Origin of the sequence: Tsukamurella tyrosinosolvens (assembly GCF_900104775.1) — a bacterium.
Taxonomy (GTDB): Bacteria; Actinomycetota; Actinomycetes; order Mycobacteriales; family Mycobacteriaceae; genus Tsukamurella; species Tsukamurella tyrosinosolvens.
In genome coordinates this window covers 1,237,945-1,293,737 of the sequence record NZ_FNSA01000003.1, presented here as the reverse complement: position 1 = coordinate 1,293,737, position 55,793 = coordinate 1,237,945, and the positions used below count along the sequence as shown (strand labels likewise).

The following is a 55,793-nucleotide window of genomic DNA, read 5'->3' as shown; positions in this document are numbered from 1 at the left end:
CCTCGTTCCCGGCCGAGGAGGAGCGCACCGTGCTCCGCGGCGCCGCGAACGCGGTGGTCAAGAACATGAACGCCAGCCGCGAGGTGCCGACCGCGACGTCGGTGCGCTCGATGCCGGTGAAGGTGATGTTCGACAACCGCGTGGTCATCAACAACCACCTCGCGCGCACCCGCGGCGGCAAGATCAGCTTCACGCACATCCTGGGCTACGCCCTGGTGCAGGGCGTCAAGGCCTTCCCCAACATGAACCGGCACTTCGCCGAGGTCGACGGCAAGCCGAACGCGGTGACCCCGCCGCACGTGAACCTCGGCATCGCCATCGACCTGGTCGGCAAGAACGGCAGCCGCAGCCTCGTGGTCGCGGGCGTCAAGGAAGCCGAGACGATGGACTTCGGCCAGTTCGTGGCCGCGTACGAGGACATCGTTCGTCGCGCCCGCACCGGCAAGCTCGGCGCCGAGGACTTCGCCGGCGTCACGATCTCGTTGACCAACCCCGGCGGCATCGGCACCGTGCACTCCGTGCCCCGCCTGATGGTCGGCCAGGGCGCGATCATCGGCGTCGGTGCCATGGAGTACCCCGCCGAGTTCCAGGGCGCGAGCGACGAGAAGATCGCCGAGCTCGCCGTCGGCAAGCTCACCACGCTGACCTCGACCTACGACCACCGCATCATCCAGGGCGCCGAGTCCGGCGACTTCCTGCGGTACGTCCACGAGCTCACGCTGAGCGACGACTTCTGGGACGACATCTTCCGCACGATGCACGTGCCGTACGAGCCGATCCGCTGGCGGCAGGACATCCCCGCCCACGGCATCGACAAGGACGCCCGCGTCCTCGAGCTCATCGCGGCCTACCGGGCGCGCGGCCACCTCATGGCCGACGTCGACCCGCTGCGCTACAACAACGAGAGCCTCGAGTCGCACCCCGACCTGAACGTCCTCACCTACGAGCTCACCCTCTGGGATCTGGACCGCACGTTCAACGTCGGCGGCTTCCACGGCGCCGAGCGGCTCAAGCTGCGCAAGGTGCTCTCGGTCCTGCGCGACGCGTACTGCCGGCACGTCGGCATCGAGTACGCGCACATCCTCGAGCCCGAGCAGCAGAAGTGGCTGCAGGAGCGCGTGGAGACGAAGGACATCAAGCCCACCGTCGCCGAGCAGAAGTACATCCTCAGCAAGCTCAACGCGGCCGAGGCCTTCGAGACCTTCCTGCAGACCAAGTACGTCGGCCAGAAGCGCTTCTCGCTCGAGGGCGCCGAGTCGGTCATCCCGATGATGGACGCGGTGCTCGACCAGGCGGCCGAGCACGAGCTCGACGAGGTCGTCATCGGCATGCCGCACCGCGGCCGCCTCAACGTGCTGGCCAACATCGTCGGCAAGCCGTACAGCAAGATCTTCACCGAGTTCGAGGGCAACCTGAACCCGTCGCAGGCGCACGGCTCCGGCGACGTGAAGTACCACCTCGGCGCCGAGGGCAAGTACTACCAGATGTTCGGCGAGAACGAGATCACGGTCTCGCTGGTCGCCAACCCCTCGCACCTCGAGGCGGTCGACCCGGTGCTCGAGGGCATCGTGCACGCGAAGCAGGACATGAAGAACCCGCCCGAGGGCGAGCACCCGATCATGCCGCTCATGCTGCACGGCGACGCCGCCTTCGCGGGCCAGGGCGTCGTGGCGGAGACGCTGAACATGGCGAACCTGCCGGGCTTCTCCAACGGCGGCACGATCCACATCGTGGTCAACAACCAGGTGGGCTTCACCACCTCGCCGGAGAACTCGCGCAGCTCGAAGTACTGCACCGACGTCGCGAAGATGATCGGCGCGCCGATCTTCCACGTCAACGGCGACGACCCCGAGGCATGCGTGTGGGTGGCCAAGCTGGCCGTCGACTTCCGCGAGAAGTTCGACAAGGACGTCGTCATCGACCTCGTCTGCTACCGCCGCCGCGGCCACAACGAGGGCGACGACCCGTCGATGACCCAGCCCGGCATGTACGACGTGATCGACACCAAGCGCGGTGTCCGCAAGTCCTACACCGAGGCCCTCATCGGTCGTGGCGACATCTCGACCAAGGAGGCCGAGGACGCGCTGCGCGACTACCAGGGCCAGCTGGAGCGGGTCTTCAACGAGGTCAAGGAGCTCGAGAAGTTCCAGGCCGAGCCCGCGCCGTCGATCATCGCCGATCAGCCGCTGCCGAGCTCGCTCGTGACCGCGGTGCCGCTGGAGCAGATCCAGCGCGTGGGCGACGCGTACGCCAACGTCCCCGAGGGCTTCACCGTGCACCCGCGCGTGGCCCCGGTGGTCAAGCGCCGCTTCGAGATGTCGCGCGACGGCGGCATCGACTGGGCCTTCGGCGAGCTCCTCGCGTTCGGCACCCTGCTCGAGGAGGGCCGCACGGTCCGCCTCGCCGGCCAGGACAGCCGCCGCGGCACGTTCACGCAGCGCCACGCGGTGCTCATCGACCGCCAGTCGGGCGCGGAGTACACCCCGCTCGAGCATCTCGGTCCCGACGGGAGCCCGTCGCCCGGGCGGTTCGAGGTGCTGGACTCCGCGCTCACCGAGTTCGCGGGCCTGGGCTTCGAGTACGGCTACTCCGTGGCCGACGCGTCCGCGCTGGTGTGCTGGGAGGCGCAGTTCGGCGACTTCGTCAACGGCGCGCAGTCGATCATCGACGAGTTCATCAGCTCGGGCGAGGCCAAGTGGGGCCAGACGTCGGGCGTGACGCTGCTGCTCCCGCACGGCCACGAGGGCCAGGGTCCGGACCACACGTCGGCCCGCATCGAGCGCTTCCTGCAGCTGTGCGCCGAGGGCTCGATGACGGTCGCGATGCCGTCGACGCCGGCCTCGTACTTCCACCTGCTGCGCCGGCACGCCCTCGACGGCGTGCGTCGCCCGATGGTGGTCGCGACGCCGAAGTCGATGCTGCGCAACAAGGCCGCCGTCAGCCCCGTCGAGGACTTCACGAGCGGCAAGTTCCGCTCGGTCATCGACGACCCCGCGTTCGAGGTGGAGGGCGGCGACCGCAGCAAGGTCACCAAGCTGCTGCTCGTGTCCGGCAAGCTCTACTACGAGCTGGAGGCACGCCGGAAGAAGGACGGCCGCGACGACGTCGCGATCGTCCGCATGGAGCAGCTGTACCCGCTCCCCTCGCGTCGCCTGCCGGCCACGCTCGACCTGTACCCCAACGCCACGGACGTGCGCTGGGTCCAGGAGGAGCCGGCCAACCAGGGCGCCTGGCCGTTCTTCGGCCTCGCCCTGCCGGAGCTCGACGACCGCCTGGTCGGCATCAAGCGCGTCTCGCGTCGCGCCATGTCGGCCCCGTGCTCGGGCTCGTCCAAGGTGCACGCCGTGGAGCAGGCCCAGATCATCGACGAGGCCTTCGTCCTCTGATCCGCTGAGCCATCGACAAGGGCCGGTCCTCCTTCGGGAGGACCGGCCCTTCTCGTTGTTCCGACGGTGCGCGCACGGAACGTGCGCAGGATCGGCACCAAAGGCGAGTCGGCCACCGAAGGAGGGGCGGATGGGGGCGACACCGTCGAGCGCATCGGAGCGCCCGAGCCGCTAGGCGAGGGAGTGACGTCTAAGCGAGCGGTGTCGCCCCCACCCGGCCCGGCCCACGCACACTCAGCCGAGGCCCAGGCCCAGGCCCGACGCGCACCGTCAGGCCGCGCCCGACGTGAGATCGAGCCCGACCGCCCCCGCCATCCCCACGAACATGGTGGCGAGGTGCTCGACGACCTCGTCGCGGGTCATCGCGGCGAAGCCCGCGTTCTCGTCGAGCCACTGCACGAGGGTCTCCTCGACGACGGCGATCCAGCCGTGCACGGCGAGCACGAACCGGGGCGAGCGCTCGATGCCGATGTTCTCGGCCTGGCTCACGAAATGGTCGACGATCTGCTCGCGCACGGACTTCACAGCGGTCCGGATCCGCGGCTCGGACCAGCTGACGCCCGCGAGCATCGGCAGCAGGGACTGCCGATTCTGCATGATGTGGTCCACGTAGGTGCCCAGCGTGGCGCTGAGGATCGGCATCACGTCGGTGATGTCCTCGGGGTCGCGGTCGGGGGTGGCGACCTCCCCGACGATCCGCGCCTGCTCCTCGACGAGCGCGACCTGGAAGTCGAGCTTGGAGTCGAAGTAGTGGAACAACAGGCCCGCGGAGACACCCGCCTGGCTCGCGATGTCCTCGATGGACACCTGCTCGAGCGCCTGGTGCTTCAGACTGAGCAGGCCCAGGTCGATGAACTGCTGGCGCCGGGCCTGGGGGCTGAGCCGGGTGCGCTTGCGCCCCACCGCTGCGGCGACGGACTTTCTGGTCACCTACTGAATCATACTCAATAGGTCGTTGACAGACCTCGCTTCCCGACCCTACTGTCGAGTAAGTACGCCGCTCGGCGGCGCATCGCAGCCGCCCGGCCAGGACATCGTGAGGGATGAACAGCATGAAGAGTTTCCGCGGCAAGGTCGCCGTCGTCACCGGAGCCGCCTCCGGCATGGGCCGCGAGCTGGCACTCCAGCTCGCCGATGAGGGCGCGAAGCTCTCCCTGTGCGACTACGACCCCACCGGCCTCGAGCAGACCGCCGAGCTGGCCCGCGCGCGCGGCGCCGAGGTGCACACCAAGGTGGTCAACGTCGGCGAGCGCGAGCAGCTCCTCGCCTACGCCGACGACGTGGTCGAGCACTACGGCACCGTCAACCTCCTGTTCAACAACGCCGGCATCGCGCACCACGAGCCCGTCGAGACCACGTCCTTCAAGGACTACGACCGGGTCATGGACATCGACTTCTGGGGCGTCGTGAACGGCACCAAGGCGTTCCTGCCGCACCTCATCGCCTCCGGCGACGCGCACATCGTCAACACCAGCTCGCTGTTCGGCCTGCTCTCGGTCGGCGGCCAGAGCGCCTACAACGCCGCCAAGTTCGGCGTACGCGGCTTCACGGAGGCCCTCCGCATCGAGATGCTCTCCAGCGACCACAACGTGGGCGTGACCTGCGTGCACCCCGGCGGCATCAAGACCGCGATCGCGCGCAACGCCACCGTCGCCGAGGGCAAGGACCAGTCCGCCTCCGCCGAGCTCTTCGACAAGTACCTCGCCCGCACCGAGGCCGACGACGCGGCGCGCACGATCCTCAACGGGGTCAAGAAGAACCGCGGCCGCGTGCTCGTCGGCGCCGACGCGAAGATCATCGACGTGCTCGTCCGGCTCGGCGGCTCCGCGTACGAGCGGGTCAACGCTCTCGTCGACAAGCAGCTCAACAAGCGCATCTAGCGCACTCGCGCGACGAGGGCGGGGTACCGGCGGCGGTACCCCGCCCTCGTCGCGTCGCTACTTCAGCGTGTGCTCGGCGGCCCAATCGCCGGCCGCCTGCTCGGGCGTCCGCTCCCCCGACTCGACCCGCGCGACCATCTCCGCCAGATCCGCCGTGGTGAGCTCCCCGGCGACCGCGGACAGCCGCTTCGTCTGCGCCACCGTCAGCCCGTCGCGCCGCACCAGCGGCACGACGGCCCGCGAGGGGACGGCACCGTCGGGATCGGCCACCTGGACGAGGTCCTTCGCCGCGGCCGAGAGGGTGCCGAGCTGCGCCAGTGCGGCGCGCCCGTCCCGGACGGCGCGCGCGGCGGCGGCCTCGTCGGCGACCGGCACGACCGGCCCCGTCGCGCAGCCGTAGCGGGCGCGGAGGTCCGACGGCGACCCCGCCGGCACCGCGACAGCGCCGGAGAGGCCCTCGCAGCCCCGGAGCGTCGCGGACGGCGCGTCCTTGGGCGCGAACAGCATCGGCTGATCGAGCGCGAGCGTCGGGTCGCCCAGGCCGAGCCCCTCGGGGAGGACCGCGCTGAGCGCGACGAACTGCGCGTCCCACTGCGCCCGCGGATTCTCGGACTCCTCTTCCTTCGCCTTCGTCGGCTGGGCGGCGCCCGGCCGGTAGCGATCCCACAGGGCGCCGGTCAGCGCGGGCGCGACGGTGATGTCGCCCCGCTCGACGGCGGCGACCGCCGCGTCGTCCCCCGGCCCGAGCCCGAGTCGCGTCTCGACCGGCGTGCCGGCCATCCGCAGCGCGCCGGCGTAGATCAGGGCCTCCACCTTCGAGGCGGCGCTCCCCGACGAGCCGACGGTGACGGTGCCTGGCGCGGTGCGCGGGCCCAGGTCGGCGGCGTCGCCGGGGTCGGAGCAGCCCGCGACCGCCAGCGCGACGAGGGCCGCGACGGCGAGGCGGGACGTGCGAGTTCTCACGCCTACTTTCTACCCGGCGTTGCCGCGGGCCGGCCGCCTGGCCCGGGTCTACTATCTGGGGCCATGCCCTCCATCCCGTCCATGCCCCGGCCCGGCGCGGGCCGCCGCGAGGTCCGCGAGGCGGTCGTGCCGCGCGTCCCCGTCCCGGTCGCGCGCGCCGTCGTCGACTGTGGCGTCTACGTCGACGGGGTGCGCCTGCCCGGCAGGTTCGGCTACGTCGAGGCGATCGAGGAGGTCCGGCGCCGCGGCGAGGGCTACGTCTGGGTGGGCCTGCTCGATCCCGACCAGCACCAGATGGACGAGGTGGCCCGCGTCTTCGGCCTGCACCCCCTGACCGTCGAGGACACACTGGTCACGCACACCCGGCCCAAGGTCGACCGGTTCGACGACACGCTCTTCCTCATCCTCAAGACCGTGAACTACGTGGGCCACGACCGCACCGACCCGATGGCGCGCATCGTCGAGACCGGCGAGGTGATGGTGCTCGTCGGGCCCGACCACGTGATCACCGTGCGGCACGGCGACCACGGCAGCCTGCGCCGCGTCCGCCGGAACCTCGAGGCCAATCCGGAGCTGCTGAAGCTGGGGCCGTCGGCGGTGATGCACGCCGTCGCCGATCACGTGGTGGACACCTACGTCGCGGTCTCCGACCTCCTCGAGGACGACATCGACCGGGTGGAGGAGGACGTCTTCCGCGCCGGCGCCCGCACCGAGGTCGACGAGATCTACCAGATCAAGCGCGACATCGTGGAACTGCGCCGCGGCATCCACCCGCTCTCCCACGCACTCAAGCGTCTGACCTGCGACTTCAGTGACATCATCCCGCACGAGATCCAGCGCTACTTCTCCGACGTGCTCGATCATCAGGCGATGGTCGCCGACCACGTGGAGACCTACAACGACGTGCTGAGCTCCCTCATCGACGCGGCCGTCGCGAAGATCGGGATGCAGCAGAACGAGGACATGCGCAAGATGTCGGCCATCATCGGCCTGGTCGCGGTGCCCACGATGATCGCGGGCGTCTACGGCATGAACTTCGACAACATGCCCGAGCTGCACTGGCAGTACGGCTATTTCATCGTGCTGGCGATCATGCTCGTCGCCTGTCTCGGCCTGTTCGTCGTGTTCCGCAAGATCAAGTGGCTGTAGCGCTCACGATGTCGAGTTCTGCGGCGGTGGAGGTGTCCCCACGCACGTCCGGGCCCGCAGAACGCGAATTCGTGAACTAGACCGCCCGCGCGGCGGGCCGGCCCGGGTCGGCGGGGTCGATGCCAGCCTCTTCCCAGGCCTCGCGCAGGGCGGTGGCGCCCTTGAGCCGCACCCACGCGGCCTCGTTGGCGGTGATCGGGTCCGCGCGCAGGAACCGCACCGGCTCGCCGTCCGCGCGATCCAGGTCGGGCACGGCCGATTCGCCCAGTAGGACCGCGGTGAACGGCGCCCCCGCCCACAGCGGCGCGCTCAGGTCGACGAGCGCGTCCGGCGCCAGCACCAGCCCTTCGACGGCGGGCGTGGCGGCGAGGATCGCGAGGGAGCGGTGCACGCCGTCGAGGGCGGCGCCCGGCCCGTCGTCCGCGGGCCGCAGCTCCAGGATCACCTCGGCGCGGGGCCCGTCCTCGGCGGTGACCAGCGCGTTGGGGTCGGTCATGGAGTGGCGCGAGCAGCCGACGCTGGCGAACGCGACGAGCGGCTCACCGACCCACCGCTGGATCGTCATCGGCTCGAGCCCGAGGAAGGTGACCGACGCCGAGGCGGGTGGCGCGAAGCCGCGGCCCGCGTAGTGCTCGGCGAGGTGCGCCCGGACGGCGTCGACGACGGAAGTCACGGGTTCCGATCCTACGGACCCGGCGACACCGGGCGTGGCGGGCGGGGGGCCGCCGTGCTGCCACGATCGAGGAACACCGGGACACTGAGCATCTGCAGGTCCGCCGCGGGCTCGCCGGCGACGCGGCGCAGCAGGAACTCGATCGCGCGGCGCGCCATCGCGGTGTGGTCCGGTCCGATGCTGGTGAGCCTGGGGCGGGTCAGTTCCCCGGTCTCCGTTCCCGCGAACACCGTGAGCACCGAGAGGTCCTGCGGAACGCGGGCTCCCGCGGCGACGGCGGCCGAGATCATGCCCAGACCGGCCGGCTCGTTGCATAGGAGCACGCCGGTCGCGCCCGCGGCGGCGATGCCGGCGTAGGCGTCCCATCCCCCGGCGAAGGTAGCCGCGGTCGGGACGACGCGGGATCGAACGCCGTGTCGGCGGGCCGCCGCGTCGACGGCGGCTAGCGAGCGCACGGCGAAACCCGGGGCGTGGGAGCGGTCCACCGCCGGCCCGGTGAGGACGGCCACGTCGCGGTGTCCCCGCTCCGCGAGGTGCGCGACCGCCTCCTCGGCAGCGGCGTCGAAGTCCGCGTCGCAGAACGCTGTTCCCTCGACATCGTCGGTCCGACCGACGAGGACGAACGGGACACCCGCCTCGCGGAGGTAGTCGACGCGCGCGTCCGCGGTGTACACCTCCATCACCACGAAGCCGTCGACGAGCCCCTGCCGCACGGTCTCCCGCACCGGCCCCGCATCGTCGGCGGGCCCCGGCAGCAGCATCAGGTGCGAGCCCCGTGCGCGTGCCTCGTCCGCGGCGGCGGTGAGATAGCCCGCAGTGTCGACGCCCTGGCCGAGGGCCTCGGTCGAGAGCAGCAGTCCGAGCAGGCCCGTGCGCGTTCCGGCGAGGGCGCGGGCGAGCACGTTGGGCGCGTAGTCGAGCGACTCCATCGCGGCGAGGACCCGCTCGCGGGTGTCCGCGGAGATCGGACGGGTGCCGCTGAGGACGTAGGAGACGGTGCTGCGCGAGACACCCGCCAGACGCGCGACGTCGGCCATGGTCGCCATAGGTGCACCTCCCCTCGCCCGCCGCCCGGCGAGCGGCGAAACACCGGATCCGATCCTACGGATCCGTTACGCTCGAGGGGCGTCGTCGACGCGCGTCGACGATTCTCGTCGACGGAGACACCTGTCGAAGGGAGTGTTGTGGTTCTCAAGGACCTCGGAACGGCCGATTGGTGGCGCCAGGCGGCGGTCTACCAGATCTATCCGCGCAGCTTCGCGGACTCCAACGGCGACGGGATCGGCGACCTGCCGGGTATCACCTCGCGCGTGCCGTACCTCCGCGAACTCGGCATCGACGCGGTGTGGTTGAGCCCGTTCTACCCCTCCGAGCTCGCCGACGGCGGCTACGACGTGGCGGACTACCGCGACGTGGACCCGCGCCTCGGCACCCTCGACGACTTCGACGCGATGACCACCGCGCTGCACGACGCCGGTATCAAGCTGATCGTCGACATCGTGCCCAATCACACTTCCGACCAGCACGAATGGTTCCAGGCGGCCCTCGCCGCGGGCCGCGGCTCCGACGAGCGGGCCCGCTACCACTTCTTCGAGGGCACGGGCGAGAACGGCGACCAGCCGCCCAACGACTGGCAGTCGCACTTCGGCGGTCCGGCGTGGCACCGCGTCGCCGAGCCAGACGGCTCGCCCGGCCAGTGGTACCTGCACATGTTCGCCCGCGAACAGCCGGACCTGAACTGGGAGCGGGAGGACGTCCGCGCGGACTTCGAGAACACCCTGCGATTCTGGTCGGACCGCGGGGTCGACGGCTTCCGCATCGACGTCGCGCACTACCTGCGCAAGGACCTCAGCGAGCCCTTCGCCCCGTTCGCGGTGGTGGGACTGGGCGAGTTGACACTCAATCCCGACCACCCGTTCTCGGACCGCGACGAGGTGCACGAGATCTACCGCGCGTGGCGCAAGGTCTTCGATGAGTACGAGCCGCCCCGCACCGCGGTCGCCGAGGCGTGGGTCCACAAGTCCCGGCTCGCCCCGTACGCGAGCCCGGACGGGCTCGGGCAGGCCTTCAACTTCGACCTGCTGGTCTCGGAGTTCGAGGCCTCACAGTTCCGGGAGATCATCGACGAGAACGTCCAGCGTGCCGAGGAGACCGGATCGTCGAGCACCTGGGTCCTGTCGAACCACGACGTGACCCGGCACGCCACCCGCTACGGCCTTCCGGCCGGCCTCGGGCACCACGCCGCGGCGTGGACCCTGGCGGGCGGATCGCACGACGAGGTCGATACCGTACTCGGTGAGCGGCGCGCCCGCGCCGCGACGATGCTCCTCCTGGCCCTCCCCGGTTCCACGTACCTGTACCAGGGCGAGGAACTGGGTCTGCACGAGGTGGGCGACATCCCCGCCGAGGCGCGCCAGGACCCGACCTTCTTCCGGACCGAGGGCAAGGAGGTCGGACGGGACGGCTGTCGCGTGCCCCTTCCCTGGACCGGTACCGGGCCCTCGTACGGCTTCGGGTCCGACGGTGCGCACCTTCCGCAGCCGGTGTGGTTCGCGGACTACGCGGTCTCGGTCGAGGACGACGATCCCGAGTCGACCCTGAACCTGTACCGGCGGGCGCTGGCACTGCGCGCCGACCTGCAGAGCGCGGAGTCGCTGACCTGGATCCCGCATCCGTCGGCATCGGTGCTCGCCTTCGAGCGGCCCGGCGGATGGCGGTCGTACACCAACTTCGGCGCGGAGCCGGTGGAGCTGCCCGAGGGCCGGATCCTGCTCGCCAGCACGGAGTTCGAGGGCGACCGGCTCCCCGGTGCGACGACGGTCTGGATGCGCTGACCCGGCCTGCGCGCTCCACGTGCGTCGGGGTCGGAGCCTCCGACCCCGACGGCGGACGCCCGCCTAGAAGAACTTGCCCGGTTGCCAGGGCGGGTTCTGCGCGGAGACCTCGTGGATGATCTCGGGCGTCCAGACGTGCTTGCGCACCAGCCTGTACCGCTCGCAGGCGACGAACAGGTACACCTCGGCGTCGGTGGAGGACTGCATGATCCCGGCGGCCCGCGCCATCTCGATGACGGGCGCGAACTCCTCCTCGTACCAGCGGCCGGCGACGACCGCCCGGGAGAGGTACTCCCCCGCGTCCTGGATCAGCCGGAAGCCCCAGGCCTCCACCGATTCCGCGAGCACCGAGTAGTCCCAGGCGTTCGTGAACCGGATCCGCTCCCGCGCGGCGCCCTCCAACGGCACCCGCTCCAGGAACAACCGCCGGTGATCCTTGAGCAGCAGGTCGGAACGGACCGCGATGCCGCCCGAGCCGATCCTCGTGACCACCTCGGTGACATCGGCGTCGATGGTGGCGAAGCCACGGGCGAAGGCGATCGACACCCGGTGATGGCCGTCGACCACGAAGTACAGGTCGCCGACCTTCTTCAGCTCGACGGGCGGCATCGCCTCACCGCGACGCTGCGCCGCCGCCAGCCGCTGCCAGCGGGCCCGCAGTGCGGGCGAGCGGGGCCGGAAATAGCGGTCGAAGTCGCGGGTGCGGTCGACGCTGCCCACGATCTGTGCGACGGGCACCACCTGGAGCCCCAACGGCCGCTCGGACACGAAGCCGAGCGCCGAGACGACCTCGTCGTAGGGCAGTACCTCGGTGACGTCGCCGGGCTGGCCGCGCACCCACGACGCGAGGCGGGCGATGTTGGCCCGGCGCCGGGACCGCTCGAAGTCGGTGCGGGCGTCCTCGTCGGGGAAGCCGGTGTCACGCGCCACGACGTCGCTCCTTCACGCGGTAGGTTCCGGGGCTCCCCGGAGTGATCTCGAAGTACGTGTATCCGACGGTGTTCAGCACGGGCACGCCGTCGATCTCGTGGTCCGGTCCCGGGCGGCCGAACGGGTGCACGTGCCCGTGCACGAACACCTGCGGCCGCAGCGTCTCGACCAGCCCGCCGAGCGCCGCGAGACCCCGGTGCGGGCCGTCCTCCCCGTCGCCGACGCCCCGTGCGGGCGAGTGCGCGAGCACCACGTCGACCGGCCGCCGGCCCGCCGCGAACCGTACCCGCCAGGCCCGGCGCGTGGCCTGCGCCTGCGTCCACTGGTTCGGCCCGCCGCGGTACCGGACGGAGCCGCCGAGGCCCGCCACCGTCAGGCCCTCGACGGTGACGACGCGGCCGTCGGCGTTCACCCCGCCACGCGGCCCGGGCGGCTCGCACGGCACCCCGCCGCGGACGAATCCGCCGCGGGTCCGCCGGTACCCGGAGTGGTCGGGATCGTGGTTGCCGGGCACGAAGACGCAGGGCACCTCGTAGCGGTCGACGAGCGACTCCAGGTACGCACCGGGCAGGTCGCCCGCCCCCAGGATCAGGTCGGGGCGCAGTGTCGACGAGGCCAGGGCCAGGCCCGGAACCTCCTCGTCGCTGACGGCGAGCACCCGCACGGCGGACCTAGAGAGCCAGGTTGCGCCCGGTCGCGGCGTCGAAGACCGCGATCTTCGTCGGGTCGTAGAACAGGTCCACCTCGGCGCCGCGGGCGGCGTTCGAATCGGCGGACAGACGCGCCACGATCTCATCGACCCCAGCGGGCGGCGCCTGCTGCTGGCCCGCCCGGAGGTCGCCGAGGACGTCCGTGCGGGCGTCGTCGGCCGGGACGGCGAAGTGGATGAACTTGTCCGAGCCCATCGATTCGAGGACGTCGACCCGGGCGCGGAAGGTGAGGCCGCCGACGCGCTGGTTCGGGTCGAGTAGGCGGGCGTCCTCGAAGTGTTCGGGGCGGATGCCGACCACGACGTCGCCGGTCTTGTTGCCGGCGGCGGAGGCCTTCTCGGCCAGCTGCGGCGCGTCGAGCAGCAGGATCTCACCGAGCGCGGTGTCGATGCCCACGGAGGTGAGGCGGCCGGGCACGAAGTTCATCGCCGGGGAGCCGATGAAGCCGGCGACGAACAGGTTGTTCGGGCGGTCGTAGAGCTCCTGCGGGGCGCCGATCTGCTGCACATCGCCGCTCTTGAGCACCACGACGCGGTCGCCGAGGGTCATGGCCTCGGTCTGGTCGTGCGTCACGTAGACCATGGTGGTGCCGAGGCGCTTCTGCAGCCGGGAGACCTCGGTGCGCATCTGCACGCGCAGCTTCGCGTCGAGGTTCGACAGCGGCTCGTCCATGAGGAAGGCCTTGGGGCTGCGCACGATCGCGCGGCCCATCGCCACGCGCTGCCGCTGGCCGCCCGAGAGCTGCGACGGCCGGCGGTCGAGGTGCTGCGTGAGATCCAGTGTGCGGGCGGCGTCCTCGACGGCCGCGTTGATCTGGTCCTTGGGCAGCTTCGCCAGCTTGAGCGGGAAGGCGATGTTCTCGCGCACCGTCATGTGCGGGTACAGCGCGTAGGACTGGAAGACCATCGCGATGTCGCGGTCCTTCGGGGCCCGCTCGTTGACCCGCTCGCCGCCGATCCGCAGCTCGCCCGAGGAGATGTCCTCCAGGCCGGCGATCATGTTCAGCGTGGTGGACTTGCCGCAGCCCGACGGGCCCACCAGGATCACGAACTCGCCGTCGGCGATCTGCAGGTTGATGTCGCTGACGGCGGTGGAGCCGTCGGGGTAGGTCTTCTTGACGTGGTCCAGGACGATGTCGGCCATGTGATTGCTCCTCGAATACTTTCCGGCGTCAGCCCTTGACCGCGCCGGAGGTCAGTCCGGCGACGATCCGTCGTTGGAAGATCAGGACGAAGATGATGATGGGGATCGTGATGATGACCGCTGCCGCGGCGATGGATCCGGTGGGCTCCTCGAACTGCGAGCTACCGGTGAAGTTCACGATCGCCACCGGTGCGGTGATCGACCGCTCGGTCGCGGTGAGAGACACACCGAACAGCAGGTCGTTCCACGCCGCGATGAACACCAGGATCGCAGCGGTGACCACGCCGGGGACCGCGAGCGGCGCGATCACCTGACGGAAGGCCTGGGCCGGGGTGGCGCCGTCCATCTTGGCGGCCTTCTCCAGCTCCCAGGGGATCTCGCGGAAGAACGCCGAGAGCGTGTACACGCACAACGGCAACGCGAAGGTCACGTTCGGCAGGATCAGGCCCGGCCAGGTGTCGAACAGGCCGACGGCGCGCTCGATGTTGAACAGCGGGGTGATCAGCGAGATCTGCGGGAACATGGCGATCAACAGCGCCGCCCCGATGAACAGCTTCTTACCCGGGAAGTTCAAGCGCGCCACCGCGTAGGCGGCGAACATGCCGATGATCACGGCGATCACGGTCGAGATCAATGCGACGCCGATCGAGTTGATGAGCGGGCGGATGAAGCCGCTGCCCTCGAAGATCGCCGAGTAGTTGTCCATGGTCACGCTCTTCGGGATGAAGTTCCCGTCCGTCACCGCGGCCGGGGACTTGAGGGAGAGCGAGACGATCCACAACACGGGGATCAATGCGTAACAGACGACCAGAAGGTCGATCACACTCCAGGCGACCTTGCGCCCTGCGGTACTCGTTGCCATCGCCGAGCGCCTCCTACCTCTGGTCCTGGTCGGAGCCCGGCACCGCGGTGCCGAACGCCTTGACGAAGATGAACGCGATGATCGCCACGCAGATGAAGATCAGCACCGAGATAGCCGATCCCACACCCAGGTTGAACGCTTTGAACAGGTTGTCGTACCCGAGGATCGACACCGATCCGGTCCCGTTGGCGCCCTTGGTCAGGACGTAGATGTTGTCGAAGATGCGGAAGGCGTCCAGCGTGCGGAACAGCAGCGCCACGAGGATCGCCGGCTTCATCAGCGGAATGATGATCTTCGTCAGCCGGGTCCACGGGCCCGCGCCGTCCATCGACGCGGCCTTGATCAGATCGTCCGGCACCAGCGCCAGGCCCGAGAGCAGCAGCAGCGCCATGAACGGGGTCGTCTTCCACACCTCGGCCAGGATGATGATGAACAACGACGGGATCTGCTCCGTCAGCGGAGCGGTCCCGTCCGGCAACAGGTTCGCGAGATACCCGGTCTTCGGCGTCCACGCGTAGAACCACGAGAACGAGGCGGCCACCGTCACAATGCCGTACGGGATCAGCACGACGGTCCGCACCAGGCCACGGCCGACGATGGTCCGGTGCATCACCAACGCGATCGCCAGGCCCAGCACGAACTCGATCACCACCGACACGACCGTGATGAACGAGGTCACCCCCAGCGCCTGCCACCAATACGAGTCCTGCAGCACCGTGCCGTAATTACCGAACCCGATGAACTCGTCCTGGCCGGGGGCAGCGAGCGAGGACTTGTGCAGGCTCAGCCAAAAGGCGTACACGATCGGGTACGCCGTCACCAGCAGCATCACCAGCGCCGCCGGCGCGATGAGCATCAGCCCCAGCTTGCGTTCCTCGCGCTGCCCCTGGGACAGCGCCGCCTTCTCCTCCGCGGGTGCCGGCGCGGCACCCCCGTTCGTGGTCGCAGTCGTCACGGGACCAGCCCCTTCTGATCGATCGCCTTCGTGGCGGCGGTGACCAACTCGTCGACGAGGGAGTCCGGATCCCACGATCCGACCGGGCTCAGTTTCGCCTGCAGCAGCGTGGACATGGCCTGGTACACGGGCGTGACCGGGCGCACGGAGGAGGTGTTCTCCTGCAACTGGTCCCGGATGAGCTTCGCCATCGGGTACACGGCCAGGTACTCCGGGTCGTCGTAGAGCGAGGGCAGGACGGGCGGCGTGCCGGCGTCGAGGCCGTAGGCCTTCTCCGACTCGTCATTCGTCAAGCACTCGATGGCCTTCCACGCCAGGTCCTTCTTCGTCGACGTGGGAGACACCGCGTAGTTCGCCCCGCCGATCGTGGGGCGCGCGGGGACGCCGGGCGCGATCCGCGGGTACGTGGTGAAGTCGAACTTCTTCTGGATCACCGCGTTCATCTGCTTGAGCTGATCGTTGGTCGGCTTCTTGACCACGTCGGCGAAGCGCGTCATCTCCGGCAGGAAGGGCACGGTCCCGGCGGCCGAGTTCTGCTGCATCGCCGACAGGACGAACGGCCAGTTCACCTCGAACAGGGCGTCCCCGCGCTCCATGCCGAGCCGGATCTCCGTCTCCATCGTCTGAGTGAAGCTCGGATCGTGCCCGGGGGCGGTCGCCACATCCTTCATCGTCCGCAGCGCCTGCACGGCGGCCTCGCGGTTCTTGCCCTCGCCGAGCACCACCCGCTTGCCGGTCTCGTCCACGACCTTGCCCCCGGCGGATTCCAGCAGCGAGTTGAACCACACCGTCAAGCCCTCGTACTGCGCCGCGGTGACGCCGATCTGTGCGGGGCCGCGCTTACCGAGCGACTGCCCGGTGAAGTCCAGCAGCTGGGACCACGTGAACTTCGGCGGCGCCGTGATGGGCTTACCCGTCAGCTGGGAGAGGATGTCCTTGCGGTACCAGAGCAGCTGGGTGTTGGTCCACGCCGGGACGCCGTACAGCTCGTCGGTGAACTTGGCCGTCTTCAGCGGACCCGCGAGGACGCGCTTCTCGGTGCGCTGCGCCACGTCGTCCGGCACCTTCACCGCCCACCCGGCCTGCGCGAACTCCGCCGTCCAGGTGACGTCGAGCGCCATCACGTCCAGCGACGCGTCGCCGCCGGTGATGCGGCGCGCGAGCTGGAGTCGTGCGTCATCGGCCGACTTGGGCAGCCCGTAGCCGACCACCTTGTACTCGGACGTCGAGCACTTCTCCGCCACGCGTTGCACGGTCGCGGCACTGTCCGCGCCGACGTACACGCTGATCTCGGTGCCGCTCGCCCCCGTGCCGCAACCGGCGAGCAGGGTCGCGCCCAGGGCGGACGTCAACCCCACGGCGCCGAGCCTGGCCGGCAGGCCGTTCCGTGTTCGACTCGTTCTGCCCGCCACGCGCCGCTCCTATCCCCGCTACCGACCGGAAGCGTCGATTCGAAAAGCTAGTCGACCCGACCGGTGAGGTGAACCACATTCGGGATAATCGTGCCAGACTCACGCGCGAGAGCACGGATCTGCCTGTGTTTGTCTCCGGACCTGCCGTTCACCCGCGACGAACCGCTCGTCCGGAGGCCACTCCGTCGGGCGCCAGGGATTCGAGGAAGCGGGTCAATTCCGCGTCCGGATCGACGTGCACCCCCAGAGTGCGGGCGGCACCGTCGAGCACGAACCACGTGACGTCCGTGAGCGACTCGACCACCTCGGCGCGCGTCCTGCCCCGGACGGCGGCCTCGCCGCGGACCCAGCTGGTGAGCGTGCCCTCGACCATCGTGAACACCACGAAGGGCACGCCGGCGAAGGCCGCGGGATCGAGGCCGGTGAGCGACGCGAGGCCGTCGATCGTCTGCTCGGCGCGGGCGACCACGCGGTGCCGCAGTTCGCCGATGGCGTCGGGCGCCACCGGGACGCCGTCCGGTCCGACCGCGTCGGTGGGGCCGGCGCGCAGCAGGTCGACGAGGCGCGGATTGTCCTGCATCCAGGTGGCGGCGCTGGCGATCGAGCGGCGCAGGATCTCGCGCAGCGAGCCGGTGGAGACGTCCAGGTCGGCCTCGAGCTCGGCGGCGAACTGGTCGACCACGAAGCCGCGGAGGCCGCGCGCCAGGTCGTCCTTGCTCTTGAACTGGCGGTAGACCACGGACTTCACCAGGCCCGCGCGTTCGGCGATGCTGCGCACCGGGATCGGGGCGCCGGGCTCCGACTCCTCCACCAGCTCGGCCGCCGCGCGCAGGATGAGCTCGCGTCGCTGTGAATTGTGGGCGCGCCAGCGCAACTCGTAGCCGCTCTCGGGCTCGTGCGCGGTCGCCATACCGGGCGATGTTACGCCCGCCCGGAGGCGTCCCGGGCCCACCAGGCCCGGCCGGTGGAGCGCCCCGCGGGACCTCAGGCGGCGAGCTGCGCGGGCCGCGTGGGCTCGCCGCGGTACCGCGCCTTGTGACCGTCGATCTTGAGCAGCTTCCACATGAGCCTGCCGACGGGCGTCATGAGGCCGAGGTCGTCGGCGAGCGCGCGCATCTCGGCGAAGTAGTCGTTGAGAAGGGCGCGGGCGGTCGGACCGCGCCAGAACGCCTCGCGCTTGACTTCGCGCGGGATCTCGAACTCCTCGAAGAAGGCCTTCGGCGGGGTGAAGATCTCCCCCACGAGCCAGCGCATGGCGAGCGGGAAGGCGAGCGCGCAGATCCGCTTCTGCCGCGGCGTCATGTCCTGCAGGTGGGCGTGCAGGAACTCGTGGGCGAAGGAGATGTGGCGCGCTTCCTCGGCGACGTGAATCTCCATGGTGCGCAGGACGAGCGGCGGGATCTGCCCGCCGTGCCGCATGATCGCCTTCTGGTAGTGGTCGATCGGTTCCTCGCCGCCGAGGATTCCCATGAACAGGATCACGTGCGCGTAGCCGCCGAGCACGCCGATCATCGGCGAGGCCCGCCGGAACCACTTCCGCATGCCGGGCACGTCCACGTCGATGCGGTTGACCAGCTCCTGGAACATCTGGATGTGGTTGCACTCCTCCGTCATCTCGTGGAGGGAGTAGCGGAACTCCGGCGACTGGTTCGGGAGCTTCATGATGTACTGCATCATTCCGCGGATCAGGATGGATTCGAAGGCCGCGCCCACCTTGATGGTGTTGGCCATGCGCCACTTCCCGATCTCGATGCGACGCTCCAGCGGGAGGTCGCGGTACCACTGCGTCGCGCCGAGCGAGTCGAGCGTCGGCGGCAGCACCCACCGGGGGTCGTTCGGGTCGAGCCGCAGCTCCGGCGCGTCCCAGTCGATGTCGAGGAACGGGTCGAAACGGCGGTGCACCGAGCCCTCCGACAGATCCTCCAGCACGTCGCGGTAGCCCTGATCGAGCTCGCGCCGGCTCACGCGTCCCAGGATGTCGGCCATGAGAGTCCTCCTTGTGATCGCTATCACTTCGCAATTTAGCAGGACTAGGTGTCCCGGTAAATAGATCGGCGGGATTCGCGCTGTCACCGCAGGTGGACGGGGGTTCGACGGTGCGCCGCGCGGGCCGGCGGGCCTGTTCGGAGACGACTCGTCGCGGGGCGCCGCGCAGGCCGGGTCAGGCCGTCAGTTCACGCAGCGCCGCGACGTGTCGCGCGAAGGCGGACTTCTCCGTCGGCGTCAGTTCGACCCACTGCCGCCGCGAGTCCGCCGAATCACGCCGGGTGGCGACGTACTGCCCCTCCTCGAGCTTCGCCAGATGCTTGCTCAACGTGGGCGCGCTCATGTCGAGGGCCTTCGCGAGCAGGTCGAACCGGATCTCCTTGGCCTGATCCAACGCTGCGCAGATCATGAGCCGCTGCCGCGGATGAATCAGGTCGTTGAACGCCGCCGAACCGCCTTCCGAGTCCATCAGCGCGCGGTACGCCACTTGAGCCACCGCACGAACGCCTCACCGAGGCCGTAGACGGCGCCCGACACGAGGAACAGAACGGCGTACGTCGACACCGTGCCCGCTTCCAACGGATCCGCAAGGATCACCGCCGGCCCCACCGCCAGACCGCGGTCCACAGATCAGTCTCCGTTCTTCATAGCGTTCCAACGCTATGAAGAACCAGAACCGATAGCGGGATATCACTCCCGCCCGTCCGAGCTCAGACCCGCGACGATGCGATAGCCGGCGGCCCCGCCCGCCGCGCCGAAGCCTCCTGGCGTGCGCACCCATGCCGAGCTATGCAAGATACGCATAACCGACCTCAGAAAACGGCCCACTACCTGCACAGATGAGGGTATGCGCCGGACGCATCACTGTCGCGCGCAACACATCCCCCGCCGGTCGAATGGGCGCGGCCCCAACACGCCGGGGCCGCCCACAGCTCACCGTCGTAGCGCCCCACCGGGAACAGCCCGGTGAGAAGCCCTACTGGATGTTCAGCCGGGCCAGCATGTCGCGGGCCTGCTCGGCGACCTGCGGATCGCAGAGCACGTCGTAGCGGCCGGCGACGAGCTGCATCGTCGACGAGAAGTCGCGGGTGCCGCGCGATGCCCAGTAGGGCACGGACGCGCTGATCAGGCCGAAGACGATGCCGCCGATGACGCCGGCGATGACCGTCGCGGGCAGCGACTCCCCGCCGCCGACGAACAGGCCCACGAGCAGGCCGAGGAACAGGCCCAGCCACGCGCCGGACGCGGCACCCGCGCTGAGCACGCGGCCCCACGTCAGGCGGCCCGTGATGCGCTCGACCTGCATCAGGTCGACGCCGACGATGGTCACGTTCTGGACCGGGAACTCCTGGTCCGAGAGGTAATCGACGGCGCGCTGCGCCTCGGCGTAGGTGCTGTACGAACCGATCGGCCAGCCCTTCGGCGGCGTCGGCAGGCCACGTCCCGCGGGCCCTCCCGGCTGGTTCGGCGACCCGGGTCCGGGTAGCGGTTGCGACATTCGGCGCCCTCCCTCACATGCGATGCGTAGAACGAAACTACCCTGAAGTACATGTCGGCTGTCTCCAGAGTATTCGTCGCGCGACTGTCCGGCTTGCCCGTCGTCGGCCCGGACGGGGAATCCGTCGGCCGCGTCCGCGACGCGGTGCTCGGCCTGCGCGCCGACCGCAAGGCCCCGCGTGTCCTGGGCCTCGCCGTCGAGCTCGCGAACCGGCGCCGCATCTTCGTGCCGATGCTGCGCGTGACCAGCATCGAACCCGCCGCCGTCACCCTCAACACGGGCTCGGTGAGCCTGCGCCGCCTGCACATCCGCCCCGGCGAGGCGCTGGCCCTCGGCCAGCTCCTGGGCACCAAGGTCCGCATCGAGGAGCCGGGCGAGCCGTACGACGGTGCCGACGCCACCGTCGTCGACGTCGGCATCGAACAGACCCGCACGCGTGATTGGGTGGTGCACCGGCTGGCCGTGAAGATCCGCGCCACGGGCTGGAACCGGCGCGGCGGCGTCCAGGTGGTGGACCTTCCCCACGTCTCCGGCTTCACCACGACCGCGCTCACCGGCGCCGATCACGACATCGCCGAGGCCCTGACGGTCTTCGAGGACATGCGCGCCACCGACGTCGCGCAGGCCCTGCGCGAGCTGCCGACGCAGCGCCGGCTGTCCATCGCGGCCGCCTTCGACGACGAGCGGCTCGCCGACGTGCTCCAGGAGCTCGGCGACGACGACCAGGCGGAGGTGATCGCCCACCTGTCCAAGGCGCGCGCCGCCGACGTGCTCGAGGCCATGGACCCCGACGACGCCGCCGACCTCCTCGGCGAGCTGCCCGACACCCAGCGCGAGGAACTGCTCGCGGTGATGGACCCCGAGGACTCGGGCACCGTCCGCCGCCTGCTCACCTTCTCCCCCTACACCGCAGGCGGCATGATGACGCCCGAGCCGATCGTGGTCACCCCGTCGACCACCGTGGCCGAGGCCCTGGCCCGGGTCCGCAACCCCGACATCACCCCGGCGCTGGCGAGCATGGTCTTCGTCGTCCGCCCGCCCACGGCGACCCCGACCGGCCGCTACCTCGGCGCGGTCCACACGCAGCAGCTGCTGCGCGAGCCCCCGGCCGACCTCGTGGGCGGCATGGTCGACACCGACCTGCCGCGCCTCGGGCCGGACGACCCCCTGGGCGCGGTGACCCGCTACTTCGCGGCGTACAACCTGGTCACCGGGCCGGTGATCGACGCGGAGAACCACCTGCTCGGCGCGGTCTCGGTCGACGACCTGCTCGACCACCTGCTGCCCGAGGACTGGCGCGACGAGGATCAGGACGAGGGCACCGTGGAGGTCACCGGATGAAGGAACGCTCCCGGCTCGACACGCCGCGGCAGGGCCGCAGCTTCCACCTGAACCTGGGCGACGACATGATCGGCCAGGGCGCCGAACGCGTCGCCCGGTTCCTCGGCACCGGCCGCTACCTGGCGATCCAGACCGTCATCGTGCTGGTGTGGATCGCGCTCAACGTGCTGTGGTTCACCTACCACTTCGATCCGTACCCGTTCATCCTGCTCAACCTGGCCTTCTCCACCCAGGCCGCGTACGCGGCGCCGCTCATCCTGCTCGCACAGAACCGGCAGGAGAGCCGCGACCGCGTCTCGCTCGACGAGGACCGGATGCGCGCCGCGCAGACCAAGGCCGACACCGAGTTCCTCGCCCGCGAGCTGGCATCGGTGCGCCTCGCCGTCGGTGAGGCCGCGAGCCGCGACTACATGCGCCGCGAGCTCGACGAGGTGCACGAGAAGCTGGACGCGCTCACCGCCCTGCTGCAGTCGATGCAGCACGCGCGCAACGTCGACGAGGAGCGCGTCGATGCGCCCGACTGACCCCCGCGAGCTGCTGCACCCCGTCCTGACGCCGGAGACCTACCAGCGGCTGGGCATCGCTCCGCCGCGCCCGCCGCAGCTGTACGGCACGGGCGGGCCCGTCTCCTCGGCGGGCACGCCCTACCTGACGGGGCGCGCCGTGACCGGGGCACCGTCGGGACAGGACGCGCCGGCACCGTCGGGCCAGGACGGACCGGGCGCGGTCGCCACCGCCTCCCCCGCCGGCCCGTCGTACGTCCCCGGGTCACCGCCGTACGTTCCCGGCGCACCCGCGGGGCCGCCGCCGGCGAAGGACCGGTCCGTCGCGATCGTCCTGGGCGCGACGGTGCTGATCATCGCGATCATCCTGGGCGCCACCTGGTACATCCTGTCCCAGCGCGCCGGCGCCGACGACGAGCAGCAGATCCGCGACGTGATCGCCGCCGAGACCAAGACCCTCAACGACCGGGACCTGGCGGCGTTGATCGGCGTCCGCTGCGCCGCGGACGTCCAGATGCTGCAGACGCAGTTCACCTCGCAGACCTTCGCCGCCGAGATCGACACGCTGCTCGGGGCCGACGGTCGCTGGGAGGTCGTCGTCGGGGAGGTCCGGGTCGACGCCGGCGCGGGCAAGGCCGAGGCCGAGGTCACGTCGACGCCGGTGGGCTCGTCGACGGTCGTCTCGCGGTCCCTCACGGACACGACCACCCTCCGGAAGGAATCCGGAGGGTGGAAGGTGTGTATCAGTTCGTCGCGGGTGCGCTAGCGCTCAGTAGCGGTAGTGCTCCGGCTTGTACGGGCCCTCGACGTCGACGCCGATGTACTCGGCCTGCTCCTTGGTGAGCTTGGTGAGGGTGCCGCCCAGGGCCTCGACGTGGATTTTCGCGACCTTCTCGTCGAGGTGCTTCGGGAGGCGGTAGACCTCGTTGTCGTACTCGTCGGGCTTGGTCCACAGCTCGATCTGCGCGATCACCTGGTTGCTGAAGCTGTTGGACATCACGAACGACGGGTGGCCGGTCGCGTTGCCCAGGTTCAGCAGGCGGCCCTCGGAGAGCACCACGATCGACTTGCCGGTGTCGCCGAAGGTCCACTGGTCGACCTGCGGCTTGATGTTCAGGCGCACGGCGCCCGACTTCTCGAGGCCGGCCATGTCGATCTCGTTGTCGAAGTGGCCGATGTTGCCGAGGATCGCGTGATCCTTCATCGCCTTCATGTGCTCGAGCAGGATGATGTCCTTGTTGCCCGTGGAGGTGATGACGATGTCGGCGTCGCCGATGGCCTGCTCGACGGTGACCACGTCGAAGCCGTCCATGAGCGCCTGCAGCGCGTTGATGGGGTCGATCTCGGTGACCTGGACGCGCGCGCCCTGGCCGGCCAGGGACTCGGCGCAGCCCTTGCCCACGTCGCCGTAGCCGGTGATGAGGACCTTCTTGCCGCCGATCAGCACGTCGGTGCCGCGGTTGATGCCGTCGATCAGCGAGTGACGGGTGCCGTACTTGTTGTCGAACTTGCTCTTGGTGACCGAGTCGTTGACGTTGATCGCCGGGAAGGCCAGCTCGCCGGCGGCGGCGAACTGGTACAGGCGCAGCACGCCGGTGGTGGTCTCCTCTGTGACGCCCTTGACCGACTCGGCGACCTTGCTCCACTTGGTGGCGTCCTTGGCCAGCGACTCGCGCAGCAGGGCCAGGAAGACCTGGTACTCGTGGCTGTCGGCGTCCTCGTCGGTCGGCGGGACGACGCCCGCGGCCTCGAACTGCGCGCCGCGCAGCACGAGCATGGTGGCGTCGCCGCCGTCGTCGAGGATCATGTTGGCGGGCTCGTTCGGCCAGGTGAGCATCTGCTCGGCCGCCCACCAGTACTCCTCGAGGGTCTCGCCCTTCCAGGCGAAGACGGGCACGCCCTGCGGGGCCTCGACGGTGCCGTGCGGGCCCACGACGACGGCCGCGGCGGCCTCGTCCTGGGTGGAGAAGATGTTGCAGGACGCCCAGCGCACCTCGGCGCCCAGGTCCACGAGGGTCTCGATGAGCACCGCGGTCTGCACGGTCATGTGCAGCGAGCCCGAGATCCGCGCGCCCTTGAGCGGCTTGACGTCGGCGTACTCGCGACGCAGCGCCATCAGGCCCGGCATCTCGTGCTCGGCCAGGCTCAGCTGCTTGCGGCCCGCCTCCGCGAGGGAGAGGTCGGCGACCTTGAAGTCGATTCCGTTCGCCGTATCGGCGGTCAGCGTAGAAGTCACGCGGTCCAGGCTATCGCTCCTGGTGCCCGACGGTGCCGCCGCCCGGCATGCGATCGCGAAATCCGCCGAATCCCCGAAGGGATGGTGCGACGGCTACCCGAACGTCCGCCGTCGTGATTCGATCTGCTGACACAGCCCGTCGATCTGCGACAACAAGTGCTCGCGCACGGTGCCGTACGACCTCTTGTAGCCGCGCGCGACGTCGTCCACGTACGTGAGCACGTCGAGGACACTGCCAACGTCGGTGTCGATCCCCCACACCGCGATGACTTGCGTCGCGAACGGCGTCACCGAAACGGTGCCGGCGGCGTCTGCCGCCGGACCGGGCTTCTGCCACGTGGAGACCCCGCATCTCGCGAAGTCCGCTGCCTGCCAGTCGTTGTGCCGGTCGCGCGCCGCCAGCGTCTCGGCCCATGCGTCACCGGCGATGATCTCCGCACAGCTCAGGATGTGGGGGTTTGCCCGGCCATCCGTCGGCGGTCTCCAGGAGCTCGCGGTGCTCCCGGTGCAACGGCCGGCCCAGGTGCACTTCGAGCGCGGCGATGTCCGACGGTGCCGCGCCGGGGTTCGGCGATCCGGGGGCAGGGTCACCACACAGCTCGGCGAACTCGACGCGGAGGGCAGCAAGCCTTTCGACGATCTGCTGCATCGTCGGCGGGTCGAGCCGGAGGTCCCTCCCCCAGTACTTGCCGTGCGGCCCGAGCTCCTCGCCGTCGAGCCTCGTCGTCAGGTCCGCCAGCTCCTCGACGAGGTACTGCTCGAAGGATTCGTAGAAGTGGTCGCCGTGGGGCGTCATCATGAGCTGCCCGGCCCGATAGCCCTGACTGTCACGGTGCAGAAGGAAGGTCTCCCAGTAGGTTCCGTCGCTGTCGGCGATCCGAACCCAGTCGACGTCGGTCGACCAGTTCACGAGGACGTCGCCCTCGGCCAGCCGGATTCCCAATCCCTCCGTTTCACTGATCGTGCCGTGGCCGATCTCCGCGCACGAGAGCAGGCTGACGTCGCTGTTCCACTCGCTCCACCCGTCCGCGACGGCGAGGAACTCGCGATATTGCGCGGGGATGCGGTATCCCAGGCGCGCCTCAGCAGCGAGCAACTGCTCCTCCGTTGCTCCGGGATTCGGCTGCGACATCTCGTACAGGTCCGGATGGATCCGGACCAGACGCTCGCGCTGCTCCAGGAAGGCGTCGATCAGCTCCCGCCAGCGTGCTACCCCCACGTCGGTGTTCACGATGTTGAATATAGCCCACGTCTGTCCGCAGCGGACGGAATCCGAGAGCGCCGCCCATGATCACCCGGTGCCCCCGAGCCCCCGAAACGCGGAACCGCGGCGGGAGTAGGTGCTCCGGCCGCGGTTCCCAGCGTGTACCGACCGATCAGTCGGCCAGCGACTCGATGACCTCTCCGCGCTCGCGCTTGCCGAGGATCGAGTGGTTCTTCGAGTACACGAAGTAGACGATCACGCCGAGCGCCATCCAGATGAGGAACCGGACCCAGGTCTCGAGCGTCAGGTTGAACATCAGCCAGCCGCAGGCGAGGACCGACAGGATCGGCACCAGCGGGACCAGCGGGGCGGTGAAGCCGCGCTTGAGGTCGGGGCGCTGCTTGCGCAGCACGATCACGCCGACGGACACCAGGACGAACGCGAAGAGCGTGCCGATGTTGATCAGCATGGTCAGTTCCTTGAGCGGGAAGATTCCGGCGAGGAACGCGACGACGACGCCGACGCCCACCGAGATACGCACCGGCACGCCGCGGTCGGAGGTCTTCGCCAGCTGACGCGGCAGCAGGCCGTCGCGCGCCATGGCGAACAGCACGCGGTTCTGGCCCATGAGCAGCACCATGACGACGGTGGTGAGGCCGGCGAGCGCGCCGATCGAGATGATCGTCGCCGCCCAATCCACGCCGTTCAAGGAGAAGGCGTAGGCCAGGTTCTTCTCGCCACCCTCGCCGGCGCTCGTCGCGAGGTCCTTGTAGCTCGCCATGCCCGTGACGACCACGGTGACCGCGATGTAGAGAACGGTGACGATCGCGAGCGAGCCGAGGATGCCGCGCGGCACGTCGCGCTGCGGCTTCACGGTCTCCTCGGCGGAGGTCGCCACGATGTCGAAGCCGATGAACGCGAAGAATACGATGCCGGCGCCGGCGAGCACGCCGAACCAGCCGTACGACGAGCCGCTGCCGAAGATCGCCTGGAACAGCGTGGAGTCCAGGGTGACACCGGATTTCTCCCCCGGCACGGACTCGGGAACGAACGGCGAGTAGTTCGAACCCTTGATGTAGAAGGCCCCGACCACGATGACCAGCAGCACCACGGCGACCTTGATCGCGGTGATCACCGCGGACACCCGCGAGGAGACCTTCGCGCCGAAGGTCAGCAGTACCGTCAGGACGCCGACGATGAGCATCGCGCCCCAGTCGATCGTGTGCCCGCCGACCTCGACCGCCGCGGGCCCGGTGCCGAAGACCGTGCCGAGGTAGCTCGACCAGCCGCTCGCGACCGCCGCGGCGGCGATGGAGAATTCGAGCACCAGGTCCCAGCCGATGATCCACGCGACGAACTCGCCGAACGTGGCGTAGGAGAACGTGTACGCCGAACCGGCGACGGGCACCGTCGACGCGAACTCCGCGTAGCAGAGGGCCGCGAGGCCGCACGCGATCGCGGCGATGATGAACGACACCGACACCGCCGGGCCCGAGTAGTCACCGGCCGTCGAAGCGCCGATGGTGAAGATGCCGGCGCCGACGACCACGGCGACACCGAAGATCGTGAGGTCCCATGCGGTCAACTGCTTCTTGAGTCGGGTACCGACCACCTCGGTGTCGGCGATCGACTGTTCCACCGATTTGGTGCGCAGCAGTGGGTTGGCCATGCGTGCTCCTGTGTCGTCTCGGGTGTGTGACGATTCATCAAACACCACTGCGGCACCGCGGCGGGGCATTTCAGGCGTCTGCACCGACCTCCGCCAGCACCCGCCCGTCCGCCACGCGGTAGCAGCGGTCGGCGGCGGCGCGGAGCCGCGGATCGTGGGTGATCACGATGACGGTGCGGCGCACCGCGATCGACCGCAGTACGCGCGCCAGGCGCTCGGTGTTCGCCCGATCCAGTCCTGTACTCGGCTCGTCGAGGATCAGCACCGGGGTGAGTCGCCCCAGGCCGCGGGCGAGGGCGATCCGCTGCCGCTGCCCACCGGAGAGCTCCTCCCCGCCCAGGGAGGTCGGCGTCGCGTAGCCGTTTGGCAGTCGGCGCACGAACTCGTCGGCGCCCGCGAGGTCACCGGCGACGCACGGGTCGGCCCCGCTGCCGTAGGCGATGTTCGACGCGAGGGTCCCGGTGCGGATCACGGTGCGCTGCGGCACGAGCGTCACGAGCTCGCGCAGCTCCGCGCCGGCCAGGCCCGCACGGCCGCCCAGTTCGACGGTGCCCTCGGCCGGCGTCAGGCCGGCGAGGACGTGCGCGAGGGTCGACTTGCCGGAGCCGGACGGCCCGACCACGGCGGTGACGCCGCCCGGTTCGGCCGTGAACTCGGCACAGTCGAGCGCGAAGTCGCCGCGCCGCGCGCGGAGCCCCGTCACTCGCACCCGTACGCCGGGCCGCATCAGCCGGGTCCCGGCACCGTCGAGCCCGACAGCGGAGCCCCCGGACCGGGCACCGTCGGGCGACAGCGCGCGGACCGGCGCACCGAGCGGCCCCGCGAGCTCGACGAGCCGCTCCGCGCTGATCCGCGCGCCGACGAGCGCGAGCCGGCTCTCGGCGACGTCCTGCACCCGGGGATAGAGGTAGCCGAGGTAGCCGGTGAGCGCGATCAGCGCACCGTAGGTGAGGTGACCGGTGCGGACGAGCACGACGCCCGCCACCGAGACCGCGATCAACGTGACCGCCTGCGCGGAGCCGAGGACCCCGCCGAACGCCGCGTGGACGCGCGCCTCGCGCATCCGGGCGGCGAACAGCGTCGCCCCGCGGCGGTGGACGTCCGCCTGCTCGGCGTCCTCCATCGCGTGCAGGCGCACGTGCTCGACGGTGCCCGCGACCTCGGCGACGGTGGTCCCGAGCGCGGAGTGCGCGGCCCGCTCGCGCGCGGTCGCGCGCTCCTGGGCTCCCCGGAAGGCGCGGGTGAGCCCGATCAGGATCGGCACCGCGACCAGCGCGATCAGGGTCAGCTGCCAGCTCAGCCACCACGCCACGGCGATCAGCCCGCCGGTGGTGAGGACCGCGACCACGGCCTGCACCACGGAGACCGACAGCGCGGTCTCCAGCACCACGACGTCCTCCGTCAGCCGGACCACCACGTCGCCGGTGGAGAGGCGGTGGACCTCGTCCATCGGCAGCCGCAGCACGCGGGCGAGGACCTCGTCGCGCAGAGCGAGGACGGTGCCCTCGGCGGCCCGGCAGGTCGCGAGGGTCCCGGCGTAGGTGAGAAGGGCGCCGAGGAGCGTCACGCCCACCCAGGCCGTGACCCCGCGGACCGCGCCGGCGAGCGAGGCGGAATCCAGGACCGCGGTGAGCACGTCGGCCATGACCAGCACCGACGCCACCTCGACGAGGGCCGCCGCGACCAACAGTGCCAGGCCACCGACGAGGGATCGTCGGTGGCCCGGCGTGTGGGCCCACAGCAGCCGCAGCATGCTCGTGGACGTCATCGGACTCCTCGGGTCACTGCCAGACCCAGTCCCAGCGGCGGGCCTGCGGGTTCCAGCGACGCACCCGGCGGCGCTGGGGCTGCGCAGGCTTCGGCTGTCCCGGTCGCTGTCCCTGACCGTTGCCCTGTCCCGGTGCTGCCATGTGTTCATCTCCTTGCGTCGTGGCCTCGTCGGCCGTTCTTCGTTGCAAGGACCACTCTCGCGGCGCCGCCTGGGCGCACTCTGCCGTGGAGCTGGCAGTCGCATGGGAGCGGAAGTTACTCGCGGGTGTTACTGGTTGGTAGGCGAAAACTGTTGGCGTACCGGCAAGTAACACTTACCGTCGGGCCTATGACCAAGACTTTCGCGCACACCACCGATCAGACCGTCGCCCAGCTCCTCGGCATCGTCGAGGGTGGAGACGATGTGCTGCTCACGCGCGACGGCAAGCCGCTCGCCGTGCTCAGCAAGGCACAGCCCGAGGCCGTCGCCGTGGCGAACATGCAGACCTTCGACATCCCCGAGACGTTCTACGAGAACCTCGGCGGCTGCTGACCGCTGCGGTGGCCTAGTGCCCGCCCACCAGCGTGCGGAAGAACTCCGCCGCCGGTGAGTGGGCGGCCACCACGACGCCCGGATCGGACGCGGCCATCCACAGGCCGCTGCCCGCCGGCACGTCGATCGACCGGCCCGCACTGCGCACCGTCACCGTTCCCTCGGTGACGACGAGCAGCTGCGGGCCGCGTGCGTCCAGCTCCACCGACGCGGCGCGCTTGAGCGCGGTCCCGTCGAGCCGCACCCGCGAGACCCGGAACTCCGGCGCGGGCGTCGAGAACACGACCTCCGGGCCCACGGTCGCCGTGCGGGGCGCCAGGTCCGACGGTGCGCGGGGCGTGAAGTCCAGCACCCGCAGCAGCTCCGGCACGTCGACGTGCTTGGGCGTGAGCCCGCCGCGGAGCACGTTGTCGGAGTTCGCCATGACCTCCACGGCCGCGCCGCTCACGTACGCGTGCAAGTTGCCCGCCGACAGGTACAGGGCCTGTCCCGGGTCGAGCACGATCCGGTTGAGCAGCAGCGCCGCCAGCACTCCGGCGTCGTCGGGGTAGCGCTCCCCCAGCGTCAGCGCGAGCTGCGCCTCGCCCTTGAATTGCTCCGCGCCGCTCTCGAGGTAGCGCACGCAGCCGGCGAGCACCGCGGGCACCAGCACCGCGAGCGCGGGCTGCGGCAGCGTGATCCACGTCGTGACCAGCGCGCGCAGGCCCTGCGAGTCCGGCTGCCCGGCGAGCAGGCCCAGGTAGCTGTCCAGCTCCGGTACGGCCAGCACCCGCAGCAGTTCGACGGTGACTGCCGGGTCGCGGAAGCCGGCGAGGGCCTCGAACCGGCTCAGCGCGATGACGACCTCGGGTTTGTGCGCGGCGTCGCGGTAGTTGCGCTCGGGGGCGTCGAGGGGGATGCCGGCGGCGTTCTCGCGGGCGAAGCCCTCCTCGGCCTGCTCCCGCGACGGGTGGGCCTGCAGGGAGAGCGGCTCGTCGGCCGCGAGCACCTTCACCAGGTAGGGCAGGCGGTCGCCGAACTCGCCGCGGCACGCGGGGCCGAGCTGACCGTCGAGGTCGGCGCCGATCGCGGACAGCAGGTCACCGTCCGTGGCGGTGTCGGAGGCGTCGTACAGCTTGGCCGGGTCGGCGGGGTGCGCGCCGAACCACAGCTCGGCCTCGGGATGGTTGGACGGCACGTGCCGCCCCTGCATCGTCGCCAGGACCGTCCGCGAGCCCCAGGCGTACGGCCGGATGACTCCCTCGATCCGCTGCATCACGCCTCCCCCGTCAGGCGCCGGTAGACCGACGCGAGATCGAACCGTACCGCCAGTGCCAGGAGGTCCAGCGCGTCCGCGCGCGGACCCGTCGTCTCCGGCGCGCGCTCGGCGCCCTCGTCGACGGGGAGCGACTCCACGTCCGGCAGGGCGCGCAGCCGCGCCTCCACCAGCGGCGCGCGCTGCTCCGTGGTCAGGATCAGGACCCGCAGCGGCGTCTGCGCAGCGGGGCCGTCGAGGAACGGATCGTGGAACAGCGGGTCCACCGCGGCGCCCGTCTCCAGCGCGCCGCCGGACGGCGCGGACGCGAGCTCCGGCGTGGCCAGCTCGACGTCGGCGAGGCCCACCGCGGCGACGACCTGCCCGCCGAGCGTGAGCGCCTGCGACGCCGCGTGTTCCGCGACGGCGAGGCCGGGCGCGGTATCGGCGGTGAGCGCGACCCGCCGGCCCGTCATGCGGGCCGCGAGGCGCTTGGCGGGATTGGATTCGACGTCCCGATCGGGCGCGCCGCGCACGGCCTCGTCGTCGAGCGTCTCCGCGAGCGAGTGCAGGAATCCCTCCCCGGGCGCGTCGCCGCGGTCGGTGCCGGAGAGCCGGCCGAGCACGGCGAGCAGCGCGGCGGCGACGCCGACGAAGCCGAACCGCTCGGGCACGCGCAGGCGCGGCGAGAGGTCGACGGTGCGCCCCGCGGCCGCCTCGGCGACGGGGCCCTCCATGGGGACGGCGACCACGACGACGGCGCCGCGGCGCGCGGCCGTGGCGATGGCACGGGCGAGCACGAGGTCGCCCGCGTCGAAGCCGCAGACGACGACCACGTCGAGCGCCCCCACCCACGGCGGCAGCTCGGTGGAGCGGACGAGTGGGACGTCGAACCGGCCGGCGGTGAGGGCCTCGACGAAGCCGGCGGCGGCCGCCGCGGGACCCGCGCCGCAGACCACCACGACGGCGCGCGGCGTGAGGCCGTCGAGCTGGGCGAGGGCGCCCTCGTCGACGGCGCTGGCGACCGCGCGCGCCTGCGCGCCCGCGAGCGCGGCGGCACGCAGGTGCCCGCCCACGTCGGCCGCGATCAGACCCGCCGGATCATCGAGATCGGCAATCTCGGTCACGGCTTCCTCCCGTCCCATCGGCGCTGGGCCCCGCCGGCGCCGTTCCGACCGCCGGAGCACACTGCGCGATCAGGCACGTACGATCGCCAGGATCCGCTCGGTCAGCGCGCGCACCTCGTCCGTGGACGCCGCCTCGACGTTCAGCCGGAGCAGCGGCTCGGTATTGGAAGCGCGCAGGTTGAACCAGGCGCCCGAATCCAACTGTACCGTCACGCCGTCCAGTTCATCGGTGCTCTGGATTTCGTCCGCGAACGCATCGAGCACGGCGCGCGTGCGCTCGCCCTGGTCCGCCACCGTCGAGTTGATCTCCCCCGACGCCGCGTACCGGTCGTACACGCCCATCAGCTCGGAGAGGGGCTTGGACTGCTCGCCCAGCGCGGCCAGCACGTGCATCGCCGCCAGCATGCCGGAGTCGGCGCCCCAGAACTCGCGGAAGTAGTAGTGCGCGGAGTGCTCGCCGCCGAAGACGGCGCCCGTCTCGGCCATCCGGGCCTTGATGAACGAGTGGCCCACACGGGTGCGCACCGCGGTGCCGCCGTTCTCGGCGATGATCTCGGGCACCGCCTTCGACGTGATGAGATTGTGGATCACGGTGGCGCCGGGGTTCTTCGCGAGCTCCCGCTCGGCGACGAGGGCGGTCACGGCCGACGGCGAGACGGGCTCGCCCTTCTCGTCCACGACGAAGCAGCGGTCGGCGTCGCCGTCGAAGGCGAGGCCGATGTCCGCGCCCTGCTCGACCACGAACTTCTGCAGGTCGACGAGGTTCTTCGGGTCGAGCGGGTTGGCCTCGTGGTTCGGGAAGTTGCCGTCGAGCTCGAAGAACAGCGGGCGCACGTCGAGCGCTTCGACGGGGCCGAGGACCGAGGGCACGGTGAAGCCGCCCATGCCGTTGCCGGCGTCGACGGCCACGCGCAGCGGGCGCGAGCCGGACAGGTCGACGAGCTTCCGCAGGTAGTCGCCGTACTCGTCGAGGACGTCCCGCTCGGACACCCGGCCGGGGGCACCGTCGTACGACGGGACGCCGTCGGCCACCTGCTGGGTGATCTGCTGCAGACCCGTCTCCTGCCCGACCGGCTTGGCGCCGGCGCGGCAGAGCTTGATGCCGTTGTAGGCCGCGGGGTTGTGCGAGGCCGTGAACATCGCGCCGGGGCGGTCGAGCAGGCCCGACGCGAAGTACAGCTCGTCGGTGGAGGCGAGGCCGATGAGGGTGACGTTCACGCCCTGCGCCGTCAGGCCCTCGGCGAAGGCCGCGGACAGCGACGGCGACGAGTCGCGCATGTCGTGGCCGACGACGGCGTCGGTCGCGCCCTCGCCGCGGATCAGCGCGCCGAAGGCGGCGCCCACGTCACGGACGAAGCCCTCGTCGATCTGCTCCCCGACCAGGCCGCGCACGTCGTACGCCTTGATGACAGCCTGCACCGACTCCAGCGCTCGAACCACGCTCGACGACCTCCTGTGAAACGGCAGGCACGGACCCGGCGGGCCCGTGCGGACGCCCCACCCTATCGGCAAACGGGACGCGGACAGGCATCCGGCGCGAGCGACGTGACGCTTCTCGGGCGACTCTCAGTCGACGGGGTCGGGCAGCACCCGCAGATGACCGCGACGGCCGGGCCGGGCGGCGTGCTTGGGCGCCGATCCGCCGGGATGTGTCGACGGCGTGACGTTCGGACCACCGAGACCGTCGTGGACGGGGCGCATCGCGCCGATCGGCGGCAGCGAGCGCAGGGGCGCGTCGGCGGGCTCGGGTGCGTGGCGGCCCTGCTCGCGCGCGGCGCGCTCGTGGACGGTGTCGGCCAGCGCGGTGAGGTCGTCGTCGAGGGCGGCGTTGCCCACGGACGCGGCGCTGTACGCAGGCAGATTGCGGAGCATCTCCCAGCCGCGCGGCGCGGTCATGCGGGTGGCGTGGAACTCGCAGAGGTCCCAGGAGTGGGGCTCGCTCGTGGTTCCCAGCGGGCCCAACACCGCGATCGACTGGCGGTAGTCGAACGTCAGCGTCGCCACGGCGTGGTTCCTGCAGCCGGGGCGGCAGCACTGACGGACGGAGTTCACAGCAAGAAGGTTAACCCCTGGCTCGGGCGGCGCGCTCCCGACACACCGGACAGCGCCGCGCGGCGGCCGTCCGGGGCGGCTCCGCCTAGACTGAGAACACGATGAGAAGCAGGAGACGGACGCCCGAGGGCGGCGCGCAGTTGCGACGCCGTGTGGCGCGGGATCGTCGCGGCCACGGGCTGCGCGGCCCGCTGGTGCCCCGCGATCTCCCGGCGTACCGGACGCGGGCGCAGGACTTCGACGAGGTGGTGCTCGACGCGTTCGCGGAGATCGACTCGCTGTGGCACGACAAGCTGAGTGACCTGGACATCGCCGTCGACGACGTGCCGGGGATCCTGCCGCACGATCCGGACGCGGTGTCGTGGCCGGCCGAGGTGGAGGCCGACGGCCCGATTCCGTTGGCGCGCATGGTCCCGGTGGGGATCGACCGCCGCGGGAATCGCACGCGGGCGCGGCTGATCCTGTTCCGCCGCCCGCTGCAGCGTCGCGCGAAGACGGAGGCGGACCTGCTGGACGAGATCCTCGCGATCCTGGTGCATCAGATCAGCGACTACCTGGGCGTGACCGAGGAGACCCTGCTCGCCGGCCCGGACGCGCTCTGAGCGGCGGAGCCCCGGCCACGATCGATTCCTCGGCGGTGGAGGCACGCGGCCGACCGGTGCCGGAACGAAAAAGTCCGCCCGGGCGGGACTCACCGCTCGGACGGACGCGTCGTTCGGGGCGCTGTACGAACAGCGGCCGCCGCGCGACGAACGATCAGATGATGCCGCGCTTGAGCTTGCGCCGCTCACGCTCGGACAGGCCGCCCCAGATGCCGAAGCGCTCGTCCTTCTGGAGGGCGTACTCGAGGCACTCGTTGCGCACCTCGCAGCCCAGGCAGATGCGCTTGGCCTCGCGGGTGGAGCCGCCCTTCTCGGGGAAGAACGCCTCGGGATCCGTCTGCGAGCACAGTGCGCGGTCCTGCCACTGATCCTCGACGGCCTCGTAGAGTTCCTCGAAACCCGCGGGCACGACACTCAAGTGCGCGCGGCTGGACCCACCGGAGAAGCTTCCGAACGGTTCACGATGAGCGTCGATCGTCATCGGCCCGCCTCCCTCGTTGCTTTCGTGGTGTTCGATGGTCTTCCTGTCTGCATGCCCCGCGCCGGCGAAGAGATCGCCGCACTGAATGACACGGTTGTGATTACACACGCGCAAAGCTGCCACGTCAAGCTGAACCGGGAAATTAGCTAATACCACCTGGATGCCCGAATGCGAGCCCTCGACACGTGGTTGAGATGTGATCCGCGTCATATTTCACACGCGCCCGCCGACGCACCACGGGTGCGCGTCGCACCTTCGATCATGCCAGGGAATGGGGCGTTCGCGCGACCTCCTCGACGGCCGCGACCCGTCGCGGGGGCCGTCGCCCCGCGACCACTACCCTCGAAGCCGTGAAGGTGACGGTGCTGGTGGGCGGTGTCGGCGGTGCGCGGTTCCTCGAGGGCGCACGCGAGCGTTTCGGGGTGACGCCGTTCCCGGACAAGGACGGCTCCGTCCCCGACGGTGCCGGCGACCACTCCGTGACCGCAGTGGTGAACGTCGGCGACGACGCGTGGATGCACGGCGTCCGGATCTGCCCCGACCTCGACACCTGCATGTACACCCTGGGCGGCGGCATCGACACCGAGCGCGGGTGGGGCCACCGCAACGAGACCTGGCACGCGAAGGAGGAGCTCGCGAAGTACGGCGCCGACCCGGACTGGTTCGGCCTCGGCGACCGAGACCTCGCGACCCACCTCATCCGCACGCAGATGCTCTCCTCCGGGTATCCGCTCACGGATGTCACGGCGGCGCTGTGCAACCGCTGGCAGCCGGGCGTGCGCCTGCTGCCCGCGACCGACGGCCGGCACGAGACGCACGTCGTGGTCGCCGACCCCGACTCCACCGACGGCGCCAAGAAGGCCATCCACTTCCAGGAATGGTGGGTGCGGTACCGCGCCGACATCGAGACGTTCGGCTTCGCCCAGGTGGGCGGCGCCGACGGGGGCGGGTCCGGCAAGGCGCAGGCGTCGCGGGCCGCGATCGCCGCCATCGAGGAGGCCGACGTGGTCTTCCTCGCCCCGTCGAACCCGGTCGTCTCGATCGGCGCGATCCTGTCCGTCGGCGGGATCCGCGCGGCGCTGCGCACCACGAGCGCTCGCGTCGTCGGCGTCTCCCCCGTGATCGGCGGCGCCCCGCTGCGCGGCATGGCAGACCGCTGCCTGGACGTGCTCGGCATCGAGACGAGCGCCCAGGCGATCGGCGAGCACTTCGGCGCCCGGAGTGGCAACGGCATCCTCGACGGCTGGCTCGTCTCGGAGGAGGACGCGGGCGTGGCGATCGACGGCCTGCCCGTCGCCGCGGTGCCCCTGCTCATGAGCTCCCCGCAGGCGACCGCGGCGATGATCGACGCCGGCCTCGTCCTGGTGGGCCTGTGAGCACGCCCGGGCCCGATGGTCGGGCGTCGCGCCCCGAGCGCGATCACGGCGCCGCGTCGCTCGAGATCCTCCCCGTCCTCGGCGTCCCCGAGGTGACGCCGGGCGACGACGTCGCCGCCCTCCTCTCGGACGCCGCTCCCTGGCTAGCGGACGGCGACGTCGTGGTCGTCACCTCGAAGGTCTTCTCGAAGGCGGAGGGCCGGGTCCTCGAGGCACCGTCGGACCCCGAGGAGCGGGACGCCTTCCGGCGCCGCCTGATCGCCGAGGAGTCGGTGCGCGTCCTGGCGACCAAGGGCCGCACCTGGATCACCGAGAACAGGCTCGGCATCGTGCAGGCCGCGTCCGGCGTGGACGCCTCGAACGTGGCCTCCGACACCGTCGCCCTGCTGCCCGAGGATCCCGACGGCAGCGCGGCCACCGTCCGGGCCGGACTGCGCGAGCGCCTCGGCGTGGACGTCGCCGTCCTGGTCACCGACACCATGGGCCGCGCCTGGCGCAACGGCCAGACGGACGCCGCGATCGGCGCCGCCGGCATGGAGGTCCTGCACGGATACGCGGGCGCGGTCGACGCCTACGGCAACGACCTGGTGGTCACCGAGATCGCCGTCGCCGACGAGCTGGCCGCCGCCGCGGACCTCGTCAAGGGCAAGCTGGGCGGCGTTCCGGTCGCCGTGGTGCGCGGCTTCGCGGTGCGCGCGCCCGAGGCGGATTCGCCGCTCGCGACGGCCCGCGGCCTCGTGCGCCCCGGCGAGGACGACCTGTTCCACACCGGCGTCGAGCTGGCTCGCCGGCAGGGGCTGCTCGTGCGCCGCTCCATCCGCGCCTTCGCCGACGAGCCGGTGCCGGCCGAGGACGTCCGCGACGCCGTCGCGGAGGCCCTGACGGCTCCTGCGCCGCACCACACGCATCCGGTGCGGTTCGTCTGGGTGCGGGACGCGGAGCGCCGTACGGCGCTCCTGGACGCCATGAAGGAGCAATGGGCGCAGGACCTCTCCGGCGACGGGCGCACCCCCGAGTCCGTCACGAAGCGGGTGCGGCGCGGGCAGCTGCTCTACGACGCCCCGGAACTGATCCTCCCGTTCATGGTCCCCGACGGTGCCCACGCCTACCCGGACGCGCGACGGACCGCGGCCGAGGAGACGATGTTCACCGTGGCCGTCGGCGCGGCGGTGCAGTCGCTGCTCGTGGCCCTCGCCGTGCGCGGGATCGGCAGCTGCTGGGTGGGGTCGACGATCTTCGCCGCCGACACCGTCCGCGAGGTGCTGGGACTCCCCGACGACTACCGACCCGCGGGCGCGATCGCCGTCGGCTACCCGGCCGACCCGTCCGTGCTCTCGACGCCCCGGCCGCCCCTCCCGCCGGGCGACATGCTCATCGAGATACCCGCTCCCGGCGGCGCCGCACAGGCCGGCGAGCCCCCTGTTGGGCCGGAAGGACGGTAGCCGAGTGACTTTCGCGTCTCTACACGCCTCCGCGATCGACGTCCTCGCCCGGTTCGACGCCCGCACCGACGCCGACGACGCCCTGCGCCACACCGTGCTCGCCTTCCTCGACGCCCAGCCGAACGCATGCGCCCGCGCCAACGTGCCGGGCCACATCACGGCGTCGGTGGTGATCCTCAACGAGGCCCGGACCCACGTCGTCCTCACCCACCATCCGCGGGTCGGCGAGTGGCTGCAGCTGGGCGGGCACTGCGAGGACGCCGATTCGACGGTGGCCGCCGCGGCGCTCCGCGAGGGGCACGAGGAGTCGGGCCTGGCCGATCTCGTCCTCGACGCCGATCTCCTCACGCTGCACACCCACCCGATCCGCTGCTCCCTCGGCGTCCCGACCCGCCACCTGGACCTGCGCTTCCGCGCCTTCGCCGTGGGCGCCGGCACGCCGGAGCTCGCGATCAGCGACGAGTCGAACGACCTGCGCTGGTGGCCCGTCGACGCCCTGCCGGAATCCGCGGAGCACACCACCGTGGCCCACCAGGTGCGCGCCGCCCTCGCCCGCGACTGATCGCAGCGCCGCAGGACGGCCGCCGGGAGCGCCCGCACACAGCGGAACCGATCACCAGCAACTTTTCTGAGAGGTATTGCGCCTAGATCTATCAATCCGTACGCTCCGAACAATCCGTCCGGCGCACCGTCGGACCCCGCGGGCCCCGCCCGCCCGACCACGACGAGGTGGCACGAGATGTTGGCGTACGAACGATTCGGCTCGGGCGAGCCGCTGGTCCTGGTCCACGGCATCGCGCACCGCCGTCAGGCCTGGTACCCCGTGGCCGAGCGGCTCGGGGAGCACCGCGAGGTCATCCTGTTCGACCTCCCCGGCCACGGCGAGTCCCCCGCGCTCGACCTCGCGGGCCGGACGGTCCAGGAGGCCCTGCAGCAGCATCTGGAGGACCTGTTCGACGAGCTCGGGCTCGTGCGCCCGCACATCGCCGGCAACTCGCTGGGCGGCCGCATCGCGCTCGAGGCGGCGGCCAGCGGCATCGTCAGCAGCGCGACGGGGCTCTCGCCCGCGGGCTTCTGGCGCGACGAGAAGGACTTCCAGCTGATCCGCGCGCATTTCGCCGCGCTGATCACCGCGGGCCGCGTGGCGGCACCGCTCGCGCCGCTGCTCACCCGCAGCGGCATCGGCCGGCGGCTGATGCTCGCCTCGCTGATGACGCACGGCGAGCGCCTGGCCGCCGATCGCGTGCTCGGCGACCTGCAGAACATGGTCGGCGCCCGCCACACGCTCCGCGACATCATCGGCGGCGCGTTCCCGTTCGAGGCCGACATCGCCGCCGACGTCCCCATCACGATCGCGTGGGGCACGCAGGACCGCGTCCTGCTCCCGTACCAGGGCCGGCGCGCTCGCCGCCAGCTGCCGGAGGCCGAGCACATCTGGCTCCCGGGCAGCGGTCACGTCCCCATGTCCGACGATGCCGACGCCGTCGTCGAGATCATCCTCCGCGGCTCCTCGGGCGGCCTGCTCGCCCGCGCCGACGCGGCCTGACCGGACCGCGTCGCTGGGGCGTTCGTCCTGTCAGTGCGCCCGTCGCCGGCCATATGCGGCGATCTTGTACTCGGTAGCAGCTAGGGACAGCGTCAGCTCACGCATCCGGCGCCGAATGGTGTCCCGATGCTCGAGGAGCATCTCGAGCCGCTCCTCGACGGAATCCTCCCCCAGGTCGACCAGTTCGACGTAGTGCTGAAGGTCCCGCATCGGCATCCCGGACAGTCTCATTCGGGTGATGAACACCAGTCGGCGTTGCGCCTCGGCGTCATACATCCGGTGCCCGAGGGAGTCCCTATCCACGGCGATCAGACCCGCCCGCTCGTAGTACCGGATCGAGTGCGGCGAGAGTTCAAGCATGTCCGCCACTTCCGCGATCGACCGCACCGGCGGATCGTCCCCCGCATCGACGAGCCGGTGAATCGCCTCCACCGAGACCGCCCCATCGATCTCCGTGTACTCGTCCACCTCGCGGAGTACCCGCGCCATCACATCGTCGGTCGCCACCGTAGTCACGCTCCTTCACTCGGAAAGTCCGCGGATCCAGCGATGTCTCCCCACTCGCGGACACCGTCGATCGCCGCAGTGTAGGCGCGCAACAGTCGGTCCACCGCCTCGGAGCCCAATGGCAGTCGGAGCGGCACCCGCTCCGACCGGACCACGTCCCCGATGATCCGCGCCGCGCGCACAGGGTCGCCCTCCTGCTCGCCGTCCGCACTCGCCAGTCCGTTCTGAACGACTCCGACGGTGCCGGCGTAGGCGTCGGACGGTGCCGCGACCTCCAGCGAATGCGCAGTGTTGAAGCCGGTTCGGAACCGCGACGGCTCGATCAGTAGGACTCTGATACCGAACTCGGCCACCTCGGCCGCAAGCCCCTCGGACCATCCCTCCAGGGCGAACTTGCTCGCCGAGTACGCGCCCACTCCAGGAAACGACAAGCGGCCGCCCTGGCTGCTCATCTGCACGATCGTTCCCGTCCGACGGTGCCGCATCCCCGGCAGCGCCGCGCGGGTCAGCGCCGCAGCGGCGAAGAAGTTCAGCTCCAGTTGCTCCCGCAACTGCGCCATCCCCAGATCCTCCGCCGAGCCGCTGATCGCTCGCCCGACGTTGTTGACCAGGACGTCGATCCGCGACCGCGCGATCCGGTCGGCGACCCGATCCACCGCCCGCTCGTCACGCAGGTCGGCCTCGATCACGTCCAGCCGCCCCGGATGGGCGGCGACGAGATCGTGCACGGATACCCCGTCGCGGACCACCGCCGTCACGGCGTCGCCGCGCCGCAGTGCGTCCTCCACCAGGCACCGGCCGAAGCCCTGCGAAGCGCCTGTGATCAGCCAATTCGATTCTCTGTTCGTCGTCATGCTTGCGAAGCTAGGGCTTCGAGCGCGCTCGAACGCAAGACGGATTCAGCGTGACGCCGCGGACCTACCCGCCACCCGGATCAGCACCAGTCCCCAGACCACCGAGAACACGGCCACCACGCACTGGAACCACTGCGGCGTCGGGCCGGGCGAGGCGATCTGCAGGAAGTTGCTCAGCGCGTGGAGCACGATCCCCGGCCAGAGCGACCCGGTGACCAGCCGGGCACCGGCCCACAGGAAACCCGCGGAGCCGGCGGTCACCACCTGCCACGCCGTCGCGCTCGCGGACTGCCCGAACAGCGCGTTCCCCACGTGCATCACCCCGAAGACCACCGATGTGGCGACCGCCGCCACCACGGGGCGTTCGGCGCGCAGCAGCGCCGTCATCGCCGGCCCGCGCGTCCCGAACTCCTCCGAGATCCCGGTCGCAGCCGTCCCGGCGGCCAATGACAGCAGGACCCACGACTGGCCGTAGATCCCCGGCACCCCGTCGCGGCCGATCAACGGGTACAGGCACGCGACGAGCAGCGGCGGCACCAGCCACGCCCACGCCCGGACCCGACCGAGGCGGAACAGCGCACCGTCGAACAGGCCCAGCCGCCAGGACGCCAGAAGAACGACGAGGAAGCTCAGCGCATCCGTGACGACCATGCCCACGTGCGGGAACCACCGCAGCCATACCAGGGGGTGGTCGAGCGACCCGAACCCGTAGGTCGCGCACCACCACAGCAGCATCAGCCCGAGCGCGCTCGTCCACGCGCGGGACCGCGACACGTCAGCCGATCCGGATGCCCTTGCCGACGGTGACCACGCCACCGGCGGAGACGTTGAACCGCTCGCGCTCGCGGTCGAGGTTCACGCCGAGGATCTCCCCGCGGCCCACCACGACGTTCTTGTCGAGGATCGCCTTCCGGACGACGGCGCCGGGCTCGATCTTCACGCCGGGCATGAGCACGGAGCCCTCGACGGTCGCCCCGTCGCCGATGGTGACGTTGGCGCCGATGACGGAGTTACGCACCGTCGCGCCGGAGATGATGCTGCCGGCGCCGACCATGGACTCCTGCGCGAGACCACCGCGCGCGAACTTCGCCGGCGGGAGGTTGTCGTTCTCGCAGCGGATGGGCCACTGACGGTTGTAGAGGTTGAAGATCGGGTACACGGAGACGAGGTCCATGTGCGCCTCGTAGAAGGCGTCGATCGTCCCGACGTCGCGCCAGTAGCCGGCGTCGCGCTCGGTGGCGCCGGGCACCTTGTTGTCGCTGAAGTCGTAGACGGCGGCCTCCCCGCGGGCCACGAAGGCGGGAATGATGTCGCCGCCCATGTCGTGGTCGGAATCCGGGTTCTCGGCGTCGGCGATGATCGCCTCGACGAGGGCCTGCCGGCTGAAGACGTAGTTGCCCATCGACGCGAAGGTGACCTCCGGGTCGTCGGGGGTGCCGGGCGGGTCCGCGGGCTTCTCCAGGAACTGGGTGATGCGGCCGGAATCGTCGGACTCGATGCAGCCGAAGGCCTTCGCCTCGGCCCGCGGCACGCGGATGCCCGCAACGGTGACGCCCGCACCGGATTCGATGTGCGCCTGCACCATCTGCGACGGGTCCATCCGGTACACGTGGTCGGCGCCGAAGACCACGATGTAGTCGGGATCGTCGTCGGTGATGAGGTTCATCGACTGGAAGATCGCGTCCGCACTGCCCGTGAACCAGCGCTTGCCCACGCGCTGCTGCGCCGGGACGGGAGTGATGTACTCGCCGCGGAAGCCGAACATGCGCCACGTCTGGCTGATGTGCCGGTCCAGCGAGTGCGACTTGTACTGGGTCAGCACGCACAACCGCTGATACCCGGCGTTCACCAGGTTCGACAGCACGAAGTCGATGAGGCGGTACGAACCGCCGAAGGGCACGGCGGGCTTCGCGCGGTCCGCGGTCAGCGGATACAGGCGCTTGCCCTCGCCGCCGGCGAGGACGATTCCCAGGACACGAGGCTGGTTGCTCACGGGGTCCACGCTAACCCCAATCCGGGCACCCGTGCAGCGTTCTGCGACAGTGCATCCTGTTCCACGGCGATGCACAGGCGTCCGGGCGGAGAACCACAGGTGAACCGCACCGCTCGGGCTCCGTCGAACCGGCTGCGTGCGGCCCCGGCAGGCTCTAGCGTGGTGCCATGCGTGTAGCGATGATGACGAGGGAGTACCCGCCCGAGGTGTACGGCGGAGCGGGCGTGCACGTGACCGAACTCGTCGCGCGACTGCGCAGCCTCTGCGAGGTCGACGTGCACTGCATGGGCGCCCCGCGGCCGGACATGGACGGCGTCACGGTCTCCGGCCCGGACCCCGAGCTCGCCGGCGCGAACACGGCCCTCGAGATGTTCTCCACCGACCTGCGGATGGCGAACCTCGCCGCCGAGGCCGAGGTGGTGCACAGCCACACCTGGTACACCGGCTTCGCCGGGCACGTCGCCGCACAGCTCTACGGCGTGCCGCACGTCCTCACCGCGCACTCGCTCGAACCCCACCGCCCGTGGAAGGCCGAGCAGCTGGGCGGCGGCTACCGCCTCTCCAGCTGGGCCGAGCGCAACGCCGTCGAATACGCCGATGCGGTGATCGCCGTGAGCCGCGGCATGGCGGACGACGTGCTCGACGCCTACCCGAACCTCGATCCCGCCCGGGTCCACGTCGTGCTCAACGGCATCGATTCGGAGGTCTGGCACCCGGCCCCCACCTTCGGCGAGGACTCCCCGCTGGTCGAGCGCGGCGTCGACCCGGACCGCCCCATCGCGGCGTTCGTCGGCCGCATCACGCGCCAGAAGGGTGTGAAACACCTGGTGGCCGCGGCACACCGGTTCGATCCGGACATCCAACTCGTGCTCTGTGCCGGCGCTCCGGACACCCCCGAGATCGCCGCGGAGACCGCGGATGCGGTGGCCGCGCTCGCCGAGTCGCGGGACGGCGTGCACTGGGTGCAGGACATGCTCCCCACTCCGAAGGTGCGCGAGATCCTCAGCGCCGCCACGGTGTTCGTCTGCCCGTCGGTGTACGAGCCGCTGGGCATCGTCAACCTCGAGGCCATGGCGTGCGGCACCGCGGTCGTCGCGTCGGACGTGGGCGGCATCCCCGAGGTGGTCGTGGACGGCGACACGGGCACGCTCGTGCACTACGACGAGGCGCACACCGACGCCTTCGAGGCCGGGCTCGCCGACGCCGTGAACGCGCTCTGCGCGGACCCGGCGCGCGCAGCCGCGTACGGCGCCGCCGGCCGGGCGCGGGCCGTCGCCGATTTCAGTTGGGAGTCCATCGCCGCGCAGACCCTGGACGTCTACCGGCACGCCATCGCCGCCCGCGGATAGCCCGCGCGCTCAACGCACGACCGGCGCGCCGCTACCGCACCGCGTAGACGCTGACGGTGCCCGACGCCGTCACGGCGGCGGTGCCGCCGGCGGTCAGCCGGGCGATGGCGGCCGCCCGCTCCTCGGGCGCACCGTGGTGCGCGCTCGGCCCCATCGCGACGAGGTCGGCCGCGGCCTCCGCGGTGAGATCCATGACCCACTCGTGCTTCTCGCGCGAGACGAGTGAGAAGTCGTGCAGCGCACCGTCGAGCCGGGCGACCTTCCCCTCCTCGACGGAGATCATCCCGAGCGGCTCGACGATCTCGCGCAGGTGCCGCGGCCCGGGGGTGAGCACGACGAGCCGGCCGCCGGGACCGAGCACGCGCGCGAACTCGGCGGCGTTGCGGGGCGCGAAGACCGACAGGACCGCGGCGACGGCACCGTCGGCGACGGGCAGGCGCGCCCACCCGTTCGCGACGACCGCCCCGATCGACGGCCCCCGCCGGGCGGTGCGCCGGGCGGCGGGCTTGGAGAGATCGAGCCCGATGCCGGTGCCGCCGAGCCCGTTCGCGGCGCGGACCGCGCAGGCCCGCGCGAGGTACTCCCCCTCGCCCGCGCCGCAGTCGAGGACCGTGCCGTGGGGCGCGGTGGCGGCGGCCGCCGCCACCGCGGCGTGGAAGGTTTCGTAGTGGCCGGTCGCGAAGAAGCGCTCCCGGGCGGCGATCATCGCGGCGTCGTCGGCGATCAGGCCGCTCGCGTCACCGGCGAGCAGGGAGACGTAGCCCTGGCGGGCGACGTCGAAGGAGTGACCGGCCGGGCACAGCAGCGTGCCGCCGTCGGCGTCGAAGCCGCCCCCGCAGTGCGGGCAGGCGAGCGCGGGCAGGACCGCGACCAGTCCGGGCGGTACGTGCACCATGGGACCCCCTGTGAACGAGAAGATCCCGCACGGTCACACCGCGCGGGATCTCCGATGAAAGCAGGACGACGGGGCTACGACGTGACGCCGCGCAGCTCCTCGCCGAGCGCAGCGGCCTCATCCGGCGTGAGCTCCACCACGAGGCGTCCACCACCCTCCAGGGGTACGCGCATCACGATCCCGCGCCCCTCCTTGGTCGCTTCCAAGGGGCCGTCCCCCGTACGTGGCTTCATAGCCGCCATCCGTTGCTCCCTTCCGATCCTTCACCCGCCCGAGCGCAGCCCGCAGCGGGTCCGCTCCACATTCTAGCCTGTGCGCTGCACCGATCGGTGCGGACCACTGGCAATGTGCACCTAATCGGCCTCGCCCGGGGCGTCGGTCGCGGCCGCCGCGGGTTCCTGCTCGGCGGCGAGGCGGGCGCGCAGGACGTCGATCTCCCGTGCCAGTCGTTCGAGGGCCCAGTCCACCTCGGCGGGCTTGTACCCCCGTACCACCTGCTGGAACCGGAGGCCGCGGACGTCCACGCCCGTGACGTCCTCGGCGGGCAGCACGGTCGGCGTGGCACCGGTCTCGAGCGGCGGGGTCTCGTCGCCTCGCCCGAACACCAGCGCGGCCACGCCGTACAGCACGGCCGCGACGGCCAGCAGACCCAGGGCGTACAACACGATCACCATGGGGCCATCATGCCCGAACCTCGGGGAGGAAGAGGACACCGTCGGTCCGGGCCAGGCGCTCGGCATCCAGCGGGAAGTACGCGCCGAGCACGTCCCGGTCCGTCCGCGCGGCCGCGCCGCGCAGCCGCTCGGCGAGGTCGGGCCCCGCGTACAGGCGGGCCGGGTCGGCCTGCGCGCGGCTCAGTTCCCCCTCGACGGTGCCCGGCGCCGGCGCGGCGAGTCCGTGCGCGGGCGCTGCGCCGATCGCCATCGCCACATGCCGGTACCCGTCGCCGAGGCGCGCCGCCGCCTGCGCTCCGCCGCTGAACCAGCGCACGGTGTGCGGCCCCATCCGCATCTCGCTCACCCCGCGCTGCAGGTGCAGGTTGTGCGCGAACGCGATGGTGCCGCCGCGCGGCGCCTCGCGGCGGGCGATCGCCAGGAGGTTGCGCCCCATCATCACGTCCCGCTGCGCGCTGAGCCGGCCGAGGCGGTCCGCGGTGTCGGTCGCCATGATCGCGTGGTAGCGCAACAGGCCGACGGCGGTGGCGGCATCCGCCTGCAGCCACCACCGGTCCTCGTCCCGCTCGGCGAGGTCCGGGACGTGCGCGTCGAGAACGGCGCACAGGTCGTCGGTCAGCAGGCGCAGCCGCTCGGCGTCGACGGTCCGCCCGACGCCCCGGTCCGCCTCGTACATGGCGGCCTCCTCGGTCCACCGCGCTTCGTCGCCGAACAGCGCGTCGAGGTCGGCCTCCGCGACGACGTCCGGGGCGACCTCGGCGATCGCGGCCCGCAGACGGAGCAGGAACGCACGGGGGCTCGGGGCCGCCGCCATCTCCATGGGGCCGTCGAAGCCGTAGAACCGCACCGGCGCGTCCAGCGTCCGGTTGAGCGCGCGAAGCGTGCGCAGCAGTTCACCCGTCGCCTCCAACGCGTGGAGGTAAGGGTGACTGAAGCCCTCGGCGAGGACCCGCTGCGGGTCGAGGTCGGCGCCCGCGAGGTAGTCGTTGACCAGCGGCGAGCGGTGCAGGTCCGACTCCACCGCGATCGAGCGGAAGCCGCCGCGCAGCACGAGGTCCTCGATCACCGCGTTGCGGGCGCGGAGGATCTCCTCGGACCCGTGCATGGGCTCGCCGAGGGCGAGCAGGCGGGTCGGGGTGGGCGCATCATGGAGGAAGGAAACGAGGTCTACCCGGTCATGGTTCATTCCTTTCACGATATCGTTGAACACTCCGTTGAAACTTCGCCCCAGAATCACGTGGAAGATGCCGAATAACCCTCAAAGCACGGTGCGCCCGGTCGACCTCGCGCGCCCCCACGGGCTCTCCACCCAGGCGGTGCGCAATTACGAGGAACAGGGCGTGCTGCCTCCGGCCGGACGCACCCCGTCGGGCTACCGCGCCTACACCGAGCGGCACCGACTCGCCCTCGACGCCTTCCTGGCGCTCGTCCCCGGGTGCGGGCACGCACGGGCGGGCTCGATCCTGCGCGCGGTGCATCGCGACGACCCCGACGCCGCCTTCGCACTGCTCGACCAGGCGCACGAGGAACTCGCGGGCGACCGCGACACCTTCCGCCGGGTGCGCGCCGCCCTCGGCGACCTGGGCGACCCCGGCGACGACGACGGCGCCGCACTGTTCGTCGGCGAGGTCGCCCACCGCCTGGGCGTCGTCCCGGCGACGTTGCGCGCCTGGGAACGGGCGGGCATCGTCCGGCCGGCGCGCGACCGCGCCACCGGCTACCGCGTGTACTCCCCCGCCGACGTCCGCGACGCGCGAATGGCGGAGCAACTGCGGCGCGGCGGCTACGGCCTGACCCGGATCGCCGAGCTCACCGAGCGCGTCCGCGAGGCGGGCGGGGTGGAGCCGCTGCGCGGGACGCTGGACGGCTGGCAGGCGAACCTCGTCCGACGGGGCCGCGCCCTCGTCTCCGGCGCCGCGGCACTCGACGCCCTGCTGGGCTGAGCAGCTACACCAGGGACGTCACCGGCGGCCGATCCTGGAGCGAGACCTCCGTGGTGACCTCGGTGAACCGATCCTCGGGTCCGGGCTCCACGAGGTACTGCGTGATGCCCGCCCCGGAGTCCTCGATCCCGCAGCGCCGCAACGCCGTCCCCAGGATCTGTCGACTCATGACGCCGAGGTCGCGCAGGTCGCGATTGCGGTGCTTGCGCACCGAGAGGTTCACCTGTGCGATGCCCGCCAGCCCGTACCGGGATTCCGCGTCCAGCAGCAGGCCGATCTCCACGCCGTAGCCGGCTGCGAAGGGCACCGAGGCGAGGAACTCACGGGTCCCCGCGTACTCGCCGCCCAGCGGCTGCAGGATCGCGCGCAGCGACGGCCGCAGCGCCGCCAGGATCGGCCGCGCCACCAGCTCCGTCACGCGCCCGCCGCCCGTCGGGTCCTCGCCCTGCTTGAAGACGCGCAGCGGTCGCCGGTAGTACGCCTTGACGAGGTGCACCTCGGGATGGAACAGCATGGGGCCCAACAGCCTCGGCACGTACCGCGGGTCGGGATCGATCAGGTCGGAGTCGACGAAGGCGATGAGGTCGCCCGACGACGCCGCCACCCCGCGCCACAGGGCCTCCCCCTTGCCGGGCACGGGCGGCAGCCCCGGGATCGCCTCCTCGCGGCTGATCACGGTGGCGCCCGCGGCGCGGGCCCGCTCCGCCGTCGCGTCGGTCGAGCCCGAGTCGAGCACGATGAGCTCGTCGACCAGCGTCCCGACTAGCGGCGCGATGGTCTCGACCACGGCGCCGACGGTGGCCTCCTCGTTCAGGGCGGGGAGCACGACGGAGACGGTGCGTCCCGCCTTCGCGGCGACGAGCTCGTCGATGCTCCAGCGGGGCTCTTCGAAGAACCTGTGCGCGGTGCTCATGCGAGACCCCGCACGACGCGCGCGGGCGGCCGGGCGCCGTCGATGGAGGCGACCATCTCCACTACGCGGCGCGTGTCGGCCACCTGGTGCACGCGGAACATGCGGGCCCCGGCGTGCGCCGCGAGGGCCGTCGCGGCGAGGGTGCCGGCGACGCGCTCCTTGAGCCCGGCGTCCAGGGTCTCGCCGATGAAGTCCTTGTTGGACAGGGCCATCAGGACCGGCCAGCCGGTCCCGACGAGCTGGTCGAGGTGCCGCAGCAGCGCGAGCCCGTGGTGGGTGTTCTTGCCGAAATCGTGCGTGGGATCGATGACGATGCCGTCCTCCCGCACGCCCGCCGCGAACGCGGCCTCGGCCGCGGCGGCGAGCGAGTCGCGCACGTCGGCGACGACGTCCGGATAACGCACCCGGAAGGGGCGGGTGCGGGGCACCGCGCCGCCCGTGTGCGAGCAGACCAGCCCGGCCCCCGTGGCCGCCGCGATCCGGGGCAGATCCGGGTCCGCACCGGCCCAGGTGTCGTTGATGAGGTCGGCCCCGGCGTCCACGGCGGCTTCCGCCACCGACGCCCGCCAGGTGTCCACGCTGATCAGCAGGTCGGGATGCCGGTCCCGCACCTGCGCGATGAACGGCACCGTCCGCGCGATCTCCTCGGTCGCGTCCACCTCCTGGCCCGGGCCGGCCTTGACGCCGCCCACGTCCACCACGTCGGCGCCCTCGGCGACGGCCGCGTCCACGCGGTCGAGCGCGGCGTCCACCGCGAAGTAGCTACCGCGGTCGTAGAAGGAGTCCGGCGTGCGGTTGATGATCGCCATCACCAGCGCCCGGTCGCTCGGCACCGGGCGGCCGCAGAAGGTGGGGCGCACGGGGATCGGGCCGCCCGACGGTGCGGTCATCCTAGGAGCGCAGATCCGGGACCTTGGCGGCCGCGACGTCGTCCGCGTACCCGTCGTAGGCGGGCACGTAGCCGTCCGCGCCACCGACGAAGACGTACAGCGGGTCGTCGCCGGTCTCGGCGAAGCCCTGCTTGCGGAGCTCGCCCTTGAGGCTCTTGAACGTGGAGGTGACCTCCAGGCTGGGCACGACGCGCGCGTAGAGCGGGATCGCGTAGCCCGGCAGCTCGTTCCGCAGCTGCGTGGCGAGCGCGGCACCGTCGAACTCCCGCCCCTCCGCGAGCTTCACCGCAGCCATGCCTGCCTTGCCGTCGGCGCCGGGGATCGCGACGCCGTAGACGATGGCGCCCTCCACCTGGTCGGCCTCGTCGAGCGCGCCCTCGACCTCGGTGGTCGCGACGTTCTCGCCCTTCCACCGGAAGGTGTCGCCGAGGCGGTCGACGAAGGCGATGTGATCGAAGCCCTGATTGGTCACCACGTCGCCGGTGTTGAACCAGACGTCGCCGTCCTTGAAGCCGTCGCGGATCAGCTTGGCGTCGCCCGCCTTCCCGTCGGTGTAGCCGTCGAAGGGCGCGGACTTGGTGATCTTGGTGAGCAGCAGGCCGTTCTGGCCCTTCTTGACCCGCTGCAGCCGGCCCTTCGCGTTGCGCAGGGGGCCGGCGGTGTCGAGGTCGTACTCGACCACGGCGTGCGGCAGGGGGCACAGTCCGACGGTGCCCTCGATGTTGAAGACGTTGACGAAGGCGATGTTCGTCTCGCTCGCGGCGTAGAACTCCATGATCCGCTCGATCCCGAAGCGCTCCTGGAAGTCCCGCCAGATCTCGGGGCGCATGCCGTTGCCCGCGGCCACCCGGATCGTGTTGGACCGGTCGCTCGGCTTGGGCGGCTGGTTGAGCAGGTAGCGGCAGATCTCGCCGATGTAGATGAACATCGTGGCCGAGTTCTCGTTCGCCTCGTCCCAGAACTTCGTCGCCGAGAACTTGCGGCCGATCGCGAGGGTGGCGCCGGAGACCAGCACCGAACCGAGGGCGACGAGCGCGGCGTTGTTGTGGTACAGCGGAAGTGGGCAGTACATGACGTCGTCGCGGCGCATGCGCACGGCGGTCGCGCCGAAGCCGGCCATGCCCTTGAGCCAGCGGTAGTGCGTCATGATCGACGCCTTCGGCATGCCGGTGGTGCCCGAGGTGAAGACGTAGAAGGCGCGGGTGCTCGCGGGCAGAGTGGCGGTCACGGCCGGGTTCTCGGTCGCGCGCGGGTCCTGCTCGCGCACCTGCCGGGCCTGCTCGGCGAGCTCGTCGATGGTGAGCACCACCCCGTCGGCGGGGCGGTCCGCGGCGTCGAGCGAGTCGAAGGCCTCGAGGTCCTCCGCGCCGGCGATGATCGTGCCGGTGTCGAGGATGCCGAGGCTGTGCCCGAGCACGGCGCCGCGCTGGTTGTAGTTGACCAGGCCGGCGGTGGCGCCGACCTTGACGATCGCGAGCATCACCAGCACCATCTGCGGGTGGTTGTGCATGACGACGCCGACCACGTCGCCCACTTTCACGCCGCGCTGGAGCAGCACGCGCGCATAGGTGTTCACGGTGGCGTTCGCCTCGCCATAGCTGATGCCCTCGCCGTGGAAGCGCAGGAAGTCGCGCGACGGGTGCTGCGCCGCGCGCTTGGCGAACACCGTGCCGATGCTCTCCTTGCTGTTCGGCGTACGCAGCAGGATCGACGGGCCCTCCTTGACCAGGAGAGGCAGGTCGGGCAGCAGCTTCCCGACGCCCCTCGCCAGATCCGCGACGCCGACGGTGCTGTTCTTATGCGTAGAGCTCACGCGGCGAGCCTACCGTGGCACCGCCGTACCACGGCACGCCTCGAGGGCCGCCGTGACGTCCGTCGCGCGCAACAGCCGTCCGAGAGCCGCGTCACCGACGAAGCCCTTCGCCTTGAGCCCGTCGATCCAGTCCAGCAGCGGTGCGTAGAAGCCGTCGTGATCGAGCACCACCACGGGCTTGTCGTGCATGGAGAGGTAGCCCGCGGTCCAGGCCTCGAAGAACTCCTCGAGGGTGCCCACGCCGCCCGGCAGCACGAGGAAGGCGCCGGCGTTGTCGTCCATGAGCTGCTTGCGCTCGCGCATGGTGGCGACGACGAGCAGCTCGTCGGCGCCGTGGTCGGCGACCTCGCGGTCGACGAGCGCCGTCGGGATCACGCCCAGGGTGTGGGCGCCGCCGTCGCGGGCGGCCTGCGCGACCGCGCCCATCATGGACACGTGCCCGCCGCCCCACACCAGGGAGTCGCCTCCGGCGGCGATGCCCCGGCCCACCTCGGTGGCGAGGTCGATGTACTCCTGCGGCACGGGGCGCGAGGCGCAGAACACGGCGATCGCGGTCACGAGGGATCCACCTCGCTGGCCTCGGCCTCGCGCTCGCGCGCGGCGTCGGCGCGCACGATGATGTCGATCGCCTCGGCCACCGAATCGGTGACGGTGATCAGGTCGGCGTCGCCGGGCGAGACCATGCCCTGGTCGGTCAGCGTGCCCCGGATCCAGTCCACGAGGCCACCCCAGTAGGCGGAGCCCAGCAGCACGATCGGGAACCGGGTCACCTTGTGCGTCTGCACCAGGGTCAGCGCCTCGAAGAGCTCGTCGAGGGTGCCGAAACCGCCGGGGAGGCAGACGAACGCCTGCGCGTACTTGACGAACATCGTCTTGCGCACGAAGAAGTACCGGAAGTTGATGCCGAGGTCGACCCAGTCGTTGAGCCCCTGCTCGAACGGCAGCTCGATGCCGAGCCCCACCGAGAGGCCGTCGGCGTCCTTGGCGCCGCGGTTCGCGGCCTCCATCGCGCCCGGACCGCCACCCGTGATCACGGCGTAGCCCGCGCGCACCAGCCCGGCGCCCAGCTCGCGACCGGTGGCGTACTCCGGCGAATCCGGCTTGATCCGAGCGGAACCGAAGACGGTGACGGCCTGCGGCAATTCGGCGAGCGCGCCGAAGCCCTCGACGAACTCGGCCTGGATCCGCATCACGCGCCAGGGATCGCGGTGCAGCCAGTCGGCGTCGTCCGCGTTCGCGAGGAGCCGCTGATCGGTAGTCGACGACTCCGTCGCCGCCGCGCCCTGCACGCGCACGGGGCCGCGGTAGCGCAGGTAGTGGTCGTGGGAGGGCTTCTTATCGGAGGCCATGACGCACAACCTACCCAGCGAGGAAGGCGCGCAGCACGGCGGCCACCTCGGTGATCTGCGCGATCTCCACGTGCTCGTCGCGCTTGTGCGCGTAGTTGGGGTCGCCCGGACCGAAGTTCACGGCGGGGATGCCCAGGGCCGCGAAGCGCGAGACGTCGGTCCAGCCGTACTTGGCGCGGAAGCGACCGCCGGCGGCCGCGACGAGCTCGGCCGCGGCGGGCGCGCCCAGGCCGGGCAGCGCACCGGGCGCGGCGTCGGTGACCTCGAAGCCGAGGGCACCGTCGGCCAGCGGTCCCGCGAGGACCTCCCGGACGTGGGCGACCGCCTCGTCGACCGTGCGGTCCGGCGCGAAGCGGAAGTTGACGTCCACGAACGCCTCGTCGGGCACGACGTTGCCGGCGACGCCGCCCTCGATCTTCACGGCGGAGAGGCCCTCGCGGTACTCGCAGCCGTCGATGTCGACGGTGCGCGCGGAGTAGTCCTGCAGGGCGGTGAGAACGGGGCCGAGTTTGTGGATCGCGTTGTCGCCCAGCCACGACCGGGCGCTGTGCGCGCGGACGCCGCTCGCGGTGATGCGCACGCGGATGGTGCCCTGGCAGCCGGCCTCGATGAGCCCGCCCGAGGGCTCGCCGAGGATCGCGACGTCGGCCCGCAGCCATGCGGGGAGCTCGCGCTCGATGCGGCCGAGACCGTTGAACTGCGAGGCGATCTCCTCGCACTCGTAGAAGATGAGGGTCAGGTCGTAGGCGGGATCGGCCATCGTGGCGGCGAGGTGCAGGAAGACCGCGTCGCCGCTCTTCATGTCGACGGTGCCGCAGCCGTGCAGGACGCCGCCCTCGCGGCGGCTGGGCACGTTGTCGGCGATCGGCACGGTGTCGAGGTGCCCGGCGAGCATGACGCGCTGCGGCAGCCCGCGATCCGTCCGCGCGAGCACGTTGTTCCCCACGCGGAGCACCTCGAAGCGGTCCAGCGCCCGCAGCGCGGCCTCCACCTCGTCGGCGATCCGTTCCTCGTCGTGGCTCACGCTGGGGATGTCGACCAGCGCGGCGGTGAGGTCGATCGGGTCAATGGCGATATCGAGGGGCACAGCCCCAGCGTAGTGGCGCTACGGGACGCGACCACCGCCAAGGCCCCGACCGAGGAGTCACCTCTCCAGGGTGGGTGCTCAGATCCCGAGGATCGCCTTGGCGATGAGGAAGTACAGGATCAGGCCCGTCGCGTCCACGAAGGTGCTGATGAACGGGTTGGAGAAGACGGCCGGGTCGACGCCGATGGATTTCGCGACGATCGGCATGAGCCCGCCGACGGTGGCCGACATGGTGCACACGCCGAAGAGCGTCGCGCCGATGACCAGTCCCACGTCGACCCCGAAGAGGGCGCCGGCGATGACCGCGCCGAGCGTGCCGAGGACGAGGCCCAGCGTGGCGCCGACACGGACCTCGCGTCCCAGCACCCGGAAGACGTCGGAGGTGGTGATGTCGCCGAGGGCGAGCGCGCGGGTCACGGTGGTGGCGGCCTGGTTGCCGGTGTTGCCGCCGGTGCCGATGATGAGCGGCACGAACAGCGAGAGCACCACCATCTCCTGCAGGCTGTCCTCGAAGACGGAGAGCACCTTGACCGTCAGCGTCGCGCCGATCGCCAGGACGAGCAGCCACACGACGCGCGAGCGCACCAGGGTCCGCACGGGCGTCGACAGATAGGGGCGGTTCAGCGGCTCCACGCCGCCCTGGCGCGCCGCGTCCTCGCTCTCCGCCTCCTCGAGGATGCGGAGCGCGTCATCCACGGTGAGGATGCCGACGAGGCGGTGCTCGTCGTCGACGATGGGCATCACCAGCAGGCGCTGCTCGGCGCAGCGGCGCGCCGCCTCCTCGGCGGACTCCCGCGCCCGGGCCGTGCCCGCGATGTTCATGATCTCGCTGACCGGCGTGTCGGGGGCGCTGCGCAGGAGACCGCGCAGCCCGACGATGCCGACGAGTACCCGCCCGGGGCCGACGACGGGGATGCCGTAGATGGTCTCGACGTCGTCGATGTGGGCCTGCACCGCGGCGAGCGCCTGCTCGGCGGTGTCGCCCGGGTGCACCGAGACGAACTCGGGGGTCATCTCGCGGCCGACGGAGCCCTGCGGGTAGCCGAGCAGCGCGGCGGTGGCGGCGCGCTCCCCCTCGGGCAGGCCGTGCAGCAGCCGCGCGGCGACGGTCGCGGGCAGCTCGTCGAGCAGGGTCACGCGGTCGTCGGGGTCGAGCTCGGCGAACAGCCCGGTGACCTGTTCGTCCTGCAGGTCGTGGATGAGCTCGCCCTGCAGCGGCGCGTCGAGGGATTCGAAGACGGTGAGCGCCTCGTCCTTCGCGAGCAGCCGGAAGACGACGGCGCGGTCCTTGCGGCTCAGGCGCTCGAGGACGTCCGCGACCTCGTGGGACGCCAGGGGCGCGATGAGCGAGGAGACCGTGGTCAGATCCCCGTCGTCGACCGCGTCGTCGATCCGGTTGGCGAGCTTGGCCGTGTCGAGTGTCGTGGTCACTCGCTGCACGGTATCCGAATCCACCGGCTCCGCAGCGCGAGCGCGTCGGGGACGGCCGGCGACACCGGGACGGGGCGCGGCGACCGTGGCCGTCGCGCCCCGTCGAGTTCGAGCTGGCGCGCCGCGCTACGGGGTATGGCCGCCCGCACCGCCCGCACCGCCGGTACCGCCCGTGCCACCGTCGCCGCCGGCACCCCCGGAACCGCCCGCGCCGCTGAGGAGGCCACCGGACTGCCCCCCGTCGCCGGGCTGGCCGCCCTGACCGGTGCCGCCGGGTTGGCCGCTCTGGCCCGCGGTGCCCCCCGCACCGGACGCGCCCGTGCCGCCGGTGGACCCGGTCGCGCCGGAGCTGCCCGTGGCGCCGCTGGAGCCCGTCGCGCCCGTGGCACCGGACGCTCCGGACGACCCGGCCTGCCCTGCCTGGCCGGCGCCGCCGAAGAGCCCGCCGGAGCCACCCGCGCCCGCGGCGCCGCCGGCGCCACCCGAGCCGCCGGAGCCACCCGCGCCGCCCAGGCCGCCGGAGCCGCCCGCGCCCGGGTTGCCCGCGGCACCGCCGGCGCCGCCCGATCCGCCCGGGCCGGACGCGCCGCCGCTCCCGC

57 protein-coding genes and 1 pseudogene (2 of these 58 only partly in view) are annotated in these 55,793 nt (G+C 71.2%); 16 read left to right on the top strand and 42 right to left on the bottom strand.

What is annotated here, in order from left to right; genetic code table 11:
- On the top strand, positions 1-3,386 hold the 3' portion of the coding sequence (locus tag BLW32_RS07890) for a multifunctional oxoglutarate decarboxylase/oxoglutarate dehydrogenase thiamine pyrophosphate-binding subunit/dihydrolipoyllysine-residue succinyltransferase subunit (protein WP_074850438.1). It extends 364 nt beyond the left edge of the window; 3,386 of the gene's 3,750 nt are visible here — the last part of the coding sequence; the start codon falls outside the window, past its left edge; the stop codon is at positions 3,384-3,386.
- Between the two features lie 270 nt (positions 3,387-3,656).
- Here the strand turns inward: BLW32_RS07890 and BLW32_RS07885 are convergent, their stop codons facing one another.
- Positions 3,657-4,316 carry a TetR/AcrR family transcriptional regulator gene (locus BLW32_RS07885; protein ID WP_082791317.1) on the bottom strand — a complete coding sequence of 220 codons (660 nt, stop codon included), beginning with the start codon at positions 4,314-4,316 and terminating at the stop codon, positions 3,657-3,659.
- A 122-nt stretch (positions 4,317-4,438) separates the two neighbouring features.
- On the opposite strand from BLW32_RS07885, the gene BLW32_RS07880 reads away from it, so the two are divergent.
- Entirely contained in the window at positions 4,439-5,266 is an 828-nt protein-coding gene (locus BLW32_RS07880) for an SDR family NAD(P)-dependent oxidoreductase (protein WP_068741252.1), read from the top strand.
- A 57-nt stretch (positions 5,267-5,323) separates the two neighbouring features.
- Here BLW32_RS07880 and BLW32_RS07875 read toward each other — a convergent pair whose 3' ends face one another.
- Positions 5,324-6,229: a glycine betaine ABC transporter substrate-binding protein gene (locus BLW32_RS07875; RefSeq protein ID WP_068741163.1), complete on the bottom strand. Its 906-nt coding sequence runs from the start codon at positions 6,227-6,229 to the stop codon at positions 5,324-5,326.
- Positions 6,230-6,292: 63 nt separating this feature from the next.
- On the opposite strand from BLW32_RS07875, the gene corA reads away from it, so the two are divergent.
- On the top strand, positions 6,293-7,378 hold the full coding sequence (corA, locus tag BLW32_RS07870) for a magnesium/cobalt transporter CorA (RefSeq protein WP_068524613.1): 1,086 nt from the start codon (positions 6,293-6,295) through the stop codon (positions 7,376-7,378).
- A 76-nt stretch (positions 7,379-7,454) separates the two neighbouring features.
- Here corA and BLW32_RS07865 read toward each other — a convergent pair whose 3' ends face one another.
- Both BLW32_RS07865 and BLW32_RS07860 read right to left on the bottom strand, forming a co-directional pair.
- Complete coding sequence (locus tag BLW32_RS07865) at positions 7,455-8,051, bottom strand: suppressor of fused domain protein (protein ID WP_068524612.1); 597 nt, start codon at positions 8,049-8,051, stop codon at positions 7,455-7,457.
- Positions 8,052-8,062: 11 nt separating this feature from the next.
- Positions 8,063-9,097 (bottom strand): LacI family DNA-binding transcriptional regulator, encoded by a 1,035-nt coding sequence (locus BLW32_RS07860; RefSeq protein WP_068741162.1) that lies wholly within the window; start codon positions 9,095-9,097, stop codon positions 8,063-8,065.
- 138 nt (positions 9,098-9,235) lie between these two features.
- On the opposite strand from BLW32_RS07860, the gene BLW32_RS07855 reads away from it, so the two are divergent.
- Positions 9,236-10,885 carry a glycoside hydrolase family 13 protein gene (locus tag BLW32_RS07855; RefSeq protein ID WP_068741161.1) on the top strand — a complete coding sequence of 550 codons (1,650 nt, stop codon included), beginning with the start codon at positions 9,236-9,238 and terminating at the stop codon, positions 10,883-10,885.
- Positions 10,886-10,948: 63 nt separating this feature from the next.
- On the opposite strand, the gene BLW32_RS07850 is transcribed toward BLW32_RS07855, so the two are convergent.
- From BLW32_RS07850 to BLW32_RS07805, 11 genes are all read right to left on the bottom strand, one after another.
- Positions 10,949-11,815 (bottom strand): chromosome partitioning protein ParB, encoded by an 867-nt coding sequence (locus tag BLW32_RS07850; protein WP_068741160.1) that lies wholly within the window; start codon positions 11,813-11,815, stop codon positions 10,949-10,951.
- Positions 11,805-12,479 carry a metallophosphoesterase family protein gene (locus BLW32_RS07845; RefSeq protein ID WP_068741159.1) on the bottom strand — a complete coding sequence of 225 codons (675 nt, stop codon included), beginning with the start codon at positions 12,477-12,479 and terminating at the stop codon, positions 11,805-11,807. The genes BLW32_RS07850 and BLW32_RS07845 overlap by 11 nt, the downstream gene beginning before the upstream one ends.
- Positions 12,480-12,486: 7 nt before the next feature.
- Complete coding sequence (locus BLW32_RS07840) at positions 12,487-13,668, bottom strand: ABC transporter ATP-binding protein (protein WP_068524607.1); 1,182 nt, start codon at positions 13,666-13,668, stop codon at positions 12,487-12,489.
- Positions 13,669-13,696: 28 nt separating this feature from the next.
- Positions 13,697-14,530: a carbohydrate ABC transporter permease gene (locus tag BLW32_RS07835; RefSeq protein ID WP_068524606.1), complete on the bottom strand. Its 834-nt coding sequence runs from the start codon at positions 14,528-14,530 to the stop codon at positions 13,697-13,699.
- A gap of 13 nt (positions 14,531-14,543) precedes the next feature.
- Positions 14,544-15,485: a carbohydrate ABC transporter permease gene (locus BLW32_RS07830; RefSeq protein WP_068524605.1), complete on the bottom strand. Its 942-nt coding sequence runs from the start codon at positions 15,483-15,485 to the stop codon at positions 14,544-14,546.
- Positions 15,482-16,843, bottom strand: a complete 1,362-nt coding sequence (locus tag BLW32_RS07825; protein WP_231857341.1) for an extracellular solute-binding protein — start codon at positions 16,841-16,843, stop codon at positions 15,482-15,484. Before BLW32_RS07825 ends, BLW32_RS07830 begins: the two co-directional genes overlap by 4 nt.
- A 202-nt stretch (positions 16,844-17,045) precedes the next feature.
- The gene (locus tag BLW32_RS07820) at positions 17,046-17,807 is read right to left on the bottom strand and encodes a TetR/AcrR family transcriptional regulator (protein ID WP_068741158.1); all 762 of its coding nucleotides are present in this window, start codon (positions 17,805-17,807) and stop codon (positions 17,046-17,048) included.
- 74 nt (positions 17,808-17,881) lie between these two features.
- Positions 17,882-18,883 carry an AurF N-oxygenase family protein gene (locus BLW32_RS07815; RefSeq protein ID WP_068741157.1) on the bottom strand — a complete coding sequence of 334 codons (1,002 nt, stop codon included), beginning with the start codon at positions 18,881-18,883 and terminating at the stop codon, positions 17,882-17,884.
- Between the two features lie 175 nt (positions 18,884-19,058).
- Complete coding sequence (locus tag BLW32_RS07810) at positions 19,059-19,352, bottom strand: transcriptional regulator (protein WP_074850950.1); 294 nt, start codon at positions 19,350-19,352, stop codon at positions 19,059-19,061.
- Positions 19,352-19,510 (bottom strand): hypothetical protein, encoded by a 159-nt coding sequence (locus BLW32_RS27455; protein WP_156486393.1) that lies wholly within the window; start codon positions 19,508-19,510, stop codon positions 19,352-19,354. Before BLW32_RS27455 ends, BLW32_RS07810 begins: the two co-directional genes overlap by 1 nt.
- Positions 19,511-19,859: 349 nt before the next feature.
- The gene (locus tag BLW32_RS07805; RefSeq protein WP_068524601.1) at positions 19,860-20,381 is read right to left on the bottom strand and encodes a YflT domain-containing protein; all 522 of its coding nucleotides are present in this window, start codon (positions 20,379-20,381) and stop codon (positions 19,860-19,862) included.
- A 51-nt stretch (positions 20,382-20,432) separates the two neighbouring features.
- On the opposite strand from BLW32_RS07805, the gene BLW32_RS07800 reads away from it, so the two are divergent.
- Genes BLW32_RS07800 through BLW32_RS07790 form a run of 3 tightly spaced genes read left to right on the top strand, consistent with a single transcriptional unit; the run spans position 20,433 to position 22,991 of the window.
- Positions 20,433-21,722: a magnesium transporter MgtE N-terminal domain-containing protein gene (locus tag BLW32_RS07800; RefSeq protein ID WP_068524600.1), complete on the top strand. Its 1,290-nt coding sequence runs from the start codon at positions 20,433-20,435 to the stop codon at positions 21,720-21,722.
- Entirely contained in the window at positions 21,719-22,246 is a 528-nt protein-coding gene (locus tag BLW32_RS07795) for a DUF1003 domain-containing protein (RefSeq protein WP_068524599.1), read from the top strand. Before BLW32_RS07800 ends, BLW32_RS07795 begins: the two co-directional genes overlap by 4 nt.
- The gene (locus BLW32_RS07790; protein ID WP_068741155.1) at positions 22,233-22,991 is read left to right on the top strand and encodes an Rv0361 family membrane protein; all 759 of its coding nucleotides are present in this window, start codon (positions 22,233-22,235) and stop codon (positions 22,989-22,991) included. The genes BLW32_RS07795 and BLW32_RS07790 overlap by 14 nt, the downstream gene beginning before the upstream one ends.
- 3 nt (positions 22,992-22,994) lie before the next feature.
- Here BLW32_RS07790 and ahcY read toward each other — a convergent pair whose 3' ends face one another.
- The 6 genes from ahcY to BLW32_RS28320 form a co-directional block, all read right to left on the bottom strand.
- A complete protein-coding gene (ahcY, locus tag BLW32_RS07785; RefSeq protein ID WP_068741154.1) occupies positions 22,995-24,470 on the bottom strand; it encodes an adenosylhomocysteinase in 1,476 nt (491 codons plus the stop codon).
- Positions 24,471-24,554: 84 nt separating this feature from the next.
- Complete coding sequence (locus tag BLW32_RS07780) at positions 24,555-24,752, bottom strand: hypothetical protein (protein WP_068741153.1); 198 nt, start codon at positions 24,750-24,752, stop codon at positions 24,555-24,557.
- Positions 24,753-24,879: 127 nt separating this feature from the next.
- Complete coding sequence (locus tag BLW32_RS07775) at positions 24,880-25,692, bottom strand: SMI1/KNR4 family protein (RefSeq protein ID WP_074850436.1); 813 nt, start codon at positions 25,690-25,692, stop codon at positions 24,880-24,882.
- Positions 25,693-25,837: 145 nt separating this feature from the next.
- The gene (locus BLW32_RS07770) at positions 25,838-27,334 is read right to left on the bottom strand and encodes an amino acid permease (protein WP_068741151.1); all 1,497 of its coding nucleotides are present in this window, start codon (positions 27,332-27,334) and stop codon (positions 25,838-25,840) included.
- A gap of 70 nt (positions 27,335-27,404) precedes the next feature.
- Positions 27,405-29,102 (bottom strand): ABC transporter ATP-binding protein, encoded by a 1,698-nt coding sequence (locus BLW32_RS07765; RefSeq protein WP_068741150.1) that lies wholly within the window; start codon positions 29,100-29,102, stop codon positions 27,405-27,407.
- Between the two features lie 13 nt (positions 29,103-29,115).
- Positions 29,116-29,244, bottom strand: coding sequence for a hypothetical protein (locus BLW32_RS28320; RefSeq protein WP_255304242.1), 129 nt, complete (start codon positions 29,242-29,244; stop codon positions 29,116-29,118).
- A 188-nt stretch (positions 29,245-29,432) separates the two neighbouring features.
- Between BLW32_RS28320 and BLW32_RS07760 the strand changes: the two genes are divergently transcribed.
- Positions 29,433-29,636, top strand: coding sequence for a hypothetical protein (locus BLW32_RS07760; protein WP_068524593.1), 204 nt, complete (start codon positions 29,433-29,435; stop codon positions 29,634-29,636).
- A gap of 13 nt (positions 29,637-29,649) precedes the next feature.
- Here BLW32_RS07760 and manA read toward each other — a convergent pair whose 3' ends face one another.
- The 4 genes from manA to BLW32_RS07740 all read right to left on the bottom strand — a co-directional run bounded on the left by manA (position 29,650) and on the right by BLW32_RS07740 (position 34,049).
- Positions 29,650-30,891 carry a mannose-6-phosphate isomerase, class I gene (gene manA / locus BLW32_RS07755; protein ID WP_068524592.1) on the bottom strand — a complete coding sequence of 414 codons (1,242 nt, stop codon included), beginning with the start codon at positions 30,889-30,891 and terminating at the stop codon, positions 29,650-29,652.
- Positions 30,891-31,997: a hypothetical protein gene (locus tag BLW32_RS07750; protein ID WP_068741149.1), complete on the bottom strand. Its 1,107-nt coding sequence runs from the start codon at positions 31,995-31,997 to the stop codon at positions 30,891-30,893. Before BLW32_RS07750 ends, manA begins: the two co-directional genes overlap by 1 nt.
- 69 nt (positions 31,998-32,066) lie before the next feature.
- Positions 32,067-33,437, bottom strand: coding sequence for a phosphomannomutase/phosphoglucomutase (locus tag BLW32_RS07745; protein WP_068741148.1), 1,371 nt, complete (start codon positions 33,435-33,437; stop codon positions 32,067-32,069).
- A gap of 126 nt (positions 33,438-33,563) precedes the next feature.
- Positions 33,564-34,049, bottom strand: coding sequence for a DUF3499 domain-containing protein (locus BLW32_RS07740; protein WP_068741147.1), 486 nt, complete (start codon positions 34,047-34,049; stop codon positions 33,564-33,566).
- Positions 34,050-34,150: 101 nt separating this feature from the next.
- On the opposite strand from BLW32_RS07740, the gene BLW32_RS07735 reads away from it, so the two are divergent.
- On the top strand, positions 34,151-34,651 hold the full coding sequence (locus BLW32_RS07735) for a metallopeptidase family protein (protein ID WP_068524588.1): 501 nt from the start codon (positions 34,151-34,153) through the stop codon (positions 34,649-34,651).
- Positions 34,652-34,805: 154 nt separating this feature from the next.
- On the opposite strand, the gene BLW32_RS07730 is transcribed toward BLW32_RS07735, so the two are convergent.
- Positions 34,806-35,132, bottom strand: a complete 327-nt coding sequence (locus tag BLW32_RS07730) for a WhiB family transcriptional regulator (protein ID WP_068524587.1) — start codon at positions 35,130-35,132, stop codon at positions 34,806-34,808.
- Here BLW32_RS07730 and BLW32_RS27450 point away from each other — a divergent pair.
- The 5 genes and pseudogenes from BLW32_RS27450 (at position 35,115) to BLW32_RS07710 (ending at position 39,496) form a co-directional block, all read left to right on the top strand.
- Positions 35,115-35,282, top strand: a complete 168-nt coding sequence (locus BLW32_RS27450; protein ID WP_170181061.1) for a hypothetical protein — start codon at positions 35,115-35,117, stop codon at positions 35,280-35,282. The genes BLW32_RS07730 and BLW32_RS27450 overlap by 18 nt on opposite strands.
- A gap of 200 nt (positions 35,283-35,482) precedes the next feature.
- The gene (cofD, locus tag BLW32_RS07725; RefSeq protein ID WP_068741146.1) at positions 35,483-36,508 is read left to right on the top strand and encodes a 2-phospho-L-lactate transferase; all 1,026 of its coding nucleotides are present in this window, start codon (positions 35,483-35,485) and stop codon (positions 36,506-36,508) included.
- Positions 36,505-37,890: pseudogene (locus tag BLW32_RS07720) on the top strand (coenzyme F420-0:L-glutamate ligase); the annotation flags it as partial. The gene cofD and the pseudogene BLW32_RS07720, both read left to right, overlap by 4 nt.
- 64 nt (positions 37,891-37,954) lie before the next feature.
- On the top strand, positions 37,955-38,512 hold the full coding sequence (locus BLW32_RS07715) for an NUDIX hydrolase (protein ID WP_068524585.1): 558 nt from the start codon (positions 37,955-37,957) through the stop codon (positions 38,510-38,512).
- A 177-nt stretch (positions 38,513-38,689) separates the two neighbouring features.
- A complete protein-coding gene (locus tag BLW32_RS07710; protein ID WP_068741144.1) occupies positions 38,690-39,496 on the top strand; it encodes an alpha/beta fold hydrolase in 807 nt (268 codons plus the stop codon).
- Positions 39,497-39,526: 30 nt separating this feature from the next.
- On the opposite strand, the gene BLW32_RS07705 is transcribed toward BLW32_RS07710, so the two are convergent.
- The 4 genes from BLW32_RS07705 to glgC are packed head-to-tail and all read right to left on the bottom strand — an operon-like array spanning position 39,527 to position 42,850.
- A complete protein-coding gene (locus tag BLW32_RS07705; RefSeq protein WP_414929953.1) occupies positions 39,527-40,003 on the bottom strand; it encodes a MerR family transcriptional regulator in 477 nt (158 codons plus the stop codon).
- A gap of 5 nt (positions 40,004-40,008) precedes the next feature.
- Positions 40,009-40,857 (bottom strand): SDR family NAD(P)-dependent oxidoreductase, encoded by an 849-nt coding sequence (locus tag BLW32_RS07700; protein ID WP_068741143.1) that lies wholly within the window; start codon positions 40,855-40,857, stop codon positions 40,009-40,011.
- A gap of 45 nt (positions 40,858-40,902) precedes the next feature.
- Complete coding sequence (locus BLW32_RS07695) at positions 40,903-41,631, bottom strand: CPBP family intramembrane glutamic endopeptidase (protein WP_068741142.1); 729 nt, start codon at positions 41,629-41,631, stop codon at positions 40,903-40,905.
- Position 41,632: 1 nt separating this feature from the next.
- Positions 41,633-42,850 (bottom strand): glucose-1-phosphate adenylyltransferase, encoded by a 1,218-nt coding sequence (gene glgC / locus BLW32_RS07690; RefSeq protein WP_068524771.1) that lies wholly within the window; start codon positions 42,848-42,850, stop codon positions 41,633-41,635.
- 167 nt (positions 42,851-43,017) lie between these two features.
- Between glgC and glgA the strand changes: the two genes are divergently transcribed.
- A complete protein-coding gene (glgA, locus tag BLW32_RS07685) occupies positions 43,018-44,199 on the top strand; it encodes a glycogen synthase (RefSeq protein ID WP_068741141.1) in 1,182 nt (393 codons plus the stop codon).
- Positions 44,200-44,230: 31 nt separating this feature from the next.
- On the opposite strand, the gene BLW32_RS07680 is transcribed toward glgA, so the two are convergent.
- From BLW32_RS07680 to BLW32_RS07665, 4 genes are all read right to left on the bottom strand, one after another.
- Positions 44,231-45,094: a putative RNA methyltransferase gene (locus BLW32_RS07680; RefSeq protein WP_068741140.1), complete on the bottom strand. Its 864-nt coding sequence runs from the start codon at positions 45,092-45,094 to the stop codon at positions 44,231-44,233.
- A gap of 74 nt (positions 45,095-45,168) precedes the next feature.
- Complete coding sequence (locus BLW32_RS07675; RefSeq protein ID WP_068532479.1) at positions 45,169-45,336, bottom strand: DUF3117 domain-containing protein; 168 nt, start codon at positions 45,334-45,336, stop codon at positions 45,169-45,171.
- Positions 45,337-45,447: 111 nt separating this feature from the next.
- Positions 45,448-45,768, bottom strand: a complete 321-nt coding sequence (locus BLW32_RS07670) for a DivIVA domain-containing protein (RefSeq protein WP_068524580.1) — start codon at positions 45,766-45,768, stop codon at positions 45,448-45,450.
- A gap of 7 nt (positions 45,769-45,775) precedes the next feature.
- Positions 45,776-46,954, bottom strand: coding sequence for an erythromycin esterase family protein (locus BLW32_RS07665; protein ID WP_068741139.1), 1,179 nt, complete (start codon positions 46,952-46,954; stop codon positions 45,776-45,778).
- Between the two features lie 82 nt (positions 46,955-47,036).
- Here BLW32_RS07665 and BLW32_RS07660 point away from each other — a divergent pair, with 82 nt between their 5' ends.
- Positions 47,037-47,711 (top strand): MerR family transcriptional regulator, encoded by a 675-nt coding sequence (locus tag BLW32_RS07660; RefSeq protein ID WP_254779350.1) that lies wholly within the window; start codon positions 47,037-47,039, stop codon positions 47,709-47,711.
- Positions 47,712-47,715: 4 nt separating this feature from the next.
- On the opposite strand, the gene BLW32_RS07655 is transcribed toward BLW32_RS07660, so the two are convergent.
- From BLW32_RS07655 to BLW32_RS28315, 8 genes are all read right to left on the bottom strand, one after another.
- Positions 47,716-48,624: a glucosyl-3-phosphoglycerate synthase gene (locus BLW32_RS07655; RefSeq protein WP_068524577.1), complete on the bottom strand. Its 909-nt coding sequence runs from the start codon at positions 48,622-48,624 to the stop codon at positions 47,716-47,718.
- Complete coding sequence (folP, locus tag BLW32_RS07650) at positions 48,621-49,514, bottom strand: dihydropteroate synthase (protein ID WP_068741137.1); 894 nt, start codon at positions 49,512-49,514, stop codon at positions 48,621-48,623. Before folP ends, BLW32_RS07655 begins: the two co-directional genes overlap by 4 nt.
- 1 nt (position 49,515) lies before the next feature.
- The gene (locus BLW32_RS07645; protein WP_068524575.1) at positions 49,516-51,327 is read right to left on the bottom strand and encodes a long-chain-acyl-CoA synthetase; all 1,812 of its coding nucleotides are present in this window, start codon (positions 51,325-51,327) and stop codon (positions 49,516-49,518) included.
- Positions 51,328-51,336: 9 nt separating this feature from the next.
- A complete protein-coding gene (locus BLW32_RS07640; RefSeq protein WP_068524574.1) occupies positions 51,337-51,885 on the bottom strand; it encodes an LOG family protein in 549 nt (182 codons plus the stop codon).
- Positions 51,882-52,676: an LOG family protein gene (locus tag BLW32_RS07635; RefSeq protein WP_068524573.1), complete on the bottom strand. Its 795-nt coding sequence runs from the start codon at positions 52,674-52,676 to the stop codon at positions 51,882-51,884. The genes BLW32_RS07640 and BLW32_RS07635 overlap by 4 nt, the downstream gene beginning before the upstream one ends.
- A gap of 10 nt (positions 52,677-52,686) precedes the next feature.
- On the bottom strand, positions 52,687-53,763 hold the full coding sequence (gene dapE, locus BLW32_RS07630; protein ID WP_068741136.1) for a succinyl-diaminopimelate desuccinylase: 1,077 nt from the start codon (positions 53,761-53,763) through the stop codon (positions 52,687-52,689).
- A 78-nt stretch (positions 53,764-53,841) separates the two neighbouring features.
- Positions 53,842-55,194, bottom strand: a complete 1,353-nt coding sequence (gene mgtE / locus BLW32_RS07625) for a magnesium transporter (protein ID WP_068741135.1) — start codon at positions 55,192-55,194, stop codon at positions 53,842-53,844.
- A 126-nt stretch (positions 55,195-55,320) separates the two neighbouring features.
- Positions 55,321-55,793 carry the end of a PGRS repeat-containing protein gene (locus BLW32_RS28315; protein ID WP_156486392.1) on the bottom strand. It continues 1,681 nt past the right edge of the window, so 473 of the gene's 2,154 nt are visible here — the last part of the coding sequence; its start codon lies beyond the right edge, outside the window; it ends in the stop codon at positions 55,321-55,323.

What these genes read in the sequence shown, in the direction of transcription:
- glgA (WP_068741141.1), top strand. Translation starts at nt 43,018, where the DNA reads ATGCGTGTAGCGATGATGACGAGGGAGTACCCGCCCGAGGTGTACGGC.
- folP (WP_068741137.1), bottom strand. Translation starts at nt 49,514, where the DNA reads ATGACCGCACCGTCGGGCGGCCCGATCCCCGTGCGCCCCACCTTCTGC.
- BLW32_RS07635 (WP_068524573.1), bottom strand. Translation starts at nt 52,676, where the DNA reads ATGGCCTCCGATAAGAAGCCCTCCCACGACCACTACCTGCGCTACCGC.
- BLW32_RS07655 (WP_068524577.1), bottom strand. Translation starts at nt 48,624, where the DNA reads ATGAGCACCGCGCACAGGTTCTTCGAAGAGCCCCGCTGGAGCATCGAC.
- BLW32_RS27450 (WP_170181061.1), top strand. Translation starts at nt 35,115, where the DNA reads ATGAGCGTCGATCGTCATCGGCCCGCCTCCCTCGTTGCTTTCGTGGTG.
- BLW32_RS07835 (WP_068524606.1), bottom strand. Translation starts at nt 14,530, where the DNA reads ATGGCAACGAGTACCGCAGGGCGCAAGGTCGCCTGGAGTGTGATCGAC.
- manA (WP_068524592.1), bottom strand. Translation starts at nt 30,891, where the DNA reads ATGCAGCGGATCGAGGGAGTCATCCGGCCGTACGCCTGGGGCTCGCGG.
- BLW32_RS07840 (WP_068524607.1), bottom strand. Translation starts at nt 13,668, where the DNA reads ATGGCCGACATCGTCCTGGACCACGTCAAGAAGACCTACCCCGACGGC.
- corA (WP_068524613.1), top strand. Translation starts at nt 6,293, where the DNA reads ATGCCCTCCATCCCGTCCATGCCCCGGCCCGGCGCGGGCCGCCGCGAG.
- BLW32_RS07800 (WP_068524600.1), top strand. Translation starts at nt 20,433, where the DNA reads ATGTCGGCTGTCTCCAGAGTATTCGTCGCGCGACTGTCCGGCTTGCCC.
- BLW32_RS07735 (WP_068524588.1), top strand. Translation starts at nt 34,151, where the DNA reads ATGAGAAGCAGGAGACGGACGCCCGAGGGCGGCGCGCAGTTGCGACGC.
- BLW32_RS07770 (WP_068741151.1), bottom strand. Translation starts at nt 27,334, where the DNA reads ATGGCCAACCCACTGCTGCGCACCAAATCGGTGGAACAGTCGATCGCC.
- BLW32_RS07700 (WP_068741143.1), bottom strand. Translation starts at nt 40,857, where the DNA reads ATGACGACGAACAGAGAATCGAATTGGCTGATCACAGGCGCTTCGCAG.
- BLW32_RS07730 (WP_068524587.1), bottom strand. Translation starts at nt 35,132, where the DNA reads ATGACGATCGACGCTCATCGTGAACCGTTCGGAAGCTTCTCCGGTGGG.
- BLW32_RS07675 (WP_068532479.1), bottom strand. Translation starts at nt 45,336, where the DNA reads ATGGCGGCTATGAAGCCACGTACGGGGGACGGCCCCTTGGAAGCGACC.
- BLW32_RS07880 (WP_068741252.1), top strand. Translation starts at nt 4,439, where the DNA reads ATGAAGAGTTTCCGCGGCAAGGTCGCCGTCGTCACCGGAGCCGCCTCC.
- BLW32_RS07860 (WP_068741162.1), bottom strand. Translation starts at nt 9,097, where the DNA reads ATGGCGACCATGGCCGACGTCGCGCGTCTGGCGGGTGTCTCGCGCAGC.
- BLW32_RS07810 (WP_074850950.1), bottom strand. Translation starts at nt 19,352, where the DNA reads ATGGACTCGGAAGGCGGTTCGGCGGCGTTCAACGACCTGATTCATCCG.
- BLW32_RS28320 (WP_255304242.1), bottom strand. Translation starts at nt 29,244, where the DNA reads ATGGCAGCACCGGGACAGGGCAACGGTCAGGGACAGCGACCGGGACAG.
- BLW32_RS07805 (WP_068524601.1), bottom strand. Translation starts at nt 20,381, where the DNA reads ATGTCGCAACCGCTACCCGGACCCGGGTCGCCGAACCAGCCGGGAGGG.
- BLW32_RS07820 (WP_068741158.1), bottom strand. Translation starts at nt 17,807, where the DNA reads ATGGCGACCGCGCACGAGCCCGAGAGCGGCTACGAGTTGCGCTGGCGC.
- BLW32_RS07815 (WP_068741157.1), bottom strand. Translation starts at nt 18,883, where the DNA reads ATGGCCGACATCCTGGGACGCGTGAGCCGGCGCGAGCTCGATCAGGGC.
- BLW32_RS07710 (WP_068741144.1), top strand. Translation starts at nt 38,690, where the DNA reads ATGTTGGCGTACGAACGATTCGGCTCGGGCGAGCCGCTGGTCCTGGTC.
- BLW32_RS07795 (WP_068524599.1), top strand. Translation starts at nt 21,719, where the DNA reads ATGAAGGAACGCTCCCGGCTCGACACGCCGCGGCAGGGCCGCAGCTTC.
- BLW32_RS07680 (WP_068741140.1), bottom strand. Translation starts at nt 45,094, where the DNA reads ATGGTGCACGTACCGCCCGGACTGGTCGCGGTCCTGCCCGCGCTCGCC.
- BLW32_RS07765 (WP_068741150.1), bottom strand. Translation starts at nt 29,102, where the DNA reads ATGACGTCCACGAGCATGCTGCGGCTGCTGTGGGCCCACACGCCGGGC.
- BLW32_RS07665 (WP_068741139.1), bottom strand. Translation starts at nt 46,954, where the DNA reads ATGAACCATGACCGGGTAGACCTCGTTTCCTTCCTCCATGATGCGCCC.
- BLW32_RS07790 (WP_068741155.1), top strand. Translation starts at nt 22,233, where the DNA reads ATGCGCCCGACTGACCCCCGCGAGCTGCTGCACCCCGTCCTGACGCCG.
- BLW32_RS07760 (WP_068524593.1), top strand. Translation starts at nt 29,433, where the DNA reads ATGACCAAGACTTTCGCGCACACCACCGATCAGACCGTCGCCCAGCTC.
- BLW32_RS07670 (WP_068524580.1), bottom strand. Translation starts at nt 45,768, where the DNA reads ATGGTGATCGTGTTGTACGCCCTGGGTCTGCTGGCCGTCGCGGCCGTG.